Origin of the sequence: Aggregatibacter segnis ATCC 33393, from assembly GCF_000185305.1 — a bacterium.
GTDB classification, from domain to species: domain Bacteria; phylum Pseudomonadota; class Gammaproteobacteria; order Enterobacterales; family Pasteurellaceae; genus Aggregatibacter; species Aggregatibacter segnis.
On record NZ_GL622200.1, the window covers coordinates 1 to 57,671 of the forward strand.

The window sequence follows — 57,671 nt, forward strand, 5'->3', positions numbered from 1 at the left end:
GAGCTAGTATAACGGTTAGAGATAAAAGATAAGAAAAAACCGCACTTAGATTTTTTATCTAAAGTGCGGTTTTTTTCTTTCCTATTTTTACTGCTTTATCATTTTCTTTAACTGATACAAATAGGCCAATGCCTGTTTTGGACTTAATTCATCCGGATCTAATTCTTGTAACATATTCAATAACATCTCCTTATTTTCATCTTCTGCCTGATCAAATGCTAATTCACCTTGGCGTTGATTTAATAAACGCAGATCCTGAATCTGTTGGTTGGTGTTTTGCTGTGACAGTTTTTCTAATTGCGCCAGTTTTTGTTTGGCAAGCTTGATAACTTGTTGAGGCACACCGGCTAAAGCGGCAACAGCAAGACCGTAGCTTTTACTGGCTGCACCTTTTTGTACGGCGTGCATGAAAGCAATGGTGTCATTATGCTCAATAGCATCTAAATGAATATTACCGATACCTTGCACCTGTTCCGGTAGCACGGTGAGCTCAAAATAGTGGGTGGCGAATAAGGTTAAAGAACGGATTTTCTTCGCTAACCATTCAGCACAAGCCCAAGCGAGAGACAAACCGTCGTAAGTGGAGGTTCCGCGACCGATTTCGTCAATTAAAACCAAACTTTTATCCGTCGCTTGATGCAGAATATTCGCCATTTCTGTCATTTCCACCATGAAGGTTGAGCGCCCTGAAGCCAGATCATCAGAAGCACCAATGCGGGTAAAAATACGATCAACAGGGCCAATGACGGCACTGTCTGCCGGCACAAAACTGCCCATGTACGCCATTAAGGTAATCAGCGCCGTTTGGCGCATATAGGTACTTTTACCGCCCATGTTTGGGCCGGTAATAATGAGAAAATGTTGCTGTTCCGTAAGCGCTGTTGGGTTGGCAATAAACGGTTCTTTCAATACTTGCTCCACCACTGGGTGACGGCCATTTTGAATATGAATGCCCGTTTGTGCCGAGAAGGTCGGTGCCACATAATTCAGGCTTTCCGCCCGCTCCGCTAAATTGGTGAGCACATCCAATTCGGCTAATGCCAAACCGGTGAGCTGTAAGTTGCCCAAGTGCGGTAATAATTGGTCGAAAATTTCATCATATAACTGTTTTTCTAGCGCCAAAGAAGCCCCTTTTGCTTTCAGCACCTTATCTTCATAGGTTTTCAATTCAGGAATGATATAACGCTCGGCATTTTTTAAGGTTTGACGACGCACATAATGAATCGGTGCTTTATGGGCTTGCCCTTGGCTAATTTGAATGTAATAGCCGTGCACGGCATTGAAGCCGATTTTCAACGTATCAATACCGGTGCTTTCCCGTTCTCGTTGTTCCAAATCTTCTAAATAACGAGTTGCACCGTCGGCTAATTCACGCCATTCATCCAATTCGGCGTTGTAGCCCGCCGCAATGACGCCACCATCACGAATTAACACCGGTGGGCTGTCAATAATCGCTCGTTGTAACAGGTCAAATTGTGCAGAAAAATCACCTAGCTGCTGATAAAGTGCGGCCATTTTGGCGGATGTTTTTTCAGCCAACCGATTTTTTATATAAGGAATCTGCTCTAAAGCGGTACGCAAGCGGGTTAAATCACGCGGACGAGCGGTGCGTAACGCCACGCGTGCCAAAATACGTTCCATGTCACCCACTTGTTGCAAATAAGGTTGTAAATCCGCCACTAAATCCTGCTCTAAAATCGCCCCAATGGCTTGTTGGCGTTGCGTGAGTTTTTCTACATCGCAAATCGGTTGGTGAATCCAGCGTTTGAGCAGGCGACTGCCCATCGGGGTAACGCATTTATCCAACACAGCCGCCAGCGTGTTTTCCGTACCGCCCGCCAGATTTTGAGTGAGCTCCAAATTGCGACGGGTTGCCGCGTCCAACTGAATATTTTCGCTGTGTTGAATGAGATGAATGCTTTGAATATGCGGCAAGGCGGTGCGTTGCGTTTCGCGTGCGTATTGCAATAAACAACCGGCGGCACATAAGCCCAGAATCGCTTTTTCCACACCGAATCCGCGCAAGTCTTTGGTATTAAATTGATGGCAAAGCTGCTGAATGGCGGTTTTTAGCTCGAATTCCCAAATAGGGCGACGACGCAAACCCTTAGCGTGTTCGATGAGGTGAAAATCAGCAAAATCCTCACAATAAAGCAATTCTACCGGCGCGATGCGTTGTAATTCCGTTTGTAAATCCGCTTTGGATTGCGGTTCGCATAGCTGAAAACGACCGGACGTCATATCTAATGTCGCCAAACCGAAGTGATCATTTTCCTGATATACCGCGGCAATGAGGTTGTCTTGCCGTTCCGGTAACAACGCTTCATCACTCACCGTGCCCGGCGTGACAATGCGCACAATTTGGCGTTCAACGGGGCCTTTCGCTGTATTCGGATCACCGATTTGTTCGCAAATGGCGACGGACTCCCCTAACTGTACCAACTTCGCTAAATAGCCTTCCACCGCGTGATAAGGCACGCCAGCCATAGGAATTGGCTGCCCTGCAGATTGTCCTCGTTTGGTCAGCGAAATATCCAACAGTGCGGAGGCGCGTTTTGCATCGTCGTAAAACAGCTCGTAAAAATCGCCCATGCGATAAAATAACAAAATATCCGGATTCTCTGCTTTGAGTTGCAGATATTGTTTCATCATCGGCGTATGCTGTTCGAAATTCTCTTTTGACATCATGGCGTTATCTTATTCCGGCGATTGGCGATTATTGGGCGGTTTCTGTTGTTGAAGCACTTGGTTTACGGCGTTTGCCGATATTTTTACGATCTTGGTGGCGCTGTTTGGCTTTTTTATCTGCTTTTTTTTGTGCTTCGCGTTTTTCTAATTTCTTCTCTTTTTGTTTTTTGCTGACGGTTTTGATTTCGCCGTCTTTCGGCGCTTTGGTGCGCGGTTCCAAACCTTCAATCACACGTGCTTTCAGAATTTCTTGGGTATAACGCTTAATTTTGCCCAGCAGACGATAATCGTGTGCTTCCACGAAAGACACGGCGGTGCCTTTTTTGCCGGCACGCGCGGTACGCCCGATGCGGTGCAAATAAGTATCGGCGCTGTACGGTAAATCAAAATTCATAATGTGGCTAACATCATCAATATCGATACCGCGTGCGGAGACATCCGTGGAGACCAACACCGTCACCACGCCGTTTTTCAGTTTATCGATGGCATTATTGCGTTGGGTTTGCGCCATTTCACCTTCCAGATAGGTGCTGCGAATACCGCGTTTGCGCAAATTTTCCGCCAGTTCGCGTACATCTTCCCGACGGCGTACGAATACAATGCCTTTGCTCACTTGCTCTTGCTCAATGAAACGCGCTAATAATTTGAATTTATGCTCATTACTGTCGGCGTGATAATACCACTGCTGAATTTTCTTCCGCTCACGTCGGCTCGGTTCTGCATCAATTTTCACCGGCTCGTTTAACGTGCGGTCGGCAAAATCTTCCAATAAATCCCCTTCAAGGGTCGCCGAGAATAACAACGTTTGCTTACGCCAACGGGTTTCTGCCGAGATTTTCTCCGCATCTTGCCCAAAGCCCATTTGCAACATTCTGTCCGCTTCGTCAAAAATCAGAATTTCTACCGCGCGGCAATCAAAATTTTCTTCTTTAATGTATTGCAACAAACGCCCCGGGGTCGCCACAACAATGTCTTGATTTTTATTGAAAATCTCGCCGTGATTTTGATACGCCACACCACCGGTGATGGTCGCAATGCTGAGTTTGGTAAAGCAGGCAAGTTCTTCCGCCTGTTCCGCTACCTGCATGGCAAGTTCACGGGTTGGTGTAAGAATCAACACACGCGGCGCGCCCGGTTTACGGCGTGGATAATCCAACAAATGTTGAATCGCCGGTAGCAAAAACGCGGCGGTTTTTCCAGTGCCGGTCGGTGCCGACCCGAGGACATCAAAGCCCTCCATCGCGGCAGGAATGGTTTCCTGTTGGATGGCGGTAGGACGTTGGTAGCCTTTTTTCTGGAGGGCGTTGAGTAATTCAGGCGCGAGATCAAAATCTGCAAATTGAGTGAGGTTTGTCATTGGTATTTGTTGTTCATTAGCATTAAAATTGCGCCGAATTATACCGCACTTTACCGTTAAAGTGCGGTCCTTTTTGACGGTGTTTTTCGATGAGTAAGACGGGTTTTCGTTTTAAACAATTTCAGGTCAATCACGAGCGGTGTGCCATGAAAGTGGGGACGGACGGTATTTTATTGGGCGCGTGGGCGGATGTGACGCAGGCAAACCAGATATTGGATTTAGGTAGCGGCAGCGGCTTAATCGCCTTAATGTTGGCTCAACGCAGTTCTGCCGAAAGCCGAATTTGTGCCGTGGAAATTGATCACGCGGCGGCACAACAAGCCTGTGAAAATGTATTAATTTCACCGTGGAAGAATAAAATTCAGGTGTATCAGCAGGATATAGATAGTTTTTGTACTCAAACAGCAGAGCGCTTCGACTTGATTGTCGCCAATCCGCCCTATTTTCAAACGGGGGTAGATTGTCGTAATGAGGAGCGGAATACAGCCCGTTATTTTGCCGCACAAAGTCATTTACATTGGTTAGAGACCGCTGCTGCTTGCTTGGCACCCAAGGGAAAAATCAGTTTTGTGTTACCTTTTGACGCAGGAGAAACTTTGCTAAAAAGCACCGCACTTTATTGTGTTGTGCGTTGCGATGTCATTACTAAGCAAGGCAAAGCGCCACAACGTATGTTGTTGACCTTTGCCACACAACCACAAACATTGCTATATGACGAGTTGATTATCTACGACACCCAGAATCAATATCACGCCGATTTTGTTGCATTGACGCAGGATTTTTATTTGAACTTCTAAAAACACCATAAAAAAACACCGCACTTTCTTTAAAAGTGCGGTGTTTTTCTTTGTTTCTTAGGCCTATTTCATTAATTTCGTCCAGTTGTAATAACCGTATAACGAGTTCAGTAAATAGGCACTATACATTAAATACATGGCCGGGGTTTCCGCCCATAAGGCAATGGAAAGGATATTTAACAAAATCCATAAAAGCCATTGTTCACGGTAGCGTAAAATCATCAATAATTGGGCTGAAACAGTAATTACGGTAGTTAAACCGTCTAATCCTGTGGAGCTGCCGCCTGCCGCATTAAGGGCTTGCACGAACAATAACGTACCGACAATCACTGTGGTGGCAAGGATGAGCCAGCCTTGTAACGTCAACGATTTGGCAATTACGCTTTCTCCACCGCTCTTTTCTTGTTGCATATGGGTTTTCCACATGAAATAACCGATAAATTGCGCTGGAATATAAACATACAAGACGGTATTCATTTCGCCGATGAAATTCTCACCCCATGCTACATAGAAGTAAGTGTAGGCAAAAATCAGTCCGAACAGATAATTACTGATTTTCCCTTTACTGACAAACACCACGCAAATCACGCCTGTAATACCGGAAATCATGGCAAGCGGCGATTGTGGATCTAAGACAAAAGCAACAATTTGTGCGGCAATAAAGAGAAATAGCCAAAACACTTCAAAAGGTTTCCAGTCGGAAAAAAGTTCTTGTTTTATTTGATGTAAATACGGTTGTAGATTCATAGTCACCTCACAAATGGGATAAAGTGCGGTCATCTTAGGAAGTATTTTTTAGAATGTAAAGGATTTGCTACGTTTTTGTGTTGCTGATCACAAAAAAGATGTCATCACGTTAAACATGAATGGCATCGTGTCATTTCTTTTTCAGCGTAACAGGGCTAAAATAGCGCCTTTTTATCAATAGAGAGAACATCATGACTTTTGCGGTTGGGCAGCGTTGGATCAGTGAAACGGAAAATAATTTAGGCTTAGGAGTCATTCGTGCCGTGGATGTTCGGCAAGTGACAATTGATTTCCCTGCCGCACAAGAACAACGTATTTATGCGGTGAAAAACGCGCCGTTAAATCGTGTGCAATTTCGTATCGGTGATTTGATTCAACATGTAGAAAGTTGGCATGGCGAAGTGCTCAATGTGGCGGAAAATAATGGCTTGCTGTTCTATTTGGTACAACAAGAGGGCAAGGAAGACCGTGTCGTCAGTGAAATGGAGTTGGCTCATCGCATTTCTTTTTGCCGACCGCAAGAACGCCTGTTTTCCGCACAGATTGATCGTAACGACCATTTCGTGTTGCGTTACCAAGCTTTGCAATACCAAAAAGCGCAATTTCAATCGCCCTTGCGGGGCTTACGCGGTATCCGCGCTGGGCTGATTCCTCATCAATTACACATTGCGAAAGAAGCCGGGCGGCGTATTGCACCACGCGTGTTGTTGGCCGATGAAGTGGGTTTAGGTAAAACCATTGAAGCCGGCATGATTTTGCAGCAGCAATTATTTGCCGAAAAGGTACGCCGCGTGCTGGTTATTGTGCCGGAAACGTTGCAACATCAATGGTTGGTCGAAATGTTGCGTCGTTTTAATTTGTACTTTTCGCTGTTTGATGAAGAACGTTGCGCGGATTTTGCCGCGACAGAAGAGCAAGAAGAAGTGAATCCGTTTACCACCGAATCCATGATTATTTGTGCCTTGGATTGGTTGGTGCAAACGCCAAAACGGGTACAACAAATTTTGGCGGCCGGTTTTGATATGCTTATTGTCGATGAAGTGCATCATTTGGTGTATGACGAAGTCAATCCAAGTTTGGAATATCAGTTAGTGCAACAACTGACACAACAGATTCCGGCCGTGTTGTTACTCACCGCCACACCGGAGCAGCTTGGTCAGCAAAGTCATTTTGCCCGTTTGAATTTATTGGACCCACATCGTTTCCATGACTATCAGGCTTTTTTAAAGGAACAGCAAAATTACCAGCCGATTGCTGAAGCCACACAGGCATTACTGGATAATCGCCCATTAAATGTGGATGAAAAGCGCACGATTTCCTTGTTGTTGGCTAAGTCGATTAATTTTGAAACCGGCAATAAGGCGAAGTTAATTCAACAGCTTATCGACCGCCACGGCACCGGGCGTTTATTGTTCCGCAATACCCGTCAAAGTGTACAAGGCTTCCCGAAAAGGGTGTATCACCCCATTGCCTTATCTCAGCCGAAGCAATATGAAAATGCAGTGAAAACGCTCCTTGCCTTTGGTGAAAATCCGTTGCAATGCGCGCTTTATCCTGAACATTTTCTGCGAGAACTTAACGCCAATATGGCGTGGTGGGAATTTGACCCACGTGTGCAATGGCTCATCGATTTTTTAAAACAACATCGACAGGAAAAAGTGTTGGTGATTTGTCGTTATGCAGATACGGCAATTCAGCTGGAACAAATTCTGCGTGAAAAAGAAGGCATTCGTAGTGCGGTATTCCACGAAAAAATGTCTATTGTGGAACGCGATCGTGCGGCGGCGTATTTTACCCAACAAGAAAATGGTGCACAGGTGCTACTCAGTTCCGGGATCGGCTCTGAGGGGCGAAACTTCCAATTTGCCTGTCATTTGGTGCTGTTTAATTTGCCGGAAAATCCCGATTTGTTAGAGCAGTGCATCGGGCGTTTGGATCGCATTGGACAAACGCGAGAAATTCAAATTTATCAGCCGTATTTTGCCGACAGTGCGCAAGCGGTGCTGGCTGACTGGTATCATTTAGGCTTGAATGCTTTCAATGAAACCTGTCCGATGGGCGCCTTATTGTTCGAACAGTTTGCCGAAGTATTGCAAAAAACATTGAAGAATCCGACCGCACTTGACGCTCGTCAGGGCTTAATTGAGCGTACTCAAGAGGAACGGTTACGCCTGAAGCAGCTGTTGGAACAAGGGCGTGATTTGTTGTTGGAGCTTAACTCTAACGGTGGCGAGGCGGCGAAGCAGCTGGCACAAGACATTGCCGAGCAAGATGGTAGTCAGGAGTTAGTCAATTTTGCCTTGAATCTGTTTGATGTCATCGGTGTGGAACAGGAAGATTTAGGTGAGCAATCTATCGTCATCACGCCCACAGGAACGATGCTTATGCCCGATTTCCCGGGCTTGAAAGAGGAAGGTGTCACGGTCACTTTTGACCGTCAACTGGCGTTGGCACGCGAGGAGTTGGAGTTCCTCACTTGGGATCATCCGATGATTTACCACGGCATTGATTTAATCACTTCTGGCGACATTGGCAAAAGCACCGTGGCGTTGTTGGTGAATAAAAATCTGCCATCAGGCACGCTGTTACTGGAGTTGGTTTATGTGGTGGAAAGTCAAGCGCCACAAGGGTTACAATTAACCCGCTTCTTACCGCCAACACCGATTCGTCTGTTGCTGGATAATCGCGGTAATGATTTGGCGTCGCAGGTGGCATTTGACACATTACAACGCAAATTGAAGCCGATGGAACGCAATGTGGCGAATAAAATTGTGAAAATGTTGCGTCCGAGCATTGAAGGGTTGATTGCCCAAGGGGAGCGTTTGGTGGTGGCACAAAGTGAGCAAATTATCAATGCCGCACAGCAAGAAGCCGAGCAGCAATTGGATGCAGAACTCAACCGATTAATCGCGTTACAAAAAGTGAATAAAAACATTCGCGCCGATGAAATTCACACGTTAGAACGTCAACGCACCCAAATTTTACAGCTGTTACAACAGGCAACCTGGCGTTTAGATTGCTTGCGTGTGATTGTGAGCAATAAGGAATAAACATGGCCCTGATTGAATATAATCCGCCGCAGGAACCTTGGCTGGATTTGGTGTATCGCGATGATTATATTGCGGTGGTGAACAAGCCAAGTGGACTGCTTTCCGTACCGGGCAATCAGCCGCAATATTACGACAGCGCAATGTCGCGGGTGAAAGAAAAGTACGGTTTTTGTGAACCGGCGCATCGCCTTGACATGGCCACCAGCGGCATTTTGTTGTTTGCTTTGAGCAAAGCGGCAGATCGCGAGTTAAAACGCCAATTTCGTGAACGCGAACCGAAAAAATATTATCAAGCTCTGGTTTGGGGGCATGTCGAGCAAGATCATGGTGTGGTGGAATTGCCACTCATTTGTGATTGGGAAAATCGCCCACGGCAAAAAATTTGCTTTGAACGAGGCAAAAGAGCGGTCACTTTTTACGATGTTTTACAACGTTATCCCAATAATACGACACGCATAAAGCTTACGCCGATTACAGGGCGTTCCCATCAATTACGCCTACACATGCTGGCACTTGGGCATCCGATTTTAGGTGATAAATTCTACGCACATCCACAAGCCAAAGCGTTATCGCCTCGTCTCTGCTTGCACGCGGAAAGCCTGCAGATTCAACATCCGATTACCGGAGAAACGATGGGATTCACCGCGCCGGTCGGTTTTTAATAAAAAAGTGCGGTGAAAAAATAAGATATTTTTTCACCGCACTTTAACTGTGATTCAACGATAAGCTGAACTTATAAAATCACCTCTAATTTATCATAAGCACGACGGGCTTTTTCTAAGGCTTTTTCAACACTAATATCGCGCGCCAAAATCACCCCTAAACGACGATGGCCATTCACTTCACCTTTACCAAAAATGCGTAAGTTGGTTTGCGGTTCGGCAAGTACCTGCTCTACGTTGGCAAATTGTACTTGGTTGGATTTGCCTTCTACCACAATGGCTTTAGAGGCGGACGGGCTGATGAAATCGATGCTTGGAATCGGCAATCCTAAAATGGCACGAGCGTGCAAGGCGAACTGTGATAACTCTTGTGAGATCATGGTCACCATGCCGGTATCATGTGGGCGAGGAGAGACTTCGTTAAAAATCACATCATCGCCACGCACGAACATTTCCACCCCGAAAATCCCACGACCACCTAATGCACCGGTGATTTTCTCCGCAATCTCTTGCGCTTTTTTCAATGCGGTTTCTGACATGGCTTGAGGTTGCCAAGATTCACGGTAATCGCCATCCACTTGAATGTGTCCGATTGGCGCAAGGAATGAAGTACCATTCACATGGCGTACGGTGAGCTGAGTAATTTCGTAATCAAATTTAATAAACCCTTCCACAATGACGCGTCCGGCACCGGCACGTCCGCCTTCTTGGGCGTAATCCCATGCGGATTGGATTTGATCGAGGGTGCGAATAACGCTTTGCCCATGACCGGAAGAGGACATAATCGGTTTGACCACACACGGAACACCGATTTTTTCGACCGCACTTTTGAAGTCGTCAAAGTTATCTATGAATTCATAAGGTGAGGTTGGCAAGCCTAATTCTTCCGAGGCTAAACGACGAATGCCTTCACGGTTCATGGTTAGTTTCGTAGCTTTGGCGGTCGGGATAACGGTGAACCCTTCTTGTTCCAGTTCAAGTAAAGTATCGGTGGCGATAGCTTCCACTTCCGGTACGATAAAATCAGGACGTTCCTTTTCCACAACGGCGCGTAATGCCGCGCCATCCAACATGGAAATGGTGTAAGCACGGTGTGCCACTTGCTGTGCAGGCGCATTTTCATAGCGATCTACAGCAATCACCTCAACACCTAAACGTTGTAATTCAATGACAACTTCTTTGCCCAATTCCCCTGCACCAAGCATCATTACTTTCAGTGCTTTTGGGGTTAATGGCGTGCCGATTGTGGTCATAGGGAGCTCCTTATTGTTTTAGTAAACTTTCATCCAACGTTAAATCTTCGTTTTTATTCACACCGATACCGCGCGCTAATACGTTTTGTGCGATTTGATGGGCTTCCTCTAAAGAATGTTCGGTGTATGTACCACATTGGTATTCATTCAGTTCAGGAATTTCACGTTGATTTTTCACATTGAGGATATCCTGCATGGAGGCTGCCCAAGCTTGTGCAACTTGGGTTTCGTTCGGGGTACCGATTAAGGACATATAAAAACCGGTGCGGCAACCCATCGGCGAAATATCGATAATTTCGACATCTTGACTATTGAGATGATCACGCATAAAGCCGGCAAATAAATGCTCCAATGTGTGAATGCCCTTCGGTGGCAAATTTTCCTTATTGGGAATGGTAAAACGCAAATCAAAAACAGTGATGTTATCTCCTTTTGGAGTTTGCATTATTTTAGCAATTCGCACTGCTGGTGCATTCATACGTGTGTGGTCAACTTTAAAACTATCAAGTAATGGCATTTTGTTTTCCTCAAATGGAGTGATTTTTGTTTATAAAATAGTCAATTGAGACTTTTTTTGAGATTTTTTTAAATTATTTCCGAACTTTTTCCGTTATACTGCTGTCATAGATAACGAGCAACTTGCAGTTGTTTTAATAAAATTGGTTCCTTAGGTTATTCGCCTCTCCTCGTGAGAGGCATTTTTTTAGTCATTTTACCGTAAAATGGCCTTCTTTAAAGAACGGTAACGCCCAAAAATAACAAAAAAACGTACCGCACTATTTTTCCCAGCGTCATAAAAATCAGACACGCCACCCAATTTAATCTCAACCAGCCTGCCACGGCACAAAATACATCGCCGACGACTGGCAACCAGCTAAAAAATAACATCACACTGCCGTAACGTTGTGTTTTTTCTAATACCCAAGTGAGTTTTGCATTTTGTGGCGGTGTATTAAAAGTAGGGAGCCAACGCCCAAGCGCATAGGTGGTCAGACTTCCCAGCGTGTTTCCGGTGACGGCAATCCACAGTAGGCTTTGAATTTCCATAGAAAAATAAGGGGATCCCGCCCATAAAAGCGGTGTGATGAGGGTGACAAAAATAATTTCGGAATTACCGGGAAGGACAGTCGCGCTGAGAAAAGCGCTGGCGAACATAATCCACAATCGATGCTCGCCAAATAAGGCGAACCACCCATCCCAGCTAAAAAGATCAAACATGATTAAATGTGCGGAAAATAAGTGCGTAAGTCATTTTCATGATCTGCTGTGATTGCCCATCGATAATCACGAATTACCTCGTATTAATTTGTTGACCCGCACATCAAACACATCCATGCCGGCGCGTAATCCGGCTTGGATGCCAAAATCACCATCTTCAAAGACTAAGCAACGTTGTGGCTTGGCTTGAATCAGTTCGGCACAACGTAAAAACGTGTCAGGTGCCGGTTTGTGATGTTGAATGTCTTCGGCAGTTACGATAGCTGAGAAATATTTCTCAAAATCGAATTTGTCTAACAAAATTTTTGCAATAGGGCGGTGGGATCCTGTGCCTAATGCCAAGGGTTTTTTATTATAGAAGGCGCGAACAATATTGGCTGCGGGTAACAATGTGGCGTGTTGCATAATCAGTTTTTTGCCATATTCTCTTTTTAATTCAATGACATCGTCTAACTTATCTAGCGGCATTGCATAGCGTTTCATCATTTCTACCGCAATGGTTCTTACCGGGGCACCCCCCATTTCATATAATAGGTTGCCATCAAACGGATAACCATAATGTTGCCCGACCATTTCCCATGCTTTGGCATGGCTAGGCATGGTGTCAATGACGGTGCCGTCCATATCAAAAATTAAACCGTCATACTGATTTATTACGTCATTATCTAACATGTTGCTTTCCGAATTACCTTAATAAAATGAGAGGGGAGTTATTTTGCTACAATTTTGTGATCAATGCACCGTTTAATTCATAGTGATTCGGTTATACTTGGGCAACTTTTTTGAGAGCGAGAGAATGGATCTTCAACAACGACTTTGGGCATTTCAAGTCCGAGAATTAATTGACGAACATCTTGTGCAAATCGTGCTGAATGTGCGTTGTCATTTGCAACAAGATTGGCGGGTGGATGTTGAAACCGAGCAGGTAAAAATGATGTTGGTGCATATTGCCAGTGCCTTGGGGCGGATTCAACGTGGCCATCGAGTTTCGCCGTTGTATGCAGATTTTTTGGAGGAAATTCAAAGTGCGGTGGTTTTTCCGCAAGTTTTGCAAATTCACCAAAAGATATTGAAAGTAATTCCGTTGGTGATTCCCGAAGAAGAACAAACGTATTTTTTGGCAAACGTTTACGGATTAGTATTGGATCAACCACACGTGTTAGAACGGCTTCGTTAAAAATACACGAAAAAACGACCGCACTTTTGGTTGTTCTAGAAAATGAGTTGGAAATTATAAAGAAGTGAAATGGCGCACCCGAAAGGATTCGAACCTTTGACCGCTCGGTTCGTAGCCGAGTACTCTATCCAGCTGAGCTACGGGTGCGTAGTTGATGTTTAATTTGCTCAGACCATTTCAAACAATAGAGTCGATTTAAAATGGCGCACCCGAGAGGATTCGAACCTCTGACCGCTCGGTTCGTAGCCGAGTACTCTATCCAGCTGAGCTACGGGTGCGAGACAAATTAAACAAATGGCGGTGAGAGAGGGATTCGAACCCTCGATGGAGTTTTTGACCCCATACTCCCTTAGCAGGGGAGCGCCTTCAGCCTACTCGGCCATCTCACCACAATCGGTTTGTGGGCGGTATAATACGGGTTTATGACAATAAGTCAAATTATTTTTTCCGAAAAGTGCTTGAAATCAAGTTAGTTGTGCGATTTCTCGACAACTTCAAGTATCACATTCACAGATTATTTCCCGCGTAAAATCGCCCGTAAATTAGCAATATGGCTTTGTGTTTTTGCCTGTTGCTGTTCGGCACTTAACGGCGGTTTATCCCGTTCCCATTGCAAATCGTTTTCCGGCAACTCCAGTAAGAATCGGCTTGGCTCAGGACGAATCAATTCGCCGAACTGGCGTCGTTCTTTGCACAAAGAAAACCATAGATTCTGCTGAGCACGAGTAATGCCCACATACGCCAAACGGCGTTCTTCTTCCACGTTGTCTTCGTCAATACTGGTTTGATGCGGCAAAATGCCTTCTTCCATGCCGATTAAAAACACATGCGGAAATTCTAGCCCTTTGGAGGCGTGGAGCGTCATTAATTGTACTTGATCGCTGTCGTCTTCCTCTTCGCCCCGTTCTAACATATCGCGCAACGTTAAGCGGGTGACGATTTGGTTCAGATTCATCGGTTCGTTAAACTCGTCGCCTTTTAGCATATCAGCGACCCAATCAAACAACGTTGCCAAGTTTTTGCTCTGCATTTCTGCCGCTTTCGGACTGGTGGCGTATTCGTATAAATATTCTTCATAATGTAACGAAGCAAGCATGGAACGCAAGGCGCGCTCGGGTTCGGAGCGCTGAATTTCATCATTCAATTCAACAATCCAACGGGCGAATTTTTGCAATGCATCGTAGGCTTTCGGTGTGACTCGTTGAATCAGCTCAAAATCAAAAATCGCTTCAAATAAGCTGACATGTTTTTCTTGTGCCAATGAACCCAATTTTTCCAGCGTTGCCGTACCGATTTCCCGTTTTGGCGTGTTCACAATGCGCAAAAACGCCGCATCATCATCTTGATTCACCACCAAACGCAAATACGCCATCATGTCCTTAATTTCCGCGCGGGAGAAAAAGGATGTGCCGCCGGAGATTTTGTATGGAATACGGTTTTGCATCAGGATTTTTTCCAGCAAGCGCGATTGGTGGTTGCCACGATACAAAATGGCATAATCACGATAATGGGTTTTAGCGATAAACCGGTGAGCAATCAACTCACCTACCACTCGTTCCGCCTCATGTTCTTCGTTTTTCGCTTCAATAATTTGTAACTTTTCCCCTTCGCCTAAATTGGAAAAGAGTTTTTTGTCGAAAACATGATCATTGTTATCGATGAGGATATTGGCGCAATGCAAAATGCGTTGGCTGGAACGGTAATTTTGTTCCAGTTTAATCACCTGTAACGCCGGAAAATCATCGCGTAATCGCACCATATTCTGTGGTCGCGCACCACGCCAAGAATAAATAGACTGATCGTCGTCACCTACCACCGTGAAACGCGCACGATCACCTACCAACAACTTAATCAACTCATATTGGCTGGTATTGGTGTCTTGGTATTCATCTACCAACAGATAGCGAATTTTCTCTTGCCATTTTGACCGCACTTCGGCGTTCTGTTTGAACAGTAGGGTCGGTAACATAATCAAATCATCAAAATCTAAAGCATTGTAGGAACGCAGTTGTTTGTTATAGCGGTCGTAACAATGCGCGAAGGTTTGTTCTTGCTTATCGCGCGCCAATGTCAACGCTTGTTGCGGGCTACATAAATCATTTTTCCAGTTGGAAATGCGATTGATCAGCGTACGTAGTAAATCTTTGTCTTCTTGCAATAGATCGGCAGTGAGCTCTTTTAGCAACGCCATTTGATCATGTTCATCAAACAGCGTCATGTTCGCTTTAAAACCTAAGTACTTGTATTCGCGTTTAATAATGTCAAACCCGAGGGTGTGAAAGGTGGACACAATTAGCCCTTTGGAGGATTCCTTACCGATGGACTGAGCCACACGTTCTTTCATTTCACGTGCGGCTTTATTGGTGAAAGTGACGGCGGCGATTTGCTTTGGAAGATAACCGCACTTACCAATGAGGTGAGCGATTTTGTTGATGATGACACGCGTTTTTCCTGAGCCGGCACCGGCTAAAACGAGGCAGGGACCGGACACATATTCCACGGCTTGTTGTTGTTGCGGATTGAGTTTCATAGTCATTGATTATTCACTTTGCGACCACGCATAAGGCAGTAGCGCTGTATCCAATAGAAAAGACAACGGCACATCCAAAATTGGCAAGCCCCAGCGCGTTGCCATCTCGACATCATATTTCGTGCCGGCATAGGCACTATAAGGTTCCGTTGGATCCACGAGCTTTACCACTGTGCCACAGGCGCTTGTGGTGAAAAGTGCGGTCGAAAAAAGCACTGTTTTTAAGGGTTGAAATTTCATAAGCGGCCGGATTTTACACCAAATAAGAAAATATGTGGAAAAGTTTAAACAGGATTTTTCGGGCAAAAAAATTGCGCCGTTGGTATTCCTTCGGCGCAATAAAATTTAAGTTACATTACATTAGAAACGGTAAGATGCATTGGTGCTGAAGGTATTACCTTTAACATTTTCACCATCAAATTTGTGACTAGTACGTAAATATTCCAAACCTAATTCAAAGTTTGGTGCTAAATTCGCTTTTACACCTGCACCTAAACCATAACCAGCTTTTGTTTCGGTGGTTTTGATTACTAGTCCATCGTAGTGATCTGTTGCATCAAATTTTACGATTTCAGCACTTACTTTTGCATAAGGCAACACAGATGGTGTCGCACGGTAGCCAAGCAAATAGCCCACACCTAAACGGCCTTTTTGTTGTACTTTAGAATTAGCGTTGTCCACTAATGTTGAGTTGTGTGGTTTGAGTTTGCCTTCAACGATACCCACAACATTTTGGCCGTGGTTGAAACCATAGTCCGCAATTAAATCTACGTTTGAGATGCGTTTTGCATCTTCGTATTTGGTTGTACCTACGCCAACACCCACACCGAAACCGGTGAAATCAGATGCGACTGCGGAAGTTGAAGCAAGAACAACCGCGCTAAGTGCTAAAAGTGTTAATTTTTTCATGAGACCCTCTGTCTGATTGAGTTAAAAAGCGGCTCGAGTATAGGCATTTTTTCTATAAGGATCAAGATCCTTCGGTAATTTCTCGGATCCTGTAAGACAAAGTGCGGTATGTTTTTTCGGTGTTTTTTAATCCCTTTTTTCAGGGGGATTTCCCCATGCGCCCTTGGCCGATTTTCGCTATAATGCGACAACATTTTATCAACATCATGAGATGATTATGGCCCAAATTGCTGAAAATCCCCTTGTCCTCGTAGACGGCTCTTCTTATTTATACCGCGCCTTTCACGCTTTCCCTCCGCTTACCAACTCCAACGGTGAACCCACAGGCGCCATGTATGGTGTGCTGAATATGTTGAAAAGCTTGATTTCACAGGTTCAGCCAAGTCATATTGCGGTGGTGTTTGATGCCAAAGGGAAAACTTTCCGCGATGAAATGTTTGAGCAATATAAATCTCACCGTCCGCCGATGCCGGACGATCTGCGTAAACAAATCCAGCCGTTGCATGACATGATCCGCGCGTTGGGGATTCCGCTGTTGGTGGTGGAAGGCGTCGAAGCGGACGATGTCATCGGCACGTTGGCACGCCAAGCGTCGCAAAATGGGCAAAAAGTGCTGATCAGCACCGGCGACAAAGACATGGCACAGCTGGTGGATGACAACATTATGTTGATTAATACCATGAACAACAGCCTGCTGGATCGCGCGGGAGTGATTGAAAAATACGGCATTCCGCCGGAGTTAATTATTGATTATCTGGCATTGATGGGCGATAGCTCCGACAACATTCCGGGCGTATCGGGCGTAGGTGAAAAAACAGCGCTAAGGCTTTTGCAGGGCATCGGCAGCATGGCACAAATTTATGCCAATCTGGATAAAGTCGCCGAACTGCCGATTCGTGGTGCGAAGAAACTTGGTGAAAAATTACTTGCCGAAAAAGACATGGCAGATTTGTCCTACGCGTTGGCAACCATCAAAACCGACGTGGCATTGGCATTTTCTCCGCAAGAACTTGCGCTCGGTGATAGCGATAATGACGCCTTAATCGAATATTTCGGACGGTATGAATTTAAACGCTGGCTAGGCGAGGTGATGAACGGCACCAATTCCGTAACGCAACCGACGCAATCGGTAAAAATTAATCCTTATCAAGCGACGCCGGTGGTCAAAACCGATGAAAGTGCGGTTGAAAATTCCGTTAAATTTAAGATTGACCGCAGCCGCTATGAAAACATTCTGACTGAAGCGGATTTAGCCCGCTGGGTGGAAAAATTAAGTGCCGAGAAACTGATTGCGGTGGATACGGAAACCGATGGGCTGGATTATATGTCCGCCAATTTGGTCGGCGTATCTTTCGCGTTAGAAAATGGCGAAGCGGCGTATTTGCCGTTGCATTTGGATTATCTCGGTGCGCCAAAAACACTGGAAAAAAGCACCGCACTTGCCGCTCTCAAACCCATTTTAGAGAACCCGAATATCGGTAAAGTCGGGCAGAATCTCAAGTTTGATATGACTATTTTTGCCCGCAACGGCATTGAATTACGGGGCATTGAATTCGACACCATGTTGCTTTCTTACACCTTGGATAGCACCGGTCGGCACAACATGGACGACCTAGCGAAACGTTATCTCGGCCACCAAACCATCGGCTTTGAAGACATTGCCGGCAAAGGGAAAAATCAGCTGACATTCAATCAAATCCCACTAGAGCAAGCAGGCGAATACGCGGCGGAAGATGCCGATGTGACCATGAAATTGCAACAAGTGTTGTGGGGAAAACTTCAGTCGCAACCCAGTTTGGTGGAACTCTATCAATCCATTGAATTGCCGTTGCTCGGCGTATTGTCGCGCATGGAGCGTTGTGGCGTGCTGATTGATTCTGATGCGCTGTTCTTGCAGTCCAACGAAATTACCGAAAGATTGACCGCACTTGAAATGCAGGCGCACGAACTGGCAGGACAACCATTCAATTTGGCGTCCACGAAACAGTTGCAAGAAATTCTGTTCGATAAACTCGGCTTGCCGGTGTTACAAAAAACCCCGAAAGGCGCGCCGTCCACCAATGAAGACGTGTTGGAGGAACTGGCGTACAGCCACGAATTGCCGAAAGTGTTGGTGGAACATCGCGGTTTGAGCAAACTGAAATCCACTTACACTGATAAATTGCCGCAAATGGTGAACCCGCAAACTGGGCGCGTGCACACCTCTTATCATCAAGCCGTGACGGCAACAGGGCGGCTTTCTTCCAGTGATCCGAATTTGCAGAATATTCCGATTCGTAACGAGGAAGGCCGCCGCATTCGTCAAGCCTTTATTGCCCGTGATGGCTATAAAATTATCGCCGCCGACTATTCCCAAATCGAGCTGCGCATTATGGCGCATTTGTCCAACGACGCGGGTTTGATCAACGCGTTTGCGCAAGGTAAAGACATTCATCGCTCCACCGCGGCGGAGATTTTCGGTTTGCCGTTGGAACAGGTGACGAGTGAACAACGTCGCAACGCTAAGGCCATTAACTTCGGCCTGATTTATGGCATGTCCTCTTTCGGACTTTCCCGTCAGCTTGGGATTTCCCGCGCGGATGCGCAACGCTACATGGATTTATATTTCCAACGTTACCCGGGCGTGCAAACCTTTATGCACGACATCCGTGAAAAAGCGAAAGCGCAAGGCTATGTGGAAACCTTGTTCGGACGCCGCTTGTATTTGCCGGAAATCAATTCTTCCAACGCCATGCGCCGTAAAGGCGCGGAACGGGTTGCGATTAACGCGCCGATGCAAGGTACCGCCGCCGACATCATCAAATGCGCCATGATTAAATTGGATGAAATCACGCGCGATGATCCGGATATTCACATGATTATGCAGGTGCACGATGAATTGGTGTTTGAAGTGCGGTCAGAAAAAATCGCGTTTTTTAGCGATCTCATCAAACAACACATGGAAGCTGCCGCCGAACTTGTGGTGCCGCTGATTGTGGATGTTGGCGTGGGTGAGAATTGGGACGAAGCCCACTAACGTTAAGGAGAGAGCATGGCACACAAAATTATCCGTAGCGCAGATTTTACCGCCACCCGCGCTTGGGGCGGTTTGGATATCACTGAAATGAATGGCATCAGCGTGCGGTTACATTGGACGGATGAGCCTTATAAATGGCATATCAATGATGGCGAGGAAGTTTTTGCGGTGATGGACGGTGTGGTGGAAATGCACTACAAAGAGCGCGGCGAAGCCAAAAGAGTGTTGCTAGAAACCGGCGATATTTTTTATGCCGGCATCGGCACTGAACACGTTGCCCACCCGCAAGGCGAAGCACGGATTTTGGTGATAGAAAAGGCGGGGAGTGTTTAAAAATAAAATAAAAAGAGCGGTCGGTTTTAAAAGTGTTTTTATATCGACCGCTCTTTTTTATTCTCTTGCCAATTATTTTTGAGGAGCGCTTAATCTAAGGGACACAGATCAAATGAACAATTACAGCGCCTGTTTCACCGCCACATCCAGTCCTGCCGTTGGGCGACCTAGCAATTTCTCAAGGGTTTTGTCTTCTGAGAATAATGCACCGTTTGACGCATCCACATCCCATTGTGCAATTAAGCCTGCAAAGCCTTCATCTAATCCTGCTTGCACAAGTGCTGCGGTATAGTCTGCTGCAGGAATATCCACGTAAGGGATTTCTTTACCTGTTTGTTTGCTGATTTCTGCGGCAAGGTCAGCTAATGTCCAGCTGGTTGATCCGGCAAGCTCGTAAGTTTGGTTTTCATGACCTTCACTTAATGTAACGTTTACCGCTGCTTCAGCAAGTTCTGCACGAAGTACAGACGAAATTTTTCCATTTTTTGCTGAACCGTAGAAAGCATTGTTTGCCAACGCTGCTGGGATGGACGCGGTATAGTTCTCTGTGTACCAGCCATTGCGTAAAATGGTGTAAATGATACCGGAGGCTTTTAATGCGGCTTCGGTTTCAACGTATTCACCGGCAAGGGATTTTACCGTATTGTCATTAGTGGCACCGAGTAAGCTGGTGTAAATAATGTGTTTCACGCCTGCTTTTTTTGCCGCTTCAATCACGTTGTTGTGCTGTACAAAACGCTGACCGATTTCATTGCTTGACACCAAAATTAACGTATCCACGCCTTTTAATGCCTCTACTTGCCCTTCTGTTTTTGAATAATCAAATTGGCGAGCTTCTACGCCGGAAATTTTTTCCGGGGAACGCACAAGTGCGATGACGTTGGCGTTTTTGGCTTTTAATAAATTTAACGCGATTGCGCCGAATTGACCTGTTGCACCGGTAATTGCGATAGTTTTCGTTGTCATGATGTTTTCCTTCTCGTTAAGTTGAAATGATGTTTGAACATTTGCTTGTTCGCTTGATGTGACGTATTATATTTCAAAACTTACTTTTGAGAAGTACTTACATAAACGTAAGTTTTGAAATTTTTTGAAAATAATTTTTAATCTATTGATTTTTAAGGAAATAAAAATGGAAAAAAGTGTTGAGCGTGGCAATGTATTGGCTTCTGCCTGTCCTTCCCGGCAAATTTTGCAGCATTTAACCAGTCGTTGGGGGGCGTTGGTGTTGGTGAGTTTGCATTGCGGCACCAAGCGTTTTAGTGAACTTCGCCGAGCCATTGATGGCGTGAGTGAACGTATGTTGACAAAAACCTTGCAGGAACTGGAAGCGGACGGCATGTTAATTCGTAAATCCTATAACACCGTGCCGCCACAAGTGGATTACACCTTGACGGAATTCGGCTCACAGGCGTCCAATAAAATGTTTGAGTTGGTGGATTGGTTGGAAACCAATCTTGACGGAATTTTGGCAAAAAAGCAGGCAGCTAATCCGTAGGATTTACTACATGATGCTGCCTAAAGTGCGGTGAAAAATCGACATGTTTTTTCCACCGCACTTTTTTTCGCCTTTCCTTTATCCCGCCTTGTGTTTTCAGTATAATGGCACACATTTTCTCCACCTAAATAGACAGAACATATTATGACAAAATTTAATGTAAAAACTTTCCAAGGCATGATTCTTGCCTTACAAGAATACTGGGCGAACCAAGGCTGCACCATTGTGCAACCCTTTGATATGGAAGTGGGCGCCGGTACCTCTCACCCGATGACCGCATTACGCGCGTTAGGCCCTGAGCCGATGGCGTTTGCGTATGTGCAACCTTCCCGCCGTCCGACCGATGGTCGCTATGGCGAAAACCCGAACCGTTTACAGCATTACTACCAATTCCAAGTGGTGATTAAACCCTCTCCGGACAATATTCAAGAGTTGTATTTAGGTTCTCTTGAAATGCTTGGCTTTGACCCGACCAAAAACGACATTCGTTTCGTGGAAGATAACTGGGAAAACCCAACCTTAGGCGCATGGGGCTTGGGCTGGGAAGTGTGGTTAAACGGCATGGAAGTGACCCAATTTACCTATTTTCAACAAGTGGGCGGCTTAGAATGTAAACCGGTTACCGGCGAGGTGACCTACGGTTTAGAGCGTTTGGCGATGTACATTCAAGGCGTGGACAGCGTGTATGACTTAGTTTGGTCTGATGGTCCGCTTGGCAAAACCACCTACGGCGATGTATTCCACCAAAATGAAGTGGAACAATCCACCTATAACTTTGAATATGCGGATACCGATTTCTTATTCCAGTGCTTCGATCAATATGAAAAAGAAGCCAAAAGTTTATTGGCATTAGAACGTCCGCTGCCATTGCCGGCTTACGAGCGTATTTTAAAAGCGGCACACAGCTTTAACTTGTTAGACGCACGCAAAGCCATTTCCGTTACTGAACGCCAACGCTATATTTTACGCATTCGTGCGTTAACCAAAGGTGTGGCGGAAGCTTATTATGCAAGTCGTGAAGCCTTAGGTTTCCCGGGTTGTAAAAAATAAAGCGAAAAGTCACCGCACTTTATGTTTCAACACAACGATATAAGGAGAGCATCATGACCGATTTTCAATATCCGGACGATATTTACACCGAAGCGGAACCGGATGTAAACACGCTGGCAAATTTAGGGCCTTTAGCGCCGATGGCTGGCATTTGGGAGGGCAAGCGCGGTTTGGATATCAATCCAAAGGCGGAAGGGCCGGAGAAAGATCCTTATATCGAACATTATGAATTGCAACCGATTGATGCACAAACGAATGGCCCACAACTGTATTACGGCTTACGTTATCACACGCGGATTGTGCAGCCGGATGAAGTGGAAACCTTTCACGATCAAGTGGGCTATTGGTTATGGGAACCGGCAACCGGCACGATTTCTTTGTCGTTAAGTATTCCACGTGGACAAAGCCTCATTGCCACCGGTCATGCCGCACCGGATGCGAAAGAATTTACGCTAAAAGCTGTGCGTGGCTCTCTAACGAATGGCATTATCTCGAATCCGTTTATTGAACAATCTTTCACCACAGAAAGCTATGAGATTACGGTGAAAATTCATGAGGATGGCACGTGGTCTTATGATCAAATTACCACAATGATCATCCCAAATTACGACGAACTATTTGAGCATCGTGATCGTAACCGCCTAACCAAAATCGGCGAACCAACGCCAAATCCAACCGCACTTGCTGTGGAAAATAAAGGATAAGGAGCTGTGATGAAACCTATTCTTTATTATGCTGAGCAATGCCCTGATACTGCACCGTTTGTGGCGGAATTAAAACGCCTTGGTGTGGAATATGAGGAAGTGGAAGTATTGTCTTCTATCCCTAATTTGAAACAATGGTTGCGTTTACGTGATCGTCATCCTGCATTTGATGAGGCGAAAGCACAAGGTTATGCCGGTTTCCCAGCATTATTGTTAGATGATGATCGCGTTATTTTGGATCAAACCCAATTAAAAACCGTTTTTGCTTGAGATTAGCCCCGTACTTAAATTCGGTGAATTTTGATAAACCTCGTTCAATTTTATTAAATCCGTTTTATGAAAAAGAGATATTCTCAACCTAAATTTATTGCGCTGTTTGTGGCATTAAACGTCAGCCCAATGGCTTTTGCCGGACATGTCTATTCCGGTGTGGATTATCAGTATTTTCGTGATTTTGCTGAGAATAAAGGTAAGTTTACGCCTGGCGCGCAAAATATTGCGGTGGTGAATAAAAAAGGCGAATCTATCGGCACCATGATGCAAAATGCACCGATGATAGATTTCTCGGTGGTTAGTCGTAATGGTGTGGCGGCGCTAGTGGGCGATCAATATATCGTCAGCGTGGCACATAACGTGGGCTATCGAAATGTTGATTTCGGCATGGAAGGCAATAACCCCGATCAGCATCGATTCAGTTATAACATCGTAAAACGAAATAATTATAAAAACGATCCCACTCACCCTTACATGACGGACTACCATACCCCTCGATTAACCAAATTTGTCACAGAAGCTGCCCCCATAGAAATGGTGTCAAATATGCAGGGCAGCACCTATAGCGATTTAGACAAGTATCCAATGCGGGTGCGAATTGGTAGCGGTTGGCAATTTTTGCGTGATGATAATGACAATGGCAATCATATTGCCATGGCGTATAACTATCTCACTGCAGGCAATACCTTTATGCAAGGTTGGGCGAACAATGGTGAGGTTAGTTTAAGTGGTGATGTACGTCATCCGAATCAATATGGTCCGTTACCGATTTCCGGTTCTAGCGGTGACAGTGGTTCCCCGATGTTTATTTACGATAAAACTGCGAGGAAATGGCTGTTAAATGGCGTATTGCGTAGTGGCCACCCTTATCAAGGCAAAGAGAATACCTACCAAATTGCACGTAAGAATTATTTGGATGAAATCATTGCAAGAGATTTGGTCACAGTATTTGAACCTACAGCAGCGTCTTATGACTGGATTGCAGGCGGCAATGGCAGTGGCACTCTAACCAAGGGCAATCGTGTTGTTGCGACTACGCCACTTGCTAATTACAACCTGCCGTCTTCCGATAGAGATGAATTTTTTGGATATGGTGGTCCAAACCCTTATATGCCGGCACAGCATCACGGTAAGAACATTTACTTTGGAAATATGCAAAGTGGCACGATAACCCTGAAAAATAATATTGATCAGGGAGCCGGTGGGTTGACCTTTGAAGGGGATTTTGTAGTGCAGCCTACCACTGATGAAACGTGGAAAGGAGCCGGTATTTCCGTAGGGGAAGGCAGTACGGTCACATGGAAAGTCAAAAATCCGGCAGGCGATCGTTTGTCTAAAATTGGGCAAGGCACGTTGTTGGTTAATGGCAAAGGCGAAAACCTTGGTGATATCAGTGTAGGGGATGGTGTTGTCGTTTTAAATCAACAAGCTGACGAGCAAGGCAAAAAACAAGCCTTCAAGCAATTAGGTATTGTGAGCGGTCGCCCAACGGTGAAATTAGAAAGTGCCGACCAAGTCAATCCGAACAATATTTATTTCGGCTTCCGTGGTGGCCGTTTAGATCTTAACGGTCATTCGCTTACCTTTAATCGCATTCAAAATACCGATGAAGGTGCACAAATTGTCAACCACAACAAAGACACGGAAGCCACTGTCACGATTTTGGGTAATGCACAAATCAATAATGAAAACAACATTAATCAATCCAAAGCTACGGCGTTTAACGGTTGGTTTGGTGAAACTAATACCGCTCTTCATAACGGTCGGTTAAATGTCGTTTATCAACCTACGCACGCCGATAGCGTCTTTTTATTGTCGGGTGGCTCTAATTTAAACGGCAATATTACGCAAGAAAACGGTACTTTGGTCTTTAGTGGTCGCCCAACACCTCACGCCTATAACCATCAAAACCGACCGGCATTAATTGGTCGCCCGCAAGGGGAAGTGGTGATTGACGATGACTGGCTAAGCCGTACCTTTAAAGCGGAAAAATACATTATTAACGGTGGAAGTGCGGTCGTTTCTAGAAACGTTTCTGCGATAAACGGCGATTGGCAATTAAGCAACAACGCCAATGCCACATTAGGTGTGACCGACAAACAAGCGAATTTCATTTGTACGCGTTCTGACTGGACGGGGCTGACGAAATGCGCCAACCAAACCTTATCCGATAAAGTCTTTGCCAGCATTGAACGCAGCAAAATCAATGGTAATTTTGTCCTGAACGACAGTGCGAAATTATCGGTTGTAGGACTTGCAGATGTTATGGGTAATGTGGTGTTAAACGGGCAAAGTCAATATCACTTGGCACATAAAGCCACCCAAACCGGTGCCCTTTCACTTAATAACCAAGCCTCAGCAACGGTTGAAAATGCGACTTTGAGGGGCAACGCAACGCTTTCTGATCTAGCAAAATTAAATTTCGTTAATACTCGTTTTGATCATCAAATTCAGGGAAGTAAAGAGACGTTGGTTTCTTTGTCAGACAACGCAAACTGGATGTTACCGAACAGTACAATAATCGGTAATTTAAGCCTCAATAACGGGCAAGTGACCCTTGGTACGGATATGGCATCTCAAGCGAATGATCAAATATTTAAGACACTTACGGTGCTAGGTGATTTAAGCGGAAAGGGAACGTTTAGTTATCCTACTCATTTGCAAGAAAATAAAGGCGCACACGTGACAGTGAATGGCTTGGCAACAGGTGATTTTGTGTTAAACGTACGCAATACCGGCGTAGAGCCTCAAACCTTGCAACAGCTCAGTTTATTGACTCTTACAAATGCTGCTCAAACCGATAACGTTAAGGTTTCTTTGGTAAATGGCAAAGTCGATGCGGGGACATATCGCTACGAGCTGAAAAATGATAATCACGATTACCGTTTATACAATCCGAAAAAAGAACTGGAATTGGCAGAACAGGCTCGTTTAGCGGAAGAGAAGCGCAAAGCGGAAGAAGCACGAATCGCCGAAGAGAAACGTAAAGCAGAAGAAAAACGACTTGCTGAGGAGAGACGCAAGGCAGAAGAAGCGGCAAAAACCGCTGAAGAGAAACGTAAGCTAGAGGAAGCACTTCGAATCGCGGAAGAAAAGCGTAAAGCGGAAGAAGCTCGAATTGCGGAAAATAAACGTAAAGCAGAGGAAACTGCACGAATCGAGGCAGAAAAACGTAAAGCCGAACAAAAACGCAAAGCAGATGCGCAAACGCAAAAAGAGATGATCAGCCGTTATTCAAATAGCGCCTTATCCGAGTTATCTGCAAGTGTGAACGGCGCTTTGCTTATTATCGATGAATTAAATAAACATCTTGTTGGAGAGAGCCAGTCACATGTGTGGGTAAATACGGTTCGTGCTTCTCGTCGTTATGAGGCAGATGAATTCCGTGGTTACAAGCAAGAAAGCTATTTAACCCAGTTAGGGACACAACATATTGATGACAACTACCGCGTCGGTTTATTGTTCTCTCATGCCCGAGCAAAGAATACTTTTGATGACAATATCCGAAACAAAAATCGTCTGATGATGTTATCGGCTTTCGGCAAATATGATTTTGCTAACGGCTTGAACATCACAGCAGACATGAGTTATGGCTCAAGTGCGGGTGAAATTCGCGGTGAATTGCAAGATGCGGATATTCAACGCCATATTGTCGCTTTAGGCGCAGGGGTGGGGTATCAAATCAATTTAGGCAAACTTGCTGTTAAACCAAATATGAGTCTTCATCGCTACCACATTTCCGGCGAAAATTACCAATATGAGCAATCAGAAATTCATGTGCCGGCGGCGAATTTTAATGTTTACCAAGCGGGCGTGATGGTGGATTATTCGTTTATGCTATGGCAAGGTGTAACCCTTCGTCCATCACTTAGCGTAAATTATGTGGATGCTTCCGATTCCAAACTCACTGTGCAGTTAAATCAGGCACCATTGATGCAACGTTTTGACCGTTATTGGCAGCAAGAAATTGGCTTAAGTGCTGATTTAGGCGGTTGGCAGGTTAGCACCTATGCTGCCCAATCTCGTGGCAAACAGTTGGATAAACAACATCAGTTTGGTTTGAAAGTAGGGTATCGTTGGTAAAGCAATCGAACCCGACAGAAATAAGCACAAAAGATGATAGCATTGTGCAGTTATCGAATTATTCTTATTTAGAAAGGTAAAAAAGATGAAAAAAACACCTCAAATTCTGACCGCACTTTTGCTTGGTTCTGCCTTTGCGGGCGGTGTATTTGCTGAGGAACATCGCCCAAATACACCGAGTGCAGAGTATGAACTTGAGAAAGTCTTGATTTTTAGTCGTCATGGATTGCGCTCGCCGGTGGAAAAAGATCCACAGGAAATGGCAAAATATTCCCCCTATACGTGGGCGAAATGGGATGTGCCATCCGGTCATCTCACGGCAAAAGGGACGGTGTTAGAAACCTATTTCGGACAATATTTAGGTCAATGGCTTGCAGATAAAGGGTTATTAACAACTGAACGTTGTGCATCGGGCGAAGGTATTTTCGCTTATGCCAATGGAGTGCAACGCACCATTGCAACAGGGCAAGCCATTGTGGCTGGCGCATTTGCGGGCTGTAATGTTCAACTGCAACATCATGGTAAAATTGGTTCAGAAAAAGATCCAATTTTTAACACGCAGGCGCACAATCCAAGTCAAGCCTTGATTGAATCGGCAAAAAATAACGTTGATTTAACCGCTTTACAGCAAAAATTAGCGCCGAATTATGCGCTATTAAGTGAAATCATCGATTACAAAAACTCACCAAATTGCGTGCAAAAAGGCGAATGTGATTTAGGTGGAAAAGTCGGTGAATACAGTATTAAAGACGGCAAATCGGTTAAAATTACCGGCGCTATTAGCACAGGGAAGAAAATTGTCAGTGCATTATTGCTCGCCCATTATGTGGGTAAGCCTGATGCAGAAATCGCAAACGGCCGCGTGGATAGCCAAGAAAAATGGCGTGCAATTAACGAAATTAAAAACGAATATTACCGCACTTTATTTAAAAACAACGAAACGTTAGCACAAAATACGTCATACCCGTTATTGGCATTTATTCAGCAACAGCTAAATAGTGAAAACAAAATTAGCTTGTTGGTTGGACACGATTCTAATATTGTCGCTCTGCTTGCGGCACTAGGCGTTGAGCCTTATGAATTAGATGATTCGTTGGAAAATATCCCAATCGGTGGCAAGCTGCTATTTGAAGTGTGGAAGCACAAACCAAGTGGTAAGCTCAAATTTAAGTTAGATTATGTGTATCAAACCACCGACCAGCTGATTAACATCACGCCATTAAGTTTAACGACACCACCAAACCAAACAGCATTAACCCTCAAAGGCTGTGAAAAAGATGAAAAGGGTTTTTGTGATTACGAGCGGTTTCAACAGGTGTTGAGTGAGAGTGTTGAAAAGGGTATGAAATAGCGTTCATGCAACCCTATGAAAGATACTTAAAAGAGAATTCGCAGAAATTGCGAGTGGATCAAACAGATGCGGAAAGAAAGTTATGGCAACGCATCAATCGAGATCAATTATTAGGATTTCGATTTAATCGACAAAAGCCACTTTTAAGTTATATCGTTGATTTTTATTGTGCGAAAGCAAAGCTGATTATCGAATTGGACGGTAGTCAGCACTATGAGCCTGATTATCAGGAAAAAGATGCATTGCGAGATGCAGAATTAAATTCACTTGGTTTTACGGTGATGAGATTTAGCAATGATGAAGTCATGCGTGAAATTGAAGGTGTAATAGAGCAGATTTATTTGTTTTTGGAGAATGTGGGGGCGGATTAAGTGTGAGGTTGGATTAATTTCTGCCAAATCTCCCCTAACCCCTCTTTGCTAAAGAGGGGGATTTCTTGAGTAAATTGATAGTAACTGACTCATTTACATTTTAATTTCAATATAGATTAAATTATCTGCTTTCAAAAAACGTTAAAGTAAAACATAGATATTTAACTCTGCAAAGAGCCAATCCCCTCTTTAGCAAAGAGGGGTTAGGGGAGATTTGGCAGAAGTGATAATGAAGAAAGTAATTAAATTGATACGATTTATTGATTTATCTCTAAACTAAAATACCTTAAGGATTACTACTATGAAAAAAGTAATGTTAAAAACGTTTATTGTTGGTCTTATTGGATTTTCTGTGACAGGTTGTGAAGCAACACCAGATACTCACGATGAGACAAGTATTGAGCAACCAGTGCATCAAGAAAATTGGACTAAGCAACCACTTGAGAATGCAAAGTATTTAAGGGTTGGGATGACAGAATCTGAAGTTATCCAGATCATGGGAGAACCGATAACAAGAGAGTTTCAAGGGAGAAGATCTGCTCTACAATGGTGCTCTACAGGCACTATTGGCACTAATATGCCATATGATAGATTTCTTATGGCTGCTTTTACAGATGAACGCTTAACAGAGATAAAAAATTTCTCCAATAAAGATGAATTTGAAATTCTATCTGCACAGGTGGATAAAAATGGAGGAATTGATTGCGCTAGTCTAATCCAAAATGTTCACTGGCTAAAACCAGCAGACCAAATTATTGAGCATAGATATAGAGATATGAACTTCTATCGCTAATTTTGAATAAGAGAAACAAAATGACAACCCAAAACTTCCTAGTTGAAATCGGCACAGAAGAGCTGCCACCAAAAGCTCTCAAAACATTAGCAACCTCTTTTGCGGATAACGTTGAGGCGGAATTAAACCAAGCGGGCTTAACCTTCGACAAGATCGAATGGTTTGCGGCGCCGCGTCGTTTGGCGGTGAAAGTGTTGAACTTGGCGACACAACAACCGAGCAAAGAAATCGAAAAACGAGGGCCTGCAGTGTCTGCTGCCTTTGATGCGGAAGGTAAACCAACTAAAGCGGCAGAAGGCTGGGCGCGTGGTTGTGGCATTACCGTTGAGCAAGCAGAACGCATTGCGACTGATAAAGGCGAATGGCTTGTTCACCGTGCAAAAATTGAAGGTCAACCGACCAAAAACTTGCTGAACGATATTGTGGCAAATGCGTTGGCGAAATTACCAATTCCAAAACCAATGCGTTGGGCAGATAAAACCGTGCAGTTTATTCGTCCGGTTCACACCGTGACTATGTTGTTAGGCGATGAGTTAATCGAAGGCGAAATTTTAGGTGTAGCAAGCGCACGCACCATTCGCGGACATCGTTTCTTAGGTGAAAAAGAATTTGAAATTCAACATGCAGACCAATATCCGCAATTATTGCGTGAAAAAGGTTCTGTGGTGGCAGATTTCAATGAGCGTAAAGCCGAAATTCTTGCAAAATCTCAAGCAAAAGCGACCGCACTTGGCGGCGTGGCTGATATTGAAGAAAGCTTGCTTGAAGAAGTCACTTCTTTGGTGGAATATCCAAACGTTTTAGCGGCTAAATTTGAAGAACGCTTCTTAGCGGTGCCTGCGGAAGCCTTGGTTTACACGATGAAAGGCGACCAAAAATATTTCCCAATTTATGACAAAGACGGAAAATTATTACCGCACTTTATTTTCGTATCGAATATCAACCCTGAAGATCCAACCGCGATTATCGAAGGGAACGAAAAAGTAGTTCGCCCACGTTTAACCGATGCGGAATTCTTCTTCAAAACCGACTTAAAACAAAAACTGGTTGATCGTTTACCACGCTTAGAAACCGTGTTATTCCAACAACAATTGGGTACATTAAAAGACAAAACAGACCGCATTGAGCAACTGGCAGGCGAAATTGCAAAACAAATTGGTGCAGACGAAGCGAAAGCAAAACGTGCAGGTTTGCTATCAAAATGTGACTTAATGACCAACATGGTATTCGAATTCACCGATACACAAGGCGTAATGGGTATGCATTATGCCCGTCATGACGGTGAGGACGAAGAGGTCGCAGTGGCGTTAAACGAACAATATATGCCACGCTTTGCCGGTGATGAATTGCCTAAATCTTTGGTGGCAAGTGCGGTCGCTTTAGCCGATAAATTTGACACCTTAACGGGTATCTTCGGTATCGGACAAGCGCCTAAAGGCAGCGCAGACCCATTTGCATTACGTCGCGCAGCATTAGGGGCATTACGTATTATCGTAGAGAAAAACTTACCACTGGATTTAGAAGATTTAGTGAAAAAATCAGCCGCACTTTTCGGTAATAAACTCACGAATCAAAATGTGGTTGCCGATGTGGTGGATTTCATGCTCGGTCGTTTCCGTGCATGGTATCAAGATGAAGGCATTGCGGTGGACGTGATTCAAGCGGTATTGGCGCGTCGTCCAACTCGTCCGGCTGATTTTGATGCGCGCGTGCGTGCGGTTTCACATTTCCGTACCCTTGATTCTGCGGAAGCTTTGGCGGCCGCCAATAAACGTGTGGCGAATATTTTGGCGAAAGCGGAAGGCGACATTGGCGCAATTGATGTGGCGTTATGCGTTGAACCGGCAGAACAAGTACTTGCCCAAAGTGTGTTAAGTTTGGCAAAAGAAGTTCAGCCGTTAATCGCACAAGGCGAATATACGGCGGTGTTGGATAAACTCGCCGGCTTGCGTCAACCGGTAGATAACTTCTTTGACAATGTGATGGTGAATGCGGAAGACGCGAAATTGCGTCAAAACCGTTTAGCCATTTTGAACACGTTGCAAGGTTTGTTCTTACAAGTGGCGGATATTTCGTTGTTGCAATAAAAGATAAAAGTGCGGTCACAAAATCATGTGTTTTTTCCACCGCACTTTCTGTATAAAAAAGCCGAATAGGATTATTCGGCTTTTTCTTTAGATCTTCTATCAAGAAATTATTTATTCTTTCCTTCCAAATACAACCACTCTGCCACTTGTTTGGCGAAGTAAGTCAAAATGCCGTCAGCGCCGGCACGTTTGAAGCAAAGTAAAGATTCCATGATGCATTCTTTTTCTTTTAACCAGCCGTTTTGAATCGCCGCCATGTGCATAGCATATTCACCGGAAACTTGGTAGGCAAAGGTTGGTACGCCGAATTGTTGTTTTACGCGATAGACTAAATCTAAATATGGCATACCCGGTTTCACCATCACCATATCAGCACCTTCTTCCAAGTCTAATGCCACTTCTTGCAAGCCTTCATCGCTGTTAGCCGGATCTAATTGATAGGTCTTTTTATCGCCGCCTTTTAAGTTTCCGGAAGAGCCCACGGCGTCACGGAACGGGCCGTAATAGTTGGAGGCATATTTAGCGGAGTAAGCCATGATGAGGGTGTTAATAAAGCCTTTTTCTTCCAAGGCACTACGGATTCTGCCGATGCGTCCGTCCATCATGTCGCTTGGCGCGACCACATCTGCGCCGGCTTCTGCGTGGGAAAGGGCTTGTTTGATTAATACGTCGGTGGTGATGTCGTTCAGTACGTAGCCTTCTTCATCGATAATGCCGTCTTGTCCGTGCACGGTGTAAGGGTCAAGCGCCACATCGGTTAACACGCCAAGTTCCGGATAGGCAGCCTTAAGCGCTTTCACTGCGCGTTGCACCAAGCCGTTCGGGTTATAGGCTTCTTCCGCCATTAAGGATTTTTTCGCCTGTTCTACCACAGGAAACAGCGCAATCACCGGCACGCCATATTTCACCAATAAACCCGCTTCAATTAACAGTTGGTCTATGGTTAAACGTTCTACGTTTGGCATGGAAGGCACAGCTTCACGATGATTTTCGCCTTCAATAATAAATACGGGATAAATCAGATCATCAACAGTCAGTTTATGTTCCGCCATCAAGCGGCGACTAAAATCCTGTTTACGCATACGGCGTAAACGGCGGGTTGGAAAACCGGTAAAAATTTGTTGTGTCATATTATCTCCCGAATTGAATTAGTGATTAGATGTGTTGTTTTCTTCTTGAGTAGTTTCATTTTCTTCACGCGGACGGTAAAAACGCGCGCAGAATACACCTACTTCAAATAACAAACACATCGGAATGGCGAGCAGGGTTTGTGAGAACACATCCGGCGGAGTTAAAAGCATACCGATAAAGAACGCACCCACAATAATGTAAGGGCGTTTGGCTTTTAAATCTTCCGGCGTGGTGACACCTGTCCAGCACAGCAAAATGATGGCAACAGGCACTTCAAAACAAATGCCGAAAGCTAGGAATAGGGTAAGAACAAAATCTAAGTAGCTACTGATGTCCGTGGCGATCGAGACGCCTTCCGGTGCTGTTTTCGTTAAAAAGCTAAACACTAATGGAAAGACAACATAGTAAGCAAAGGCTACGCCTAGATAAAACAACAGCGTGCTGGAAAATAGTAGCGGATAAATGAGGCGTTTTTCGTGTTGATATAATGCCGGTGCCACAAAAGCCCAGATTTGATAGAGCAAAAATGGCACTGAAATAAAAATAGCGACAACCCCGGTCAGTTTAATTGGGGTGAAAAACGGCGTTGCAATGTTGGTGGCAATCATACTGGAGCCGTTTGGCAAGTTTGCGGTTAACGGTGCCGCCACAAAGTTATAAATTTCATTGGAGAAGTAAACGAGCGCGACAAATATCACGGCAACGAAAATGATGCTGCGTAATAAGCGATTGCGTAGTTCTACTAAGTGAGTGATAAGGGGTTGAGTATCGTCAACGCTGGTCATAAGTTATCCTGATGTGAGGCGGTCCCGCAAAGCACGGTTAACTTTTGTCTGAGGCTTTGTCTGACGTGTCCGATTCCGTGTGAGCCGGTAGCGGGTTATCCGGATCATATTGATTGATGTAGTAGGCGAGTTTCTCGTCTAATTCAATTTCTTCTTGCTCCGCCTGTTCTGCCGGAGAAAGAGCAGTTATATTTTCCGTCGTTTCTTCTTTTGGTGTTTCTAAAGCGACAGTTTCCAATGCGGGCGTTTCTGTTTGTAGCGATTCAGTGAGATTTTCTACCGCACTTTTATCCGCCTGCACCTGCTTCAATTCATTGATTTGATCTTGAAGTGTTGTGTTGGTCTCATTGGCTTTTTGTTCTAGCTCAGAGCGTAGCTTGTCAGCGGAAGCTTTAAGTTCTTCCACTGTTTTGCCTAATTCGGGCGACAACGCCTTGAGGTTTAAACTTTCCGCTTTTTTGATGCTGTCTTGTAATTCCTGCAATTTCAGCTCTTGTTTTAGTTCGTTTTGGACGTTCGCCGCCAGGCCGCGAATTGTGCGTACCCAACCCATTACGGTACGAATCGCCACCGGTAAACGTTGTGGGCCTAGTACTACTAAGCCCACAATGCAAACTAATACAATCTCGGAAAAACCAATATCAAACACGGATTATGCCTGTTCTTTTTCTTTGTTTTTTTCTTGTTCCGGTTGTGCGCTTTGTTTTTGTTCCACTTTGTCGAAACTTGCGTCAGCCGGTTTGGCTTCTTCGTTCATGGCTTTTTTGAAGCCTTTTACTGATTCACCTAAATCAGTACCTAAAGTACGTAATTTTTTCGTACCGAACAGTAACACGATAATTAAGACTAAAATCGCTAATTGCCAAATGCTAATACCGCCCATAAAAACCTCGTCATTCTATAAAAGTAATAAATAAAAAACGTGCGAAACTATACCCGTTTTACGCAGTTTGAACAATAGCTAGGCAGGATTATTTTTGTATTTCTTGATTTAGTTCATATTGGGTTAATGCCTTGGTGGATAAGGCTTAACGTAATAGTTATCAGCATGGATTTATTGTAAAAAACAAATGGAAAAAGCACCGCACTTAACCGAGCAGACTTTTGCCTGTGGTAATTGGAATAAAAGAAAAAGGCGTGCACTAAAAATGCACGCCTTAGATGAGATAGGTTTGCGGTTAAGCTTGCGAACCTGCTTTTAATTTCTCAATCGTTTCTTTATTGAAGAAATAATGCGTGCCACAGCATTCGCATTGCATATCGATGGTGCCTTGGTGTTCGGCGAGGATATGGTCAATTTCTTCTTCCGAAATTAACAACAAGGCAGCGCCTGAACGTTCTTGCGAACAGCCACAGTGGAAGGTCACCGATTGTGGTGCGAAGAGTTCAACGGTTTCTTCGTGGTATAAGCGGTACAATAATTCTTCTGCGCTTAAGCCAAAAATCTCTTCGTCTTTAATGGTGGCGGTTAAGGTGGCTAAATGTTCGAAATCGTCCGGTGAGCCCGAACCATCCGGGACAATTTGCAATAACACACCGGCGGCGACCGGTTTGCCGTCATATTCACCACTGCGGATAATCAGTTGTGTTTGAAGTTGTTCGGAACGGACGAAATAGTCTTCCAAACATTCGCTGATAGTGGGTTTGTCGAGGGGCACGATTCCCTGATAGCGTTCGCCTTCTTTCGGTGCAATGGTGATCACCAACACGCCTTTACCGATCATTTGGTGTAGGGTCATGCCGTTATCAATATCGCCTTGTAAACGGGCAAGCGCACGGATTTGTTGCTGATCGTTGCCGTTGACTAACGCCAGTTTTAATGGGCCATCGCCTTGAATTTGTACGGTGATATCACCGTTAAATTTTAAGGTGGCGGTCAGCAAACTGGTGGCGACCATCATTTCGCCTAATAAATTGCGTACGGCTTGTGGGTAATGATGGGTGTTTAAGGTGTCGTTGAACGTTTGATTTAAGCGTACCCATTCGCCACGTACGGCGCGGTCTTTGAATAGATAACGATAAAGTTGGTCGTTGTCTTTAGTATAAGTGGTCATCTTTTTTGTTCCTAATTGAATATTGTTCGCCAAATATAAGGGCGTTTCCCTCGATTACAAGGTGGCGCTTATGCTTGGTTTTGATGTTTGAATTTAAGTAAATCGCGACGTTCTTTTTTGTCCGGACGGCGATCAGGGTGCGGCATAGACAGCGCGTTCATTTTGCGTGCCATGGCAAGTTTTTCTCGATTGGCAAGGCTTTGTTCTGTTTCGCGGTAAAGCAGTTGCGCTTCCGGTGCACCTCGCCGTTGAGTGGAAAGCGCCAACACAACGATTTCCTTTTCGTCACTGCCTTGGCGTATTTTTAGGGTGGCACCCACTTCCACGATCTTATTCGGTTTGCTGCGTTGCCCGTTATAATGGACTTTGCCTCCGTCAATCATCTCTTTGGCGAGTGTGCGGGTTTTATAAAAACGCGCTGCCCACAGCCATTTGTCCAAACGCACTGCTTCTTTTTCTTCTTCTATTTGATAATGTTTTGCCATGTTGCCGCGTCCTTACAGTAAAGTGCGGTAGTTTTTGACGGAGAAATGGCGCTCAAAGGATTTGTCCGCCAAGGTACTGTCCGGATTTTCCACGCCGATAGTGTAGGCAATGCCAAATTTTTTAGCGCTATCTAACACCGGTTCTGTGTCGTCAATAAAAAGGGTTCGGCTCGGATCGAATGGCGTGAATTGTTGCAAACGTTGCCACAAAGACTGTTCCACTTTGGGCGCATTAAACTGATGGCTGGAAAGCAACAAATCAAAGTGCGGTGCTAAATCGCAGTGTTTTAATTTTTCTGCCAAACTGAACGGATGGCTGTCGGTGAGCAAAATTAATTTCTTGCGGCGTTCACGAGCGGCTTGTAAAAACGGATAAACATCCGACCGCACTTTGATGTAATCGCGCTGTTGTTGTAACAATTCACGCAACGGTAAATCTAAATTTTTCGCCCAAAAATCAATGCAATACCATTGCATACTGAATTCCACCTGCTGATAACGGCGATGGATCAGTTCGCGACTTTGTTCCACAGAAAGCTTGAATTTGTTGGCATACGCCTGCGGCACCACCTTTTTCCAGAAACGGTGATCGAAATACAGATCGATTAGCGTGCCGTCTAAATCCAGAATCACGGTGTCGATTGCTTGCCAGTCAAATTTTTGTTGTACCATCCCTGTTGTGGTCCCTTTTCTTTGTAAAAATAGTGGGGTATGGTATCGCTATTTCAGTGGTTTGTAAAACAAGGGAAGAAGAGAACAATGTTACAAAAACCAACCATTCTCAATATAAAAACTGTAGCAAAATCAACGATATTTGAAATTCAATCGGTGGATTTGAAATTCGCCAACGGAACGCACCGCACTTATGAACGTTTTCGCCCCGGCAAATACGCTTCGGTGATGGTGGTGGCGATTGATGGCGAGGATATGTTGTTAGTGCGTGAATATGCCATGGGAACAGAGCGCTATGAGTTAGGATTTGTGAAGGGCAGAATGGATGCAGGTGAAACGCCGGAACAAAGCGCCAATCGCGAGTTGCAAGAAGAAATTGGTTTAGGCGCAACATCTTGGGTGCATTTGCGCACGATTAATTCATCCGTTGGCTTCATGAATAATCCTATGCACATTTTATTGGCGCAGAATTTTTATCCGAGCAAACTGGAAGGCGACGAGCCGGAACCGTTGCAAGTGGTACGCGTGCCGTTGGCAAACATTAACGAGTTATTGCATGATCCTGAATTCAATGAAGCGAAAAATCTGACCGCACTTTATTTACTTCGGGATTATTTACAACGGAAAGCCTGTGTTAACCCATGAATTGGTAGTTGTATTTATCGGTATTTCCCCGGAGAAATGCCGTAATAGGATTTAAACACTTTGGTAAAGTGGGTGTCTGATTGGTAGCCCACTTCCGAAGCAATTACGCTAATCGGTTTTTGTGTGTTTTTTAGTAACATTCCTGCCATATTCATTCGCATTATAGTGAGAAATTTACCGGGCAAAATGCCCGTTTTTTGTTTAAATGCACGAATAAAATTGGCGCGTGACATGGCGCAATTTTCTGCCAAGCTCTCCATGCTCCAGCTTTCTTTGGGGTTGGCTATGATAGCATTTACGGCATTTCTTAAACGTTTGTCCTGTAATGCGCCGAAGATGCCTTGATTGACCTGATGGTGTTGAAGGTAATCTCTGATTAAATAAGTGAAAAGAATGTTGCATAACGCATTGACGACAACTTCATTGCCGAGGTTATCCTCTGTTTCTTTGCGCAGCAATTTCAGTAAGGCCATGATGGAATCGTTATTTCCGGCAAGGTGCCACTGCGGTAGATTAAACAGTAAACTTTGCGCAACGTTTAAATAACGAAAATAACCGCAAAACATTTCAAAATCAGCAGATTCGCTTGAGCTATTGCGATGTAATGTAAAAACACCTTGTGTGGTTTTGGTAATTTGTGTTTCTGTGTCGGTGCCGTGATAAATAACGTGCTCTTCTCCGTAGGGCAGAAAAATGACATCGCCCGGTTTGAGCCGGTAGGTTTGGTCTTTCAGCCGAATTTGGCATTCCCCTTGTGACACAATATGAAATCTGCCAATTAAATTCGGTTCCTGTTTATGATGGATTAGCCAGTCACCTTGAAAACGACAGAGGATATTGATTTCTCCCTCAATGCCTGACTGTCGGACAAGCTGATCTAAATAGTCCATGTTCTACTTTTCTCCTGATTAACAAATGAAGAAGCCTATCACAGAGTGATAAGCTTCATATCGGTGTTTCAATTAGACGGATGCTTTATATTTTAAGTAGCGATTCGCACATTCGGCAGCGGCAACTAATCCCCCAGCCATCATAATAATATCTTTAATAACCAAACGTCCCGCACCGGATAAATATGGAAAGCCGTAATTTGGTGTAGGCAAATCGCCCCCTAAATTAGGCACCCACGTTTCCGGCGTGAAGATCAGGAACGACAGGGTGACAATGGACATACCGAACGTCAGCAAACCGCCGAGTAGCCCAAAAGTCGGAGACCAGATTCCGGCTAACGTTAATAAGCCGATGGTCACAATGATTGCACCGATAATATAAGATGCGGTGTAAGTCCCGTTAGCTTTGTGCCATTCAATATTTTTCGCCACCATTTTACCTTCGGGATTTTTATAAAGGGTATATTCTTTTACTAATTCGCCTTTATCGTTTTGCACCAAATTTGGTCCGTTTTTATAGAGGAAACTTAAGAATGGACTATTTGAGACAAAATGGGCAATACCATCTGCTTCATATTGACATACTTTTAGCCCGCCAATCCATACCATAACGATACAAATGGCGATTCGTATAAAGTTAATAAATTGGCGTTGCATCGGGGCAACAATTTTCGCGAGTAATTCAATTAATGCATTCATTTTTTAGCCTCATAGAACTTCATCATTCAGTGGATGATACAAAATGTAGTGGTTATTTACCTAAATGGAATAGGCTCGGCGAACTATATAGGATATGAAGAATAAATAACTTGATGAGATTCGCTATTTTTTATAATTGAGACTAAATCAGATGGATTTAAGATTATAGCGATGTTGAGTGGAGGGCTATTTTACTATTGAATAGGTTATAGGATTATAAATAGTTTAAAAATATGGCTGATATTTAAATAAAATTCAATTTAAGCAAAATAAATTGAATGAAACTTGATTATTCGCTGCTTTTTTGTCAAGGTGGCAACGTTTTTTATTTAAAAGATAGGTAATGTGTTATGCAATCTACAAACTTAAAAGAGTTGACCTTCCGAGGCATGTTCCTTGGAGCGTTGATTACGGTGTTGTTTACCGCATCTAACGTTTATTTGGGTCTAAAAGTGGGGATGACATTTGCGTCGTCGATTCCGGCGGCAGTTATTTCCATGGCGGTACTGAAATTCTTTAAAGATTCCAGTATCTTGGAAAACAACATGGTGCAAACTCAAGCATCTTCTGCGGGTACGCTTTCTTCAGTGATTTTCGTGTTGCCGGGCTTGTTGATGATGGGCTACTGGCAAGATTTCCCGTTCTGGCAAACCATGTTGATTTGTGCTGCGGGTGGTACGTTGGGCGTGTTGTTCACGATTCCATTGCGTCGCGCCATGGTGGTAAATAGCGATTTACCTTATCCGGAGGGTGTTGCTGCGGCGGAAATTTTGAAAGCCGGTAACAATTCTGATGCCGACAGCGGCGTGAAAGATATTGCTTATGGCGGTATTTTTGCCAGCGTCGTGGCGTTCTTAACGAACGGTTTACGTTTGATGGCAGATGGTGCCAGCGCGTGGTTTACCGGCCCGGGTGGCAAAGCGATTTTCCAAATTCCGATGGGCTTTTCTTTAGCCTTATTAGGTGCCGGTTACTTAATCGGTATCGTGGGCGGTATTGCGATATTGTTGGGTACCTTCTTTGCTTGGGGCTTAGCGGTACCGTTCTTTACCATGTCCGGTGATATGCCAACTGATGGAACTATCGTGAGTTATGCCATGAGCATGTGGAAAACGAAAGTACGTTTTATCGGTGTGGGAACAATCGGGATTGCGGCGATTTGGACGTTATTGATTCTGATGAAACCAATGGTGCAAGGTATGGTGCATTCTTTCCGTATGTTGAAAGGCACACAAGGTGCGTCTGAACATCGTATTGATATCGACCTTTCACCAAAAACCATGATTTACATTTTAATTGCCGCTGTGGCGTTAATCGTGGTTTCCTTACATCACTTTATCGCTGCCGCACCGATTTCTCCGGAATTGGCGTTATTGTTAGTGGTCGTTTGTACTTTCTTGGCAGTATTTATCGGTTTCTTCGTGGCGGCAGCCTCCGGTTACATGGCGGGGCTTGTGGGTTCTTCCTCTAGTCCAATTTCCGGTATCGGGATCATTTCCGTGATCGTGATTTCTTTAGTATTGTTTTCTATCGGCAATGCTTCCGGTTTATTTGAAACGGCGGATGGACAGAAATTCTTGACCGCACTTACCTTGTTTACCGCGTCTATCGTGTTAACGACAGCAACTATTTCTAACGATAACCTGCAAGATTTAAAAACCGGTTTATTGGTCGAAGCGACGCCTTGGCGTCAACAGGTGGCGTTAATTATCGGTTGTTTCGTGGGTGCATTAGTGATTGCGCCGGTATTGGAAATTCTTTACCACGCTTACGGCTTCACCGGCGCATTACCGCGTCCGGACATGGATCTATCACAAGCGTTATCTGCACCGCAAGCAACGTTAATGACTACCATTTCACAAGGGATTTTCTCTAATAAATTAGAGTGGACTTACATCTTAACCGGCGTGGGTCTTGGTGCAGTGTTGATTATCATTGACAGCTTCTTGAAAAAAATGAGTAACAAAGCCTTTGCGTTACCGGTATTGGCTGTGGGGATTGGTATCTACTTACCACCTTCTATTAATATGCCGGTTGTCACCGGAGCATTCTTGGCGTGGTTAATTAATCGTCACATCACCAAATATGCAGCGCGTAGCGGCGACAAAGACGTGAACAAACGAGCAGAGCGTTTTGGTACCTTGTTCGCCGCGGGCTTGATTGTAGGCGAAAGCTTAATGGGCGTTGTATTAGCCTTTATCATTGCCGCCTCCGTTACCTCCGGTGGATCTGAAGCGCCATTGGCCTTGAATTTGGAAAACTGGGGTACGATTGGTGAAGTACTTGGTTTAGTCGTATTTATCGCCGGTGTGACCATTTTCACCTTGCGTGTATTACGTGCAAAAAAATCTGCGTAATCGCTAAAATTCCTCTACAATAGGCTGTCTTTTGATAGCCTATTTTTTTACTCAGGAATTCTTATGCCGTCTAAATTTCCATATCTAAAAGCACTCATTTTATTTCCTTTACTTGCTCAAATTATTGGCACGTTGGTTAGCATTTACGTTGATGACAACACTGATGAATTATTCACCACAGTGGATGTCGTGCTATTTAGTTTCTTAGCCACATTTATCGTGGTAACCGTGCCGGCGCTGTTGATTGCATTATGGGCAAAGATTTATCGCTACACGCGTTATAACGTGGTGGCGATCGTGTTAATTTCTCTGACTATTGCCTTTTGTTATGGAAACATCGCGAGTTTTATTTATATGACGCTAACCCAACCTGCTATGACCTTTGGCGTGTGGTTGCATGGCGGTGGCATTGATATGGCATTTTTGCTCAGCTTTGGTATGGCACTGTATTCGGTTCTCGTGTTGCCTTTGTTGTTGCCGAAAACGAGATAAATTGCGACTTGGATTGAGAACATAGGAGGGAAGACTATGCCAATTCTCACAACGCATTTATTACAGGATGTGATTCATATCGCCCAACAAGCGGGCGAGCATTTACGTCGTTTTTATCAACATTCGGTGTCTGTTCAAATCAAAGCAGACAATACACCGGTGACGGAAGCGGATTTGTTTGCCAGTCAATTTTTAACGGAAAAACTGACCGCACTTACCCCACATCTTCCTATTTTGTCAGAAGAGAATTGCAACATTCCCCTTGCGGAGCGGCAGGCGTGGGAGTCCTATTGGTTAATTGACCCTCTTGATGGCACACAACAATTTATTAATCGCACCGATCAATTTTCCGTGCTCATTAGCTTAGTGAAAAATCATCAACCGGTGTTGGGCGTGATTCATGCGCCGATATTGGGCTATACCTATTACGCCATGAAAGGATTTGGGGCGTATAAGCTGCAAGAGGGAAAACCGTGCAAATTAGCATTCCGTGATATTGCTTTAGACCGACCTTTGCGCATTGCCGTGGGTTCTGCGGCCACCGCCGAAAAAGTGCGGTCAATTTTGAACCCGAATTTTGATTATGCATTTCACATCTGCGGTTCCAGCAGCTTAAAAAGCACACTGGTGGCGGATGGTGTATGCGATTGCTATATTCGCTTAGGTCGCACCGGTGAGTGGGACACAGCCGCCGCAGAGATTTTGCTGGCGGAAATGGGCGGGGTGGTTTTTGACTTAAATTATCAACCGCTGACTTACAATCAACGGGAATCTTTCGTGAATCCGAACTTTTTAATGGGCGTTACGCGAGATTTTCGATGGGATAATATCTTTCGCTCCGATTTATCAGAGTGATTAGAAATGCCGGATGATTTTCCTTATCATACGACGTATTTATTAAATCGTAACATTAATGTGGTAACCAAATGAAAACAGAAAACTGTTGTATCGTTATCTTCGGCGCGTCCGGAGATTTAACCTATCGTAAACTTATTCCGGCGTTGTATGACCTTTATAAAATTGATCGGTTGGGCGATGATTTCTCCGTTTTGGGTGTGGCGCGCACCGAATTAAACGACGATTCTTTCCGTGAAAAAATGCGTCAAACGCTAATTGAACACGAAGGCGCGGAAGGCGAATGTTTAGAACAATTTTGTCGCCACTTATATTACCAAGCCGTCAACACCTCAGATAAAGCGGACTATGCCAAACTGATTCCGCGACTTGATGCCTTGCATGAAACCTATAAAACCAACGGCAACACCTTATATTATTTATCCACGCCGCCGAGTTTATATGGCGTGATTCCGGAATGTTTGGCAGAGCATGGTTTAAACAAAGAAGAGCATGGTTGGAAACGTCTCATTGTGGAAAAACCGTTCGGTTATGACCGCAAAACCGCCGAAGCCTTGGACGTTCAAATTCACCGCTTCTTTGAGGAACACCAAATTTATCGTATCGACCATTATCTTGGTAAAGAAACCGTACAAAACCTACTTGTGTTGCGTTTTTCTAATGGTTGGTTTGAGCCGCTTTGGAACCGTAACTTTATTGAATACGTGGAAATCACCGGGGCCGAATCTATCGGCGTAGAAGATCGTGGTGGTTATTACGACGGTTCCGGCGCAATGCGCGATATGTTCCAAAACCATTTGTTGCAAGTATTGGCGATGGTCGCAATGGAGCCGCCGGCGATTATCAATTCGGATTCCATGCGTGATGAAGTGGCGAAAGTATTGCACTGCTTACGCCCGTTAACCCATGAAGACATGGAACATCATTTAGTGCTTGGACAATACACGGCCGCAGAAATCAACGGCAAAATGGCGAAAGGCTATTTGGAAGAAAAAGGCGTGCCGGCAGATTCCCGCACGGAAACCTACATGGCATTGCGTTGTGAAATTGAAAACTGGCGTTGGGCGGGTGTGCCGTTTTATGTGCGCACCGGCAAACGTTTACCGGCGCGTGTCACCGAAATCGTGATTCACTTCAAAACCACACCGCACCCGGTATTCAGCCAAAATGCACCGGAAAATAAATTGATTATCCGTATTCAGCCGGATGAAGCTATTTCCATGCGTTTCGGCTTGAAAAAACCGGGCGCAGGCTTTGAAGCAAAAGAAGTGTCCATGGATTTCCGCTATGCAGATTTAGAGGGCGCGACTGTGATGACCGCATACGAGCGTTTATTGCTTGATGCCATGAAAGGCGATGCGACCTTATTTGCCCGTACCGATGCCGTACATGCCGCGTGGAAATTCGTGCAACCAATTTTGGATTACAAAGCTCAAGGCGGTCGCGTGTATGACTACGAAGCAGGCAGTTGGGGCCCGATAGCCGCAGATAAACTGATTGCCAAAGAAGGCAAAGTGTGGCGCAAACCAAGTGGTTTGATGAAGAAAAAAGTTTAATTTAGTTAATCTCATGTAGGGTGGGCTTTAGCCCACCGTTCCTAATATCTAACATAATAAAATGGTGGGCTAAAGCCCACCCTACGGAAAAATAATGAACTATATTACTTTCCCTACTGCTCAACATGCGGTAGAAAAAATTGCCCAAGAATTTGTGATTTATAGCCAAGCAAATCACCCCGTGCACATTTCCTTGTCCGGCGGTTCTACACCGAAATTATTGTTTAAAACCTTGGTGCAAGCCCCTTACGCCGATCAAATTAACTGGAAAAACCTCCATTTCTGGTGGGGCGATGATCGCATGGTGCCGCCATCTGATTCCGAAAGTAATTACGGTGAAGTACAAAAACTCTTGTTCGATCACATCAACATTCTGGCAGAAAACATTCACCGAATTCGTGGCGAAAACGAACCGCACTTTGAGTTAAAACGCTTCAAAGAAGAATTAAGTGCGGTCATTCCTGACGGCGTTTTTGATTGGATTATCCTCGGCATGGGCGCAGACGGGCACACGGCTTCCTTGTTCCCGAATCAAACCGATTTCGCGGATGAAAACCTTGCCGTCATCGCTAAACATCCGGAAAGCGGACAGCTCCGCATTTCCAAAACCGCCAAATTAATTGAACAAGCCAAACGCATTACTTATTTGGTGACAGGCGAAGGTAAAGCGGAAATCCTCAAAGAAATTCAAACCACACCGGCGGAAAATCTGTCTTACCCGGCAGCTAAAATTCAGGCGAAAAATGGTGTGACAGAGTGGTATTTGGATAAAGCGGCGGCAAAATTGCTATAACGGATGGCATATCAGACATCGCGGGTTTCACAATATGATCGAATACAAAACCAACGTTCCCATTTCAGTAGAACAATTTATTGAACTACTCAATAAAACATCGCTAGGCGCACGTCGTCCATTAGAAGATGAAAAACGTGTGGCGGAGATGTTGCACCATGCGAATTTATTGGTGACAGCTTGGGATGGCGAGCGATTGGTGGGTGCCGCCCGTTCGGTGACGGATTTTGCCTATTGCTGTTATTTGTCTGATTTGGCGGTAGACGAACAATATCAAAAACAAGGTATCGGCGTGCAGTTAATTGAACACACCAAGCAGGCGTTACATCCTCAAGCCAAAATTGTGCTGTTATCTGCCCCGCAAGCGGTGGATTACTATCCGCATATTGGATTTACGCAGCATATGAGTGCGTGGACGAAGAGTTAATTTATTAGAATGATATGGAGACAAAAATGAAAAAGCTGTTTGTACTACTTACTTCAACTTTGTTATTTGCTTGTTCATCTGGTCCATCTTTAGATCAGTTAGCGGCACAAATGCCAAAAGATAATCGCTCAGTAATGCTTCAAGTTCCAGAAGCAGGAAACCCAGTTTCAAATGGAATGCTTGTAGCAACGATTAGAACCGCAGGTGGTACTTCAGGAAAACGACTCGTATCTCTTTTAGCTACAGATAATTTACACATCGGAATTGCAGGGAACAGTCAATCTGTGAATAAAGCAGTTGCTATGTATGGACTAAATAATGCAGAAAAGGTCGGCAAGGATGTATCTTTATACCTTGTTGGAGATAGTCAAAGCGATAAAGCAGATCTAGAAAAAGCCGCAAAAGCGAAAAATGTAGAAATGCATTACATTATGCAAAAATAAGATATAGATACATTAGATGCGGAGTGACTTTAATGTTGAATTTAGATAATAAAAAATTTGTTGCTGTTGAAAACACCGCAAATGGTGAAGTGAGTAGCCAAACAGAATTTTATTATCATCAACAAGGTAAAATGATTTGGGCTGAATATGGTGGTGGTGAAATTTTAAAAGGTTTTTTAATTGGGAAATGGATTAACGATACTCAAATTGAATTTACGTATCAACATTTAAATCAATCTCTAGAAAATCGTCTGGGTCGTTGTTGTACAACATTTTCTTTAGAAGAAAGTAAACTCGTCGGTCATGAAAAATGGCAGTGGCTAGACACGTTAGAGCAAGGCAGCTCTTTAATTAGAGAAATTTAAAAGAAGTTTTGCTATAGAATATCTGAAACAAGCTTCTTATACTTTACAATAAATACTAAATGATAGGTGCATCTGTACCTCACAAACAGGAGAAAACAATGTCAGTAAAAGGCGACATCGGTGTTATCGGCTTAGCCGTGATGGGGCAAAACCTCATTTTAAATATGAACGACCACGGGTTTAAAGTGGTCGCGTATAACCGTACCACATCTAAAGTGGATGAATTTTTACAAGGTGCGGCAAAAGGCACGAACATTATCGGTGCTTATTCTTTGGAAGATTTGGCCGCTAAATTAGAAAAACCGCGCAAAGTGATGTTAATGGTGCGTGCGGGTGAGGTGGTGGATCAATTCATCGACGCATTACTACCGCACTTAGAAGAAGGCGACATCATTATTGATGGCGGTAACTCAAATTATCCGGACACTAACCGTCGTGTGGCGGCGTTGCGTGAGAAAGGCATTCGCTTTATCGGCACCGGCGTTTCCGGCGGTGAAGAGGGCGCACGCCACGGGCCATCCATCATGCCGGGCGGTAACGAAGAAGCATGGCCATTCGTGAAGCCGGTATTACAAGCAATTTCCGCCAAAACCGACAAAGGCGAAGCGTGCTGTGATTGGGTGGGCAAAGATGGCGCAGGCCATTTCGTAAAAATGGTGCATAACGGCATCGAATATGGCGATATGCAATTAATTTGCGAAGCCTACCAATTCTTAAAAGAAGGCGTGGGCTTGTCTGACGATGAATTGGAAGCCACTTTCAACGCATGGCGCAACACCGAATTAGACAGCTACTTAATCGACATCACCGCTGATATTCTTGGCTATAAAGATGAAGACGGTAACCGCCTTGTGGATAAAATTTTAGATACGGCAGGGCAAAAAGGCACCGGTAAATGGACGGGGATCAATGCTCTTGATTTCGGCATTCCATTGACGTTAATCACCGAATCCGTGTTCGTCCGTTGCGTATCTGCTTTTAAAGATCAACGCGTTGCCGCAAGCCAATTATTCGGCAAAACCGTAGGCAAAGTGGAAGGCGATAAAAAAGAATGGATTGAAGCGGTGCGCAAAGCCTTGTTGGCGTCAAAAATCATTTCTTACGCGCAAGGCTTTATGTTGATTCGTGAAGCGTCTGAAAACTTCAACTGGAACATCAACTATGGCAACACTGCCTTGTTATGGCGTGAAGGTTGTATTATTCGCAGCCGTTTCTTAGGCAACATTCGCGATGCGTATGAAGCGAACCCGGATTTAATCTTCTTAGGTTCCGACAGCTACTTCAAAGGCATTTTGGAAAACGCCATGGGCGAATGGCGCAAAGTGGTGGCAAAATCCATCGAAGTCGGCATCCCAATGCCATGTATGGCGTCGGCGATTACCTTCTTAGACGGTTACACCTCAGCCCGCTTGCCGGCAAATCTGTTGCAAGCGCAACGTGACTACTTCGGCGCGCACACTTACGAACGCACCGACAAACCACGCGGCGAATTCTTCCACACCAACTGGACGGGGCGCGGCGGCAATACCGCATCCACCACGTATGATGTGTAATTTGTAAAACACGCTGTAAATGGACCGCACTTTAAATGAAAGTGCGGTCATTTTTTTGAATGTTTTGGAGGTCGTATGTTATCGAAAGCCCGTTTAGAGCAAATCACGAAAATGGAAGACATTTTGAATGAAACCAATGATTTTTTAGCGGAAGCCGAAGCATTTTTGGAAAAATGGCAGGCGTTTCTCCCGAAAATGGAAACGTTGGAACGCTATTATTTTGACGGTGACTGGCGTGAGGATTATGCTGCTTATGAACAAGGCGAAATTCCACCTGACTTGCCTTGCGGTGTATTGGGCGAAGATCCGGTGTTTAACGCGAGCGTTATGCAGCGCGAATTGGCGGTACAATGGCTGAAATTAATTAGTCGGATTTTAGACAATAATAAATAAGTCGTACCAGATCATAAAAATGCAAATTATTCTCAAGTAGATCTATTTTTCTCCTCATTTCTTCTTTATAATCCCCCGCAATTTTTTACTCACTGGGAAAGTTAAGTATGAAAAAAAATAAAATGCGGGTCACAGTCTACGGTTTATTACCGGTCACGCTAGGTTTGTCAGCAGCAAATGTGGCGCTGGCGGAAGAAAATTTAGAAACTATTACTGTTTCTACGGAATTGGATAATTCTACAAAAGCAAATCATTCCGAAAAGAAAACCGCTGCGGTGATTCAACAAGAGCTTATTCAAAATAATCGGGATTTAACTCGCTATAGTCCTGATGTTGGAATTGTAGATCAAGGTCGTCATCAAAAAGGTTTTACTATTCGCGGTGTAGAGGACAACCGTGTTGGTATCAGTATTGACGGTGTTGCCTTGCCAGATTCGGAAGAAAACTCCCTTTATAAACGTTATGGTAACTTGAACACTTCGCGCCAAAGTATCGATCCTGAGCTTGCACGTACCATTGAGATTGCTAAAGGTGGTGATTCCTTCAATCAAGGGAGCGGCAATATTGGCGGTGGTGTAAATTATCGCACTCTTGAACCGTTTGATATTGTGAGAAACGGACGTAAATTTGGTGCGTTATATCGCACAGGTTATGCCTCTCGTAATACTGAATGGGTAAATACTGTTGGCGTGGCATATGCCGGAGAACAAGCGGAAGCACTTTTGCTTTATTCCAATCGCCATGGACATGAAATGAAAAGCGCAGGCGGTTACACCATCCCAGAAGATTCACGCATGACCCGTTATCGCGGTTATGGAAAACAGACTCCTGATGATTCAACGCATCACAATAATAGCTACTTAGCTAAGTTTGCCTATCGCTTAAATGATAATCACCGAGTAGGGGCTTCTTACAGCGGTTCACGCAATAAAAATTATATTATTGAAGATTCAGCGGTAACGTTGTATTCCAGATGGCGAGAGGCGGACGACCGTGCTAAACGAGATACCATCAACGTTTTTTATGAATATTTACCGGACTCAAAAATCATTGCATTAGTGAAAACTGATGTAGATTATCAAAAAGCACAAACAGCTGCTTATAACTATGAAGGTTATAGAGCACAAGCTGCGACAAGCTATAGCCCAGCTAAACCTGAGGAGCCGAGCGATAATAATCTTCGTTTCTTCAATACTAAATTTAAACGCATTAATTTTCGTGTAGATAGTCAACCAATTGATTTAGGCACAAGTAGTCATACTTTTTCACTTAAAACGGCGGTTTCTGAACGAAAATTTGATATTTTGCATCAAGACTCTGTTTATGTAGATAACAATTATGATGGCGTGAAAGAGTGGGTGAATTCAAAAGATTCAACAATGATGTACCCGATTAAGACACGTCATTACAATATTTCTCTGCATGATGATATTCAGCTAACACCAGAATGGAAGGCGCATTTGGGTCTTCGTTATGATTGGGCTAAATATGCGCAACAAAGTTTGAATGCCTTAGAGTGTAGATTCTGCCGCAAAGCTGCGGATGCTAAATTTCATGACATTAGTTGGACGGCAGGTATTGAAAAAATGCTCAATGATGATTGGAAATTAGGTTATAGCATTGGTACAGGTTTCCGTATGCCAAATGCGTCCGAAATGTATTTTGATTATCGTGACAATGCTGCGGGTGCGTGGATGTCAAATCCTAATCTCAAAGCAGAAAAAAGTTTGACCCAAAATCTTAATTTATTAGGAAAAGGACGTTTGGGTGAATTATCTTTGACGTTACATCATTCCAGTTATAAAGACTTCCTCGATGAGCAAGAAACATGGGAATACTATAATTACTACGGAAGTATGTGGCGTTGGCGCCCGGTTCAACAAATGCAAAACATTGACTCTGCAAAAATTTATGGCGTGGAATTTACCGGCAAACTTAACTTAAATGAAGTTACACCAATGCCAAATGGTTGGAAATTATTTGGTTCTTTAGGCTATAGCAAAGGAAGTATGTCTAATGGGGCAAGTTTAATGTCGCTTCAACCAATTAAGGCAATTATTGGCTTAGATTATGAACAGCCTGAAGGTAAGTGGGGAATTTTCTCGCGTTTGACTTATCTTGGAGCGAAAAAAGCAAAAGATGCCAAATACATGAAAAACTTACCGGAACGTTGCTTGAAAGAAGAGCGTGTGCGTAATCCTTATTATGATTACGGTATCGGTGAAGAGTTTGAAATTAAATGTTCAGAATATTCTCACGAAACTGGGTTGGATACGTGGAAACACTTAAATGCTAAAGCGTTTGTATTTGATATGTTTGGTTTCTATAAACCTGCGGAGAATATCACTTTACGTGCAGGTGTTTATAATATCTTCAATAGAAAATATTACACATGGGACACTTTACGTGGACTAAATAATATTGGTGGTGTAGTAAACTCTGTAGGTTTACGCCCTAATGCAACCTATGGTGGTTATCCTGGCCTAGAGCGTTATTATCAACCGGGCAGAAACTTCGCCGCCTCCGTCGAAATTCGCTTCTAACTCAAGCTGAAATTCATTATAAAAACAGACCGCACTTTGAGCATTTCAAAGTGCGGTCAATTTTTTATATGTTTTTTAAAAATTAATAGCTTGAGTTAATTAACACTTCTTCACCATATCCGCCAAGGGTTGGCATTGGTTGGTAAGTGGAGTTAGCAGCGCGCATGAGGCGGATGCCACGAACGCCGGCTTCTTTGGCGGCAAGAATATCGTCGTCACTGTCACCGTAGTGAATAGTAACTTTGTGTTCGATAATGCCAGGGGTTTTGTTGTATTTGGTGGTAAGCTCACGTCCGCCCATGAATTCAACCGGGTGCATGTCTTTAATATTGAAGGCTTTTTGTAATACTGGGGTAACGCCATCTTTATCGCCGGCAGTGCGTCCGGTGATGAAATAAATTTGGTCGCCACGGGCTTGGTGCATATTAATTAAATCTATGGCAATTTGTTTTGGAATGGAATATTGGTCACAACCGGCATTCACTTCATTCCAGAAATCTTGGTTTTTTAAGTAATCATGTTTGCCCGGAGAATATTTTTGTTGTCCGTGATAAAAACAAGGACTACTGAATAGCACGGTATCGTCAATATCAAAACTTACATTGATCGGTGCTTTACCTTCCAATTCTTTTTTCAGTTGCTCAACGGAAATCCAGTGGATTGGTTGTTCCACGAGCATTTCACGGGCATTGGTACCTTGATTGGTGTAAGGTTCGGTTTTGGCCGCCATGGCGGGAATTGCTGCCGCGGTTAAAAGGGCGACAAGAGAAAGTTTAACAAGATTTTTCATTGTGACTCCTGATGAGATTGTGAATATATCGGCGGCAATCCTACCTTTTTTGTTCTATTAAGCAATTTCAAGCAATCGTTTGCTATACAAAATTCTGACCGTGATCACATTTTTATTATGTGATTGGTGAATAAATGACCAATATTATTTTTCCCCTTGAATTCCCCCTAAATTACCTCAATATAACCTCCACATTTTCCATTTTTAAAGGATAGCATTATGACTACGATTGTAAGTGTACGTCGCAACGGCAAAGTGGTTGTCGGCGGTGACGGACAGGTTTCCCTTGGCAATACGGTGATGAAAGGTAACGCGCGCAAAGTGCGTCGTTTGTATAACGGCAAAGTGTTGGCAGGTTTTGCGGGCGGCACGGCAGATGCCTTTACATTGTTTGAGCTTTTTGAGCGTAAATTAGAAATGCACCAAGGGCATTTATTGAAAAGTGCGGTGGAATTGGCAAAAGATTGGCGCACCGATCGTGCGTTGCGTAAATTGGAAGCGATGTTAATCGTCGCGGATGAAAAAGAAAGCCTGATCATTACCGGTATCGGCGATGTAGTACAACCGGAAGAAGATCAGATTCTTGCTATCGGCTCTGGTGGCAACTATGCCTTATCTGCCGCCCGTGCGTTGGTGGAAAACACTGAGTTGTCGGCGCGTGAAATTGTAGAAAAATCTCTCAAAATTGCCGGTGAAATTTGCGTGTTCACCAACACCAATTTCACTATTGAAGAATTGCCGAATTAAAAATTTATAAGGAATAAACCATGTCTGAAATGACACCTCGTGAAATAGTTTCTGAATTAGATCAACATATTATCGGTCAAAGCGACGCCAAGCGCGCAGTAGCAATTGCCCTAAGAAACCGTTGGCGCAGAATGCAGCTGCAAGAGCCAATGCGCCATGAAGTGACCCCGAAAAATATTCTTATGATTGGGCCGACTGGCGTGGGGAAAACCGAAATTGCCCGCCGTTTGGCAAAATTAGCCAATGCGCCGTTCATTAAAGTAGAAGCCACTAAATTTACCGAAGTAGGTTATGTGGGCAAAGAAGTGGATTCCATTATTCGCGATTTAACCGACAGCGCCATGAAATTGGTGCGCCAACAGGAAATCGTCAAAAATCGTGCTAAAGCAGAAGAAGCGGCAGAAGAGCGAATTTTAGATGCCTTATTGCCTGCAGCGAAGAACCAATGGGGCGAAGTGGAAAACCGTGATAGTCAAAGCAACACCCGTCAGATTTTCCGTAAGAAACTACGCGAAGGTCAGTTAGACGATAAAGAAGTGGAAATCGATGTCGCAGGTGTATCTATGGGCGTGGAAATTATGGCACCTCCGGGCATGGAAGACATGACGAGTCAATTACAATCCATGTTCGAGAATCTTTCCGGTAGCCAAACTAAAAAACGTAAAATGAAAATTAAGGATGCGTTAAAAACCTTAATTGACGATGAAGCGGCGAAACTGGTGAACCCGGAAGAGTTGAAACAAAAAGCCATTGATGCGGTGGAGCAAAACGGCATCGTGTTTATCGATGAAATCGACAAAATTTGTAAGAAAGGCGAATACAGCGGTGCGGATGTTTCCCGCGAAGGTGTGCAACGTGATTTATTGCCGTTAGTGGAAGGTTCAACCGTCAACACCAAACACGGTATGGTGAAAACCGATCACATTTTGTTTATCGCTTCCGGTGCGTTCCAAGTGGCACGCCCGTCAGATTTAATCCCGGAATTACAAGGCCGTTTGCCGATTCGTGTGGAACTTTCTGCACTCACTGCCGAGGATTTCGAGCGTATTCTGACTGAGCCGAATGCCTCTTTAACCGAGCAATACAAAGCCTTAATGGCAACGGAAGGGGTGAATATTGAATTTACTCAAGACGCCATTAAGAAAATCGCCGAAGCGGCATTTCGTGTCAACGAAAAGACCGAAAATATCGGTGCGCGCCGTTTACATACGGTAATGGAGCGCTTAATGGATAAAATTTCTTTCAACGCCAGCGACATGGATGGTCAAACCGTGAACATTGATGCCGCATATGTCACTGAAGCCTTGGGTGAGGTGATCGAGAACGAAGATTTAAGCCGTTTCATTCTGTAATTTTTTCTTGGTTATGAAGGCACGATAAACATCGTGCCTTTTGTTTTCTTAAGTGCGGTGGGTTTTTAGAAAGTTTTTGTAGTTGCAAGGTAAGTTGTTTACAATGAGCCCATCTTTTCATCAGCTTGAGTGTCATTATGCAAATAAAAAAATACCTTGCCGCATTATTATTAGGCTCCGTATTATTAACCGGATGTTCTTCTTCTATCGATCCGCAAACCGGCGAACGTAAAGACGTCTTAGAAGGGTTTAACCGCACAATGTGGGATTTCAACTATCACGTTGCTGACCCTTATGTGTTGAAACCGTTAGCTAAGGGCTGGAAAAACTATGTGCCAAGTCCGGTGCGTACCGGTGTCATTAATGTGGCGGATAACCTTGATGAACCGGCAAGTTTTGCCAACCGTTTGATTCAAGGTGATTTTAAGCAGGCACTCATTCATTTTAACCGTTTCTGGATTAACACGATTTTCGGATTGGGTGGTTTAATTGATGTGGCAAGTTATAGCGATCCGTTGAAAAAACAAGGCGATAACCGTTTTGGTGATACGTTAGGGCGCTATGGTGTTGGAACCGGTCCTTATGTGATGTTGCCGTTATATGGTGCCGCAACACCGCGCCAAGACATTGGTAATCTGGCGGATACGACTTATCCAATGCTTTCCTTGCTTGGTCCTTGGGGCTTCTTAAAAGCCGGTTTGCAAGGCATTGATACGCGTGCGAAATTGATGGATAAAGAAGCGCTATTGGATCAGGCACAAGATCCGTACCTCACTTTCCGTGAAGCTTATTTCCAACATTTGGAACAACGCATCAACGGCGATAAAGAGAAAAAAGCGGATCCGGTTTTATCAAACGATATTCTCAACCAAATTGATTAATAGGAGAGCGGTTATGGAAATGTCATCTACCCAACGTTTAATTTTAGTTAACCAATATAAATTAATGGCGTTATTAGACCCGACCAATGCAGCAAAATACCAACGTTTAGAAGCCATTGTAAAAGGTGGGTTCAGCTTGGAATTGCATGAATTGGACAATGAGTTTTCAGTGATTTCGGAAGAAGAATGCCGCACGGTATTGGATACGTTGGAAATGTACAAAGCGTTGCAAATTTCCTATAACAATTTGAGTGATAAATCCGAATTGAGCGAACACCGATTACAGTTCGTTGGTTACTGCGCTGTGCGTGAGAAAAAATACCTTAACTATCTTCGTTTCATCACAAGCGTAGAAGGAAAATATCAGGAATTTATGCGTTGTGAACACGGTTGCGATTCCCAAACGCCAATGAGAGACAAATATTCTCGCATGATCGATGCGTGGAAAGCATGCCCGCATGAATATCATTTAAGCATGGCGGAAATCAAGAATATCTTGAACGCTTAATTTTTAAAAACACCGCAAAAATAAACCGCACTTTAGTGACTAAAGTGCGGTTGTTTTTTATGGTGAATGTTATTTGGTATTACAAATAAGATTTTTCAATCACTTTCAAGTTGTCATCTAATTTATACACCAACGGCTGACCGGTTGGGATTTCTAAATCCATGATATCCGCATCGGAAATGCCTTCAATGTGTTTTGCAAGTGCGCGTAGAGAGTTACCGTGCGCAACCACTAAAACACGTTTACCGCTTAATAATGCCGGCGCGATTTGGTCTTCCCAGAATGGAAGTACACGCTCTAAGGTCACTTTTAAGTTTTCGCCATCCGGAATAACGTCAGCCGGCAAATGTGCGTAACGACGGTCATTGTGGGCAGAATTCGGGTCTTTCGGATCTAATAATGGTGGTAATGTGTCGTAAGAACGGCGCCAAATGTGAACTTGCTCATCACCGTATTTTTCGGCAGTGGCTTTTTTGTCTAAGCCTTGTAGTTCACCGTAGTGACGTTCGTTTAAACGCCAGTTTTTCACTTGTGGAATCCATAATTGGTGAGATTCTTCCAACACGATATTACAGGTTTTGATCGCACGAGTGAGGACGGAGGTGAAAGCAATGTCGAATTCAAAACCGGCATTCAATAATTTTTGACCTGCAGTTTTGGCTTCTTCCACGCCGCGCTCGGTCAAATTGACATCGCGCCAACCGGTAAATAAGTTTTTTGCATTCCATTCACTGAAGCCGTGACGAATAAAAACTAATTCCATAATAAGTCTCCTAGATTAATTAAAAAAACTGCTTCAGTTATAGCAAAAAAACGCTTTTTTATAAAGGAAAAACTCGTTTATTTTCCACCGCACTTTTGCGTCAAAATGGCATCTTTCGCAAGGTTTTTTTCGCACGTCTTTTTCATAAAAAAAGAGGCAACCGATTGCCTTCGGTGAATCTGTGAAATAGATCAAAATACAGGGAATTAATCGGAAATAAACGTTCCCATCACAGCGCTTTTTAGATAGGCTAGAGGGAGTTTTTCAATTATTCATGTTACAAGGAGTCACTATGTCAGCACTTTTTGAGATGGCACAAAATTGGTTAAACCAAGATCCGGACGCTGAAACGCACGCAGAATTAACCGCACTTTTAAGCGCGGCAAAAGGTGGCGATGCAAAAGCGGAAGCTGAACTTGCTGCCCGTTTTGACGGACGTTTACAATTCGGTACCGCCGGTTTACGCGGTCGTCTGCAAGCCGGTTCTATGGGGATGAATCGCGTGTTGGTGGCGCAAGCTGCCGGCGGATTGGCTGAGTATTTAAAAGGGTATGACAAACAGCCTTCCATCGTGATTGGCTATGACGGCCGTAAAAACTCCGATATATTTGCGCGCGATACAGCTGAAATCATGGCTGGCGCCGGCATTAAAGCCTATTTATTACCACGCAAATTACCAACACCGGTGTTGGCTTACGCCATTCAATATTTTGATACTACCGCAGGCGTCATGGTGACAGCCAGCCACAATCCACCGGAAGATAACGGCTATAAAGTTTATTTAGGCAAAGCTAACGGTGGTGGACAAATCGTTTCTCCGGCAGACAAAGACATTGCGGCGTTAATTGATAAAGTCGCGGCAGGCAGTGTGAAAGATTTACCGCGCAGCCAAGATTACGTCGTGTTAGATGACACTGTGGTGGATGCTTATATTGCGAAAACGGCTGCGCTTGCGAAAGAACCACAAACCGACATTAACTACGTTTATACCGCCATGCACGGCGTGGGTTATGAAGTGTTGAGCAAAACGTTGACAAAAGCGGGCTTACCACAACCGCACATCGTTGCTGAACAAGTCTGGCCGGATGGTACTTTCCCAACCGTGAACTTCCCTAACCCGGAAGAAAAAGGCGCGTTAGATTTAGCGATTCAAGTCGCAAAAGCACACAATGCCGAATTTATTATTGCGAATGACCCGGATGCTGACCGTTTAGCGGTGGCAGTGCCGGATGCTGAAGGCAACTGGAAACCATTGCACGGCAACGTGGTGGGTTGCTTTTTAGGTTGGTATTTGGCGAAACAATATCAAGCACAAGGTAAAAAAGGAGTATTGGCTTGTTCCCTCGTGTCCTCGCCTGCCTTGGCAGAGATTGCGAAACGTTATGGTTTTGAATCCCAAGAAACCCTTACCGGCTTCAAATATATCGGCAAAGTTCAAGGCTTGTTATTCGGTTTTGAAGAAGCATTGGGTTACTTGGTGGATCCGGACAAAGTACGTGATAAAGACGGTATTTCAGCCGCTATCGTGTTCTTGGATTTAGTGCG

Annotated in this window: 54 protein-coding genes and 3 tRNA genes (1 of these 57 running past the window's edge); 32 read left to right on the top strand and 25 right to left on the bottom strand. The window is 44.2% G+C overall.

The features are described from left to right. Positions 1–87 precede the first annotated feature (87 nt). Positions 88–2,688 (bottom strand): DNA mismatch repair protein MutS, encoded by a 2,601-nt coding sequence (gene mutS, locus HMPREF9064_RS09340; RefSeq protein WP_005715534.1) that lies wholly within the window; start codon positions 2,686–2,688, stop codon positions 88–90. Between the two features lie 28 nt (positions 2,689–2,716). Next, the gene (gene srmB, locus HMPREF9064_RS09335; RefSeq protein ID WP_005715536.1) at positions 2,717–4,045 is read right to left on the bottom strand and encodes an ATP-dependent RNA helicase SrmB; all 1,329 of its coding nucleotides are present in this window, start codon (positions 4,043–4,045) and stop codon (positions 2,717–2,719) included. Positions 4,046–4,134: 89 nt separating this feature from the next. Between srmB and HMPREF9064_RS09330 the strand changes: the two genes are divergently transcribed. Beyond that, positions 4,135–4,842, top strand: coding sequence for a tRNA1(Val) (adenine(37)-N6)-methyltransferase (locus HMPREF9064_RS09330; protein WP_005715539.1), 708 nt, complete (start codon positions 4,135–4,137; stop codon positions 4,840–4,842). A 63-nt stretch (positions 4,843–4,905) separates the two neighbouring features. Here the strand turns inward: HMPREF9064_RS09330 and pnuC are convergent, their stop codons facing one another. Beyond that, complete coding sequence (pnuC, locus tag HMPREF9064_RS09325) at positions 4,906–5,589, bottom strand: nicotinamide riboside transporter PnuC (protein WP_032997720.1); 684 nt, start codon at positions 5,587–5,589, stop codon at positions 4,906–4,908. Positions 5,590–5,780: 191 nt separating this feature from the next. Here pnuC and rapA point away from each other — a divergent pair, with 191 nt between their 5' ends. Continuing rightward, positions 5,781–8,639 (top strand): RNA polymerase-associated protein RapA, encoded by a 2,859-nt coding sequence (gene rapA, locus HMPREF9064_RS09320; RefSeq protein ID WP_005715543.1) that lies wholly within the window; start codon positions 5,781–5,783, stop codon positions 8,637–8,639. A gap of 2 nt (positions 8,640–8,641) precedes the next feature. Then, complete coding sequence (gene rluA, locus HMPREF9064_RS09315) at positions 8,642–9,301, top strand: bifunctional tRNA pseudouridine(32) synthase/23S rRNA pseudouridine(746) synthase RluA (protein WP_005715545.1); 660 nt, start codon at positions 8,642–8,644, stop codon at positions 9,299–9,301. Between the two features lie 71 nt (positions 9,302–9,372). Here rluA and purT read toward each other — a convergent pair whose 3' ends face one another. The 4 genes from purT to HMPREF9064_RS09295 all read right to left on the bottom strand — a co-directional run bounded on the left by purT (position 9,373) and on the right by HMPREF9064_RS09295 (position 12,444). Then, positions 9,373–10,554: a formate-dependent phosphoribosylglycinamide formyltransferase gene (gene purT / locus HMPREF9064_RS09310; RefSeq protein ID WP_005715547.1), complete on the bottom strand. Its 1,182-nt coding sequence runs from the start codon at positions 10,552–10,554 to the stop codon at positions 9,373–9,375. A gap of 10 nt (positions 10,555–10,564) precedes the next feature. Next, positions 10,565–11,071 carry an S-ribosylhomocysteine lyase gene (gene luxS / locus HMPREF9064_RS09305; protein WP_005715549.1) on the bottom strand — a complete coding sequence of 169 codons (507 nt, stop codon included), beginning with the start codon at positions 11,069–11,071 and terminating at the stop codon, positions 10,565–10,567. A 215-nt stretch (positions 11,072–11,286) separates the two neighbouring features. Beyond that, positions 11,287–11,772 (bottom strand): YqaA family protein, encoded by a 486-nt coding sequence (locus tag HMPREF9064_RS09300; RefSeq protein WP_005715551.1) that lies wholly within the window; start codon positions 11,770–11,772, stop codon positions 11,287–11,289. A gap of 66 nt (positions 11,773–11,838) precedes the next feature. Next, positions 11,839–12,444 (bottom strand): beta-phosphoglucomutase family hydrolase, encoded by a 606-nt coding sequence (locus HMPREF9064_RS09295; RefSeq protein WP_005715553.1) that lies wholly within the window; start codon positions 12,442–12,444, stop codon positions 11,839–11,841. A gap of 124 nt (positions 12,445–12,568) precedes the next feature. On the opposite strand from HMPREF9064_RS09295, the gene HMPREF9064_RS09290 reads away from it, so the two are divergent. Further along, positions 12,569–12,949 carry a PRD domain-containing protein gene (locus tag HMPREF9064_RS09290; protein WP_005715555.1) on the top strand — a complete coding sequence of 127 codons (381 nt, stop codon included), beginning with the start codon at positions 12,569–12,571 and terminating at the stop codon, positions 12,947–12,949. A 70-nt stretch (positions 12,950–13,019) separates the two neighbouring features. On the opposite strand, the gene HMPREF9064_RS09285 is transcribed toward HMPREF9064_RS09290, so the two are convergent. The 6 genes from HMPREF9064_RS09285 to HMPREF9064_RS09260 all read right to left on the bottom strand — a co-directional run bounded on the left by HMPREF9064_RS09285 (position 13,020) and on the right by HMPREF9064_RS09260 (position 16,388). Beyond that, positions 13,020–13,096: transfer RNA gene (locus HMPREF9064_RS09285), tRNA-Arg, on the bottom strand. Between the two features lie 54 nt (positions 13,097–13,150). Beyond that, a tRNA-Arg gene (locus HMPREF9064_RS09280) sits at positions 13,151–13,227 on the bottom strand. A gap of 17 nt (positions 13,228–13,244) precedes the next feature. Next, positions 13,245–13,338 (bottom strand) — tRNA-Ser (locus tag HMPREF9064_RS09275). A 125-nt stretch (positions 13,339–13,463) separates the two neighbouring features. Further along, complete coding sequence (gene rep / locus HMPREF9064_RS09270; protein WP_032998054.1) at positions 13,464–15,479, bottom strand: DNA helicase Rep; 2,016 nt, start codon at positions 15,477–15,479, stop codon at positions 13,464–13,466. Positions 15,480–15,488: 9 nt separating this feature from the next. Next, a complete protein-coding gene (locus HMPREF9064_RS09265; protein ID WP_005715559.1) occupies positions 15,489–15,719 on the bottom strand; it encodes a YceK/YidQ family lipoprotein in 231 nt (76 codons plus the stop codon). Between the two features lie 120 nt (positions 15,720–15,839). After that, positions 15,840–16,388, bottom strand: coding sequence for an outer membrane protein (locus tag HMPREF9064_RS09260; RefSeq protein ID WP_005715561.1), 549 nt, complete (start codon positions 16,386–16,388; stop codon positions 15,840–15,842). 217 nt (positions 16,389–16,605) lie between these two features. Between HMPREF9064_RS09260 and polA the strand changes: the two genes are divergently transcribed. Both polA and HMPREF9064_RS09250 read left to right on the top strand, forming a co-directional pair. Continuing rightward, positions 16,606–19,404: a DNA polymerase I gene (gene polA, locus HMPREF9064_RS09255; RefSeq protein ID WP_032997721.1), complete on the top strand. Its 2,799-nt coding sequence runs from the start codon at positions 16,606–16,608 to the stop codon at positions 19,402–19,404. A 15-nt stretch (positions 19,405–19,419) separates the two neighbouring features. Next, positions 19,420–19,737 carry a cupin domain-containing protein gene (locus HMPREF9064_RS09250; RefSeq protein WP_005715565.1) on the top strand — a complete coding sequence of 106 codons (318 nt, stop codon included), beginning with the start codon at positions 19,420–19,422 and terminating at the stop codon, positions 19,735–19,737. Between the two features lie 120 nt (positions 19,738–19,857). On the opposite strand, the gene HMPREF9064_RS09245 is transcribed toward HMPREF9064_RS09250, so the two are convergent. After that, positions 19,858–20,703, bottom strand: a complete 846-nt coding sequence (locus HMPREF9064_RS09245) for an SDR family oxidoreductase (RefSeq protein WP_005715567.1) — start codon at positions 20,701–20,703, stop codon at positions 19,858–19,860. 166 nt (positions 20,704–20,869) lie between these two features. Between HMPREF9064_RS09245 and HMPREF9064_RS09240 the strand changes: the two genes are divergently transcribed. From HMPREF9064_RS09240 to glyS, 9 genes are all read left to right on the top strand, one after another. Then, on the top strand, positions 20,870–21,235 hold the full coding sequence (locus HMPREF9064_RS09240) for a winged helix-turn-helix transcriptional regulator (protein ID WP_032997722.1): 366 nt from the start codon (positions 20,870–20,872) through the stop codon (positions 21,233–21,235). 141 nt (positions 21,236–21,376) lie between these two features. Then, the gene (gene glyQ, locus HMPREF9064_RS09235; protein WP_032997723.1) at positions 21,377–22,285 is read left to right on the top strand and encodes a glycine--tRNA ligase subunit alpha; all 909 of its coding nucleotides are present in this window, start codon (positions 21,377–21,379) and stop codon (positions 22,283–22,285) included. A gap of 53 nt (positions 22,286–22,338) precedes the next feature. Next, positions 22,339–22,989: an FABP family protein gene (locus HMPREF9064_RS09230; protein ID WP_005715573.1), complete on the top strand. Its 651-nt coding sequence runs from the start codon at positions 22,339–22,341 to the stop codon at positions 22,987–22,989. 9 nt (positions 22,990–22,998) lie between these two features. Continuing rightward, complete coding sequence (locus HMPREF9064_RS09225; protein ID WP_005715575.1) at positions 22,999–23,259, top strand: hypothetical protein; 261 nt, start codon at positions 22,999–23,001, stop codon at positions 23,257–23,259. A gap of 66 nt (positions 23,260–23,325) precedes the next feature. Beyond that, positions 23,326–27,345: a S6 family peptidase gene (locus HMPREF9064_RS09220; RefSeq protein ID WP_005715578.1), complete on the top strand. Its 4,020-nt coding sequence runs from the start codon at positions 23,326–23,328 to the stop codon at positions 27,343–27,345. 85 nt (positions 27,346–27,430) lie between these two features. After that, a complete protein-coding gene (locus HMPREF9064_RS09215; protein ID WP_005715580.1) occupies positions 27,431–28,696 on the top strand; it encodes a histidine-type phosphatase in 1,266 nt (421 codons plus the stop codon). Positions 28,697–28,701: 5 nt separating this feature from the next. Beyond that, complete coding sequence (locus tag HMPREF9064_RS09210) at positions 28,702–29,067, top strand: endonuclease domain-containing protein (RefSeq protein ID WP_005715581.1); 366 nt, start codon at positions 28,702–28,704, stop codon at positions 29,065–29,067. A gap of 301 nt (positions 29,068–29,368) precedes the next feature. Beyond that, positions 29,369–29,860, top strand: coding sequence for a hypothetical protein (locus HMPREF9064_RS09205; protein WP_005715583.1), 492 nt, complete (start codon positions 29,369–29,371; stop codon positions 29,858–29,860). Positions 29,861–29,880: 20 nt separating this feature from the next. Next, complete coding sequence (glyS, locus tag HMPREF9064_RS09200) at positions 29,881–31,947, top strand: glycine--tRNA ligase subunit beta (RefSeq protein ID WP_005715585.1); 2,067 nt, start codon at positions 29,881–29,883, stop codon at positions 31,945–31,947. Between the two features lie 107 nt (positions 31,948–32,054). On the opposite strand, the gene hemB is transcribed toward glyS, so the two are convergent. The 7 genes from hemB to yrfG all read right to left on the bottom strand — a co-directional run bounded on the left by hemB (position 32,055) and on the right by yrfG (position 37,074). Next, a complete protein-coding gene (hemB, locus tag HMPREF9064_RS09195) occupies positions 32,055–33,077 on the bottom strand; it encodes a porphobilinogen synthase (RefSeq protein WP_005715588.1) in 1,023 nt (340 codons plus the stop codon). 18 nt (positions 33,078–33,095) lie between these two features. Then, the gene (gene tatC / locus HMPREF9064_RS09190; protein ID WP_005715591.1) at positions 33,096–33,863 is read right to left on the bottom strand and encodes a Sec-independent protein translocase subunit TatC; all 768 of its coding nucleotides are present in this window, start codon (positions 33,861–33,863) and stop codon (positions 33,096–33,098) included. Between the two features lie 37 nt (positions 33,864–33,900). Next, positions 33,901–34,512, bottom strand: coding sequence for a Sec-independent protein translocase protein TatB (gene tatB / locus HMPREF9064_RS09185; RefSeq protein WP_005715593.1), 612 nt, complete (start codon positions 34,510–34,512; stop codon positions 33,901–33,903). Positions 34,513–34,515: 3 nt separating this feature from the next. Then, positions 34,516–34,746, bottom strand: coding sequence for a Sec-independent protein translocase subunit TatA (gene tatA / locus HMPREF9064_RS09180; RefSeq protein WP_005715595.1), 231 nt, complete (start codon positions 34,744–34,746; stop codon positions 34,516–34,518). Positions 34,747–35,041: 295 nt separating this feature from the next. After that, entirely contained in the window at positions 35,042–35,917 is an 876-nt protein-coding gene (gene hslO / locus HMPREF9064_RS09175) for an Hsp33 family molecular chaperone HslO (RefSeq protein ID WP_005715599.1), read from the bottom strand. A 68-nt stretch (positions 35,918–35,985) separates the two neighbouring features. Further along, complete coding sequence (gene hslR, locus HMPREF9064_RS09170; RefSeq protein WP_005715600.1) at positions 35,986–36,402, bottom strand: ribosome-associated heat shock protein Hsp15; 417 nt, start codon at positions 36,400–36,402, stop codon at positions 35,986–35,988. 12 nt (positions 36,403–36,414) lie between these two features. Next, positions 36,415–37,074 (bottom strand): GMP/IMP nucleotidase, encoded by a 660-nt coding sequence (yrfG, locus tag HMPREF9064_RS09165; protein ID WP_005715601.1) that lies wholly within the window; start codon positions 37,072–37,074, stop codon positions 36,415–36,417. A 39-nt stretch (positions 37,075–37,113) separates the two neighbouring features. Between yrfG and nudE the strand changes: the two genes are divergently transcribed. Next, positions 37,114–37,719, top strand: coding sequence for an ADP compounds hydrolase NudE (gene nudE, locus HMPREF9064_RS09160; RefSeq protein WP_005715602.1), 606 nt, complete (start codon positions 37,114–37,116; stop codon positions 37,717–37,719). Between the two features lie 14 nt (positions 37,720–37,733). On the opposite strand, the gene HMPREF9064_RS09155 is transcribed toward nudE, so the two are convergent. Both HMPREF9064_RS09155 and HMPREF9064_RS09150 read right to left on the bottom strand, forming a co-directional pair. Further along, a complete protein-coding gene (locus tag HMPREF9064_RS09155) occupies positions 37,734–38,609 on the bottom strand; it encodes a cupin domain-containing protein (RefSeq protein WP_005715603.1) in 876 nt (291 codons plus the stop codon). Positions 38,610–38,681: 72 nt separating this feature from the next. Further along, positions 38,682–39,308 carry a YkgB family protein gene (locus HMPREF9064_RS09150; protein ID WP_005715604.1) on the bottom strand — a complete coding sequence of 209 codons (627 nt, stop codon included), beginning with the start codon at positions 39,306–39,308 and terminating at the stop codon, positions 38,682–38,684. 350 nt (positions 39,309–39,658) lie between these two features. Here HMPREF9064_RS09150 and HMPREF9064_RS09145 point away from each other — a divergent pair, with 350 nt between their 5' ends. From HMPREF9064_RS09145 to HMPREF9064_RS0109350, 11 genes are all read left to right on the top strand, one after another. Then, positions 39,659–41,665: an OPT family oligopeptide transporter gene (locus tag HMPREF9064_RS09145; protein ID WP_005715605.1), complete on the top strand. Its 2,007-nt coding sequence runs from the start codon at positions 39,659–39,661 to the stop codon at positions 41,663–41,665. Positions 41,666–41,728: 63 nt separating this feature from the next. Continuing rightward, on the top strand, positions 41,729–42,157 hold the full coding sequence (locus HMPREF9064_RS09140; RefSeq protein ID WP_005715606.1) for a hypothetical protein: 429 nt from the start codon (positions 41,729–41,731) through the stop codon (positions 42,155–42,157). 36 nt (positions 42,158–42,193) lie between these two features. Beyond that, positions 42,194–43,012, top strand: coding sequence for a 3'(2'),5'-bisphosphate nucleotidase CysQ (cysQ, locus tag HMPREF9064_RS09135; protein WP_005715607.1), 819 nt, complete (start codon positions 42,194–42,196; stop codon positions 43,010–43,012). Positions 43,013–43,083: 71 nt separating this feature from the next. After that, positions 43,084–44,568: a glucose-6-phosphate dehydrogenase gene (gene zwf, locus HMPREF9064_RS09130; protein WP_005715608.1), complete on the top strand. Its 1,485-nt coding sequence runs from the start codon at positions 43,084–43,086 to the stop codon at positions 44,566–44,568. Between the two features lie 94 nt (positions 44,569–44,662). Continuing rightward, positions 44,663–45,361: a 6-phosphogluconolactonase gene (pgl, locus tag HMPREF9064_RS09125; RefSeq protein ID WP_005715609.1), complete on the top strand. Its 699-nt coding sequence runs from the start codon at positions 44,663–44,665 to the stop codon at positions 45,359–45,361. A 34-nt stretch (positions 45,362–45,395) separates the two neighbouring features. Further along, positions 45,396–45,788, top strand: a complete 393-nt coding sequence (locus HMPREF9064_RS09120; RefSeq protein WP_005715610.1) for a GNAT family N-acetyltransferase — start codon at positions 45,396–45,398, stop codon at positions 45,786–45,788. A gap of 26 nt (positions 45,789–45,814) precedes the next feature. Further along, positions 45,815–46,231, top strand: coding sequence for a hypothetical protein (locus HMPREF9064_RS09115; RefSeq protein WP_032822542.1), 417 nt, complete (start codon positions 45,815–45,817; stop codon positions 46,229–46,231). A gap of 32 nt (positions 46,232–46,263) precedes the next feature. Next, positions 46,264–46,596, top strand: a complete 333-nt coding sequence (locus HMPREF9064_RS09110) for a hypothetical protein (RefSeq protein WP_005715611.1) — start codon at positions 46,264–46,266, stop codon at positions 46,594–46,596. Positions 46,597–46,694: 98 nt separating this feature from the next. Beyond that, positions 46,695–48,149: a decarboxylating NADP(+)-dependent phosphogluconate dehydrogenase gene (gnd, locus tag HMPREF9064_RS09105; RefSeq protein WP_032997726.1), complete on the top strand. Its 1,455-nt coding sequence runs from the start codon at positions 46,695–46,697 to the stop codon at positions 48,147–48,149. Between the two features lie 75 nt (positions 48,150–48,224). Beyond that, entirely contained in the window at positions 48,225–48,542 is a 318-nt protein-coding gene (locus tag HMPREF9064_RS09100; protein ID WP_005715616.1) for a DUF4298 domain-containing protein, read from the top strand. Between the two features lie 107 nt (positions 48,543–48,649). Further along, positions 48,650–51,085, top strand: a complete 2,436-nt coding sequence (locus HMPREF9064_RS0109350; protein ID WP_005715618.1) for a TonB-dependent hemoglobin/transferrin/lactoferrin family receptor — start codon at positions 48,650–48,652, stop codon at positions 51,083–51,085. 82 nt (positions 51,086–51,167) lie between these two features. Here the strand turns inward: HMPREF9064_RS0109350 and aphA are convergent, their stop codons facing one another. After that, entirely contained in the window at positions 51,168–51,875 is a 708-nt protein-coding gene (gene aphA, locus HMPREF9064_RS09095; protein WP_005715621.1) for an acid phosphatase AphA, read from the bottom strand. Between the two features lie 219 nt (positions 51,876–52,094). On the opposite strand from aphA, the gene hslV reads away from it, so the two are divergent. The 4 genes from hslV (at position 52,095) to HMPREF9064_RS09075 (ending at position 55,363) form a co-directional block, all read left to right on the top strand. Then, a complete protein-coding gene (hslV, locus tag HMPREF9064_RS09090) occupies positions 52,095–52,622 on the top strand; it encodes an ATP-dependent protease subunit HslV (RefSeq protein ID WP_005704683.1) in 528 nt (175 codons plus the stop codon). A gap of 20 nt (positions 52,623–52,642) precedes the next feature. Then, positions 52,643–53,974, top strand: a complete 1,332-nt coding sequence (gene hslU / locus HMPREF9064_RS09085) for an HslU--HslV peptidase ATPase subunit (protein WP_005715625.1) — start codon at positions 52,643–52,645, stop codon at positions 53,972–53,974. 137 nt (positions 53,975–54,111) lie between these two features. After that, a complete protein-coding gene (locus HMPREF9064_RS09080) occupies positions 54,112–54,855 on the top strand; it encodes a phospholipid-binding lipoprotein MlaA (RefSeq protein ID WP_005715628.1) in 744 nt (247 codons plus the stop codon). Between the two features lie 13 nt (positions 54,856–54,868). Then, positions 54,869–55,363, top strand: coding sequence for a YfbU family protein (locus HMPREF9064_RS09075; protein ID WP_005715630.1), 495 nt, complete (start codon positions 54,869–54,871; stop codon positions 55,361–55,363). Positions 55,364–55,442: 79 nt separating this feature from the next. Here the strand turns inward: HMPREF9064_RS09075 and HMPREF9064_RS09070 are convergent, their stop codons facing one another. Continuing rightward, on the bottom strand, positions 55,443–56,126 hold the full coding sequence (locus HMPREF9064_RS09070) for a 2,3-diphosphoglycerate-dependent phosphoglycerate mutase (protein WP_005715632.1): 684 nt from the start codon (positions 56,124–56,126) through the stop codon (positions 55,443–55,445). 292 nt (positions 56,127–56,418) lie between these two features. Between HMPREF9064_RS09070 and HMPREF9064_RS09065 the strand changes: the two genes are divergently transcribed. Next, on the top strand, positions 56,419–57,671 hold the 5' portion of the coding sequence (locus tag HMPREF9064_RS09065) for a phospho-sugar mutase (protein ID WP_032997727.1). 406 nt of this gene lie beyond the right edge of the window; 1,253 of the gene's 1,659 nt are visible here — the first part of the coding sequence; it begins with the start codon at positions 56,419–56,421; the stop codon falls past the right edge of the window.

Excerpts from the sequence above, each read along its gene's own strand:
- HMPREF9064_RS09265 (WP_005715559.1), bottom strand. The coding sequence starts at position 15,719 with ATGAAATTTCAACCCTTAAAAACAGTGCTTTTTTCGACCGCACTTTTC.
- HMPREF9064_RS09290 (WP_005715555.1), top strand. The coding sequence starts at position 12,569 with ATGGATCTTCAACAACGACTTTGGGCATTTCAAGTCCGAGAATTAATT.
- nudE (WP_005715602.1), top strand. The coding sequence starts at position 37,114 with ATGGTATCGCTATTTCAGTGGTTTGTAAAACAAGGGAAGAAGAGAACA.
- hslR (WP_005715600.1), bottom strand. The coding sequence starts at position 36,402 with ATGGCAAAACATTATCAAATAGAAGAAGAAAAAGAAGCAGTGCGTTTG.
- zwf (WP_005715608.1), top strand. The coding sequence starts at position 43,084 with ATGAAAACAGAAAACTGTTGTATCGTTATCTTCGGCGCGTCCGGAGAT.
- HMPREF9064_RS09120 (WP_005715610.1), top strand. The coding sequence starts at position 45,396 with ATGATCGAATACAAAACCAACGTTCCCATTTCAGTAGAACAATTTATT.
- HMPREF9064_RS09300 (WP_005715551.1), bottom strand. The coding sequence starts at position 11,772 with ATGTTTGATCTTTTTAGCTGGGATGGGTGGTTCGCCTTATTTGGCGAG.
- HMPREF9064_RS09155 (WP_005715603.1), bottom strand. The coding sequence starts at position 38,609 with ATGGACTATTTAGATCAGCTTGTCCGACAGTCAGGCATTGAGGGAGAA.
- HMPREF9064_RS09225 (WP_005715575.1), top strand. The coding sequence starts at position 22,999 with ATGAAACCTATTCTTTATTATGCTGAGCAATGCCCTGATACTGCACCG.
- HMPREF9064_RS09150 (WP_005715604.1), bottom strand. The coding sequence starts at position 39,308 with ATGAATGCATTAATTGAATTACTCGCGAAAATTGTTGCCCCGATGCAA.
- rep (WP_032998054.1), bottom strand. The coding sequence starts at position 15,479 with ATGAAACTCAATCCGCAACAACAACAAGCCGTGGAATATGTGTCCGGT.
- HMPREF9064_RS09140 (WP_005715606.1), top strand. The coding sequence starts at position 41,729 with ATGCCGTCTAAATTTCCATATCTAAAAGCACTCATTTTATTTCCTTTA.
- HMPREF9064_RS09245 (WP_005715567.1), bottom strand. The coding sequence starts at position 20,703 with ATGACAACGAAAACTATCGCAATTACCGGTGCAACAGGTCAATTCGGC.
- HMPREF9064_RS09075 (WP_005715630.1), top strand. The coding sequence starts at position 54,869 with ATGGAAATGTCATCTACCCAACGTTTAATTTTAGTTAACCAATATAAA.
- luxS (WP_005715549.1), bottom strand. The coding sequence starts at position 11,071 with ATGCCATTACTTGATAGTTTTAAAGTTGACCACACACGTATGAATGCA.
- HMPREF9064_RS09115 (WP_032822542.1), top strand. The coding sequence starts at position 45,815 with ATGAAAAAGCTGTTTGTACTACTTACTTCAACTTTGTTATTTGCTTGT.
- yrfG (WP_005715601.1), bottom strand. The coding sequence starts at position 37,074 with ATGGTACAACAAAAATTTGACTGGCAAGCAATCGACACCGTGATTCTG.
- HMPREF9064_RS09070 (WP_005715632.1), bottom strand. The coding sequence starts at position 56,126 with ATGGAATTAGTTTTTATTCGTCACGGCTTCAGTGAATGGAATGCAAAA.
- polA (WP_032997721.1), top strand. The coding sequence starts at position 16,606 with ATGGCCCAAATTGCTGAAAATCCCCTTGTCCTCGTAGACGGCTCTTCT.
- HMPREF9064_RS09215 (WP_005715580.1), top strand. The coding sequence starts at position 27,431 with ATGAAAAAAACACCTCAAATTCTGACCGCACTTTTGCTTGGTTCTGCC.
- srmB (WP_005715536.1), bottom strand. The coding sequence starts at position 4,045 with ATGACAAACCTCACTCAATTTGCAGATTTTGATCTCGCGCCTGAATTA.
- hemB (WP_005715588.1), bottom strand. The coding sequence starts at position 33,077 with ATGACACAACAAATTTTTACCGGTTTTCCAACCCGCCGTTTACGCCGT.
- rluA (WP_005715545.1), top strand. The coding sequence starts at position 8,642 with ATGGCCCTGATTGAATATAATCCGCCGCAGGAACCTTGGCTGGATTTG.
- HMPREF9064_RS09100 (WP_005715616.1), top strand. The coding sequence starts at position 48,225 with ATGTTATCGAAAGCCCGTTTAGAGCAAATCACGAAAATGGAAGACATT.
- glyS (WP_005715585.1), top strand. The coding sequence starts at position 29,881 with ATGACAACCCAAAACTTCCTAGTTGAAATCGGCACAGAAGAGCTGCCA.
- aphA (WP_005715621.1), bottom strand. The coding sequence starts at position 51,875 with ATGAAAAATCTTGTTAAACTTTCTCTTGTCGCCCTTTTAACCGCGGCA.
- HMPREF9064_RS09230 (WP_005715573.1), top strand. The coding sequence starts at position 22,339 with ATGACCGATTTTCAATATCCGGACGATATTTACACCGAAGCGGAACCG.
- gnd (WP_032997726.1), top strand. The coding sequence starts at position 46,695 with ATGTCAGTAAAAGGCGACATCGGTGTTATCGGCTTAGCCGTGATGGGG.
- mutS (WP_005715534.1), bottom strand. The coding sequence starts at position 2,688 with ATGATGTCAAAAGAGAATTTCGAACAGCATACGCCGATGATGAAACAA.
- HMPREF9064_RS09110 (WP_005715611.1), top strand. The coding sequence starts at position 46,264 with ATGTTGAATTTAGATAATAAAAAATTTGTTGCTGTTGAAAACACCGCA.
- HMPREF9064_RS09240 (WP_032997722.1), top strand. The coding sequence starts at position 20,870 with ATGGAAAAAAGTGTTGAGCGTGGCAATGTATTGGCTTCTGCCTGTCCT.
- HMPREF9064_RS09145 (WP_005715605.1), top strand. The coding sequence starts at position 39,659 with ATGCAATCTACAAACTTAAAAGAGTTGACCTTCCGAGGCATGTTCCTT.
- HMPREF9064_RS09260 (WP_005715561.1), bottom strand. The coding sequence starts at position 16,388 with ATGAAAAAATTAACACTTTTAGCACTTAGCGCGGTTGTTCTTGCTTCA.
- HMPREF9064_RS09080 (WP_005715628.1), top strand. The coding sequence starts at position 54,112 with ATGCAAATAAAAAAATACCTTGCCGCATTATTATTAGGCTCCGTATTA.
- hslO (WP_005715599.1), bottom strand. The coding sequence starts at position 35,917 with ATGACCACTTATACTAAAGACAACGACCAACTTTATCGTTATCTATTC.
- tatC (WP_005715591.1), bottom strand. The coding sequence starts at position 33,863 with ATGACCAGCGTTGACGATACTCAACCCCTTATCACTCACTTAGTAGAA.
- HMPREF9064_RS09220 (WP_005715578.1), top strand. The coding sequence starts at position 23,326 with ATGAAAAAGAGATATTCTCAACCTAAATTTATTGCGCTGTTTGTGGCA.
- purT (WP_005715547.1), bottom strand. The coding sequence starts at position 10,554 with ATGACCACAATCGGCACGCCATTAACCCCAAAAGCACTGAAAGTAATG.
- hslU (WP_005715625.1), top strand. The coding sequence starts at position 52,643 with ATGTCTGAAATGACACCTCGTGAAATAGTTTCTGAATTAGATCAACAT.
- HMPREF9064_RS09205 (WP_005715583.1), top strand. The coding sequence starts at position 29,369 with ATGAAAAAAGTAATGTTAAAAACGTTTATTGTTGGTCTTATTGGATTT.
- cysQ (WP_005715607.1), top strand. The coding sequence starts at position 42,194 with ATGCCAATTCTCACAACGCATTTATTACAGGATGTGATTCATATCGCC.
- HMPREF9064_RS09210 (WP_005715581.1), top strand. The coding sequence starts at position 28,702 with ATGCAACCCTATGAAAGATACTTAAAAGAGAATTCGCAGAAATTGCGA.
- pnuC (WP_032997720.1), bottom strand. The coding sequence starts at position 5,589 with ATGAATCTACAACCGTATTTACATCAAATAAAACAAGAACTTTTTTCC.
- HMPREF9064_RS0109350 (WP_005715618.1), top strand. The coding sequence starts at position 48,650 with ATGAAAAAAAATAAAATGCGGGTCACAGTCTACGGTTTATTACCGGTC.
- HMPREF9064_RS09250 (WP_005715565.1), top strand. The coding sequence starts at position 19,420 with ATGGCACACAAAATTATCCGTAGCGCAGATTTTACCGCCACCCGCGCT.
- HMPREF9064_RS09295 (WP_005715553.1), bottom strand. The coding sequence starts at position 12,444 with ATGTTAGATAATGACGTAATAAATCAGTATGACGGTTTAATTTTTGAT.
- hslV (WP_005704683.1), top strand. The coding sequence starts at position 52,095 with ATGACTACGATTGTAAGTGTACGTCGCAACGGCAAAGTGGTTGTCGGC.
- tatA (WP_005715595.1), bottom strand. The coding sequence starts at position 34,746 with ATGGGCGGTATTAGCATTTGGCAATTAGCGATTTTAGTCTTAATTATC.
- rapA (WP_005715543.1), top strand. The coding sequence starts at position 5,781 with ATGACTTTTGCGGTTGGGCAGCGTTGGATCAGTGAAACGGAAAATAAT.
- HMPREF9064_RS09330 (WP_005715539.1), top strand. The coding sequence starts at position 4,135 with ATGAGTAAGACGGGTTTTCGTTTTAAACAATTTCAGGTCAATCACGAG.
- pgl (WP_005715609.1), top strand. The coding sequence starts at position 44,663 with ATGAACTATATTACTTTCCCTACTGCTCAACATGCGGTAGAAAAAATT.